Source organism: Acinetobacter modestus (assembly GCF_014636095.1).
In the GTDB taxonomy this organism is placed as follows: Bacteria; Pseudomonadota; Gammaproteobacteria; order Pseudomonadales; family Moraxellaceae; genus Acinetobacter; species Acinetobacter modestus.
The window spans coordinates 114,455-172,125 of the sequence record NZ_BMDV01000006.1 but is presented as its reverse complement, the minus strand read 5'-3'; the positions used below and the strand labels follow the sequence as shown (position 1 = coordinate 172,125).

Genomic DNA, 57,671 nt, shown 5'->3' with positions numbered 1-57,671 from the left:
AACAAAAAAAGATCACAGCAGCGAAAACGAAAAATAATTGCAAAAGTGATTTAGGTTTTGATGCTGCCATTGATTGAGTCATCCTGACACTTTTCCTTGGAGGAATTAGGTCGGGCTATTATATAAATTTTGTTTAAATTTTCAGCATAAATTTGTATCAATGCAATGATTTAGTTCATGCTGCAATATTTTTGAGCATTGATGACAAGTTGCGGATATTTTTGGCGCAAGAATAAAGAAAAAAATGATCAATATTGGTTAGTCGATTTGATAATTCGATTTTTAAGGGTGAATTTGTAGCGATCTAGGTCGTATCAGGAAATTAATCAACAAAATCATCCTAAAGACTAAAGCGCTTCAACTAGCATGAGAAATTAGAAATCAGGTACAATTGGCGGGATTAATTTTGTGTTTGGTGTATTTGAAGGCCAATACATACATTCTTTGTTAAAAATAGGCCTGCCAGGAGTTATCCCCGCATGAGTGCCATTACTCCATACGATTGGGCGATTATCGCCTTCGTGATCGGCGTTACATTTCTTTGCGTTTTTATGCTTACAGTTCCCTTACTCCTCGGGGGTAAAGCATGGGGGCGTGCGAAGCAAGAGCAGTTTGAATCAGGTGTAGTTGGTGCGGGCGGTGCTCGTATCCGCTTGTCAGCCAAATTCTATTTAGTTGCAATTTTCTTCGTTGTCTTTGACTTGGAAGCTCTTTACCTCTACGCATGGTCGACATCAGTTCGTGAAGTAGGTTGGTTTGGATTTACCACGGTCGTTATTTTTGTTGTGGATCTTTTGATCGCTTTGGTTTATGCAATTTCTGTAGGCGCGCTGAATTGGGCACCTGTAGATCGTCGTAAATCTGCTGGTGTGACAACAAAAATTGGTTCACCGAATATGAATATTGCTGACATTACTCGATTCAATAATATTGAAGAGCTTGTTGTCGATCCTACTGGTCATATTCCAGCACAGTCTTCTGGTCGTGTTAAGTCTAAAACACCGACTACATCATCATTTGAACAGGAGTAAGTCGGGATGAAATATACTTTAACCCGTGCGAATCCAGATGCCGATCAGTATCCATTACAAGATCGTCAAATCGTAACTGATCCTCTTGAGGAAGAAGTGAATAAAAGTGTGATGATGACACGTCTTGAAGATGTGTTGCATACCGCAGTGAACTGGGGACGTAAAAACTCTTTATGGCCTTTTAACTTCGGTACATCATGCTGTTATGTTGAATATGCGACGACTTTAACTGGTGTGCATGACTTGTCTCGTTTTGGTGCTGAGGTTATTCGTGCTTCACCACGTCAAGCAGATTTAATGATTGTTGCAGGAACCTGCTTTGTCAAAATGGCACCTGTAATTCAACGTTTGTATGAACAAATGCTTGAGCCTAAATGGGTCATCTCTATGGGTGCTTGTGCGAACTCTGGTGGTATGTACGACATCTATTCTGTAGTACAAGGTGTCGATAAAATTATTCCTGTTGATGTGTACATCCCAGGTTGCCCACCTCGTCCAGAAGCATTGATCCAAGCATTGATGTTACTTCAAGACCAAATTCAACTAGAGCGCCGTCCACTTTCAGCGGTGATTGGTGATGATCTTCAGCCTGTGTATAAGCCAAAGATGATGCCAGAACGCGATCGTAAAAATGCGGAACGTATTGCGGTGAAAAATTTACGCTCTATGGATGAAATTAAATAATTTGAACGATGAATTGTGACATGTCTGAAGAGACATGATCATCGGGAAAATTGCCAGAATTTGTATTAAATAGGAAGCCAAGCCAATGGCTGAAACTGACATTGCTATGCCAGAGTCAACGCAAGTTGATTCACGCCCAGCATTTGCAATCGTAGAAGAGCTCAAAACCAAATTTGGTGAGAACTTCTATGTGCAGGCGACTTTTGAAGAGTTTCCAACAGTCTGGGTTGAGCGCGCACGCGTGCAAGAAGTCCTTATGTTCCTCCGTAAAGTGGAACATCCTTATGTAATGCTGTTTGACTTATCTGCGGTTGATGAGCGTTTACGTGTTCACCGTGATGGTTTACCAGCATCAGATTTTACTGTGTTTTATCACTTGTTATCGCTTGAGCGTAATAGTGATATTCGTATTAAAGTTGCATTAAATGAAAATGATTTAAGCATCCCAACCGCAACCAATATTTGGCCAAATGCCAACTGGTACGAGCGTGAAGCTTACGATATGTTTGGTATCGATTTCGCTGGGCATCCAATGCTCCGTCGTATCTTATTGCCAACCTATTGGGAAGGTCATCCATTACGGAAAGAATATTCTGCGCGTGCGACAGAATATACGCCGTATATGCAGAATCAAGCGAAACAGGATTTTGAACAAGAACACCTACGCTTTGTGCCTGAAGACTGGGGTCTAAAACGCGGCAATGCTGATGAAGACTTCATGTTCTTGAACTTAGGTCCTAACCATCCATCTGCACACGGTGCGTTCCGTGTCGTATTGCAGTTGGATGGTGAAGAAGTGAAAGACTGCGTACCTGATATTGGTTATCACCACCGTGGTGTGGAAAAGATGGCTGAACGTCAGACGTGGCATTCATTTATTCCTTATACCGATCGTGTTGACTACTTAGGCGGTTGTGCGCAAAACATGCCATACGTGATGGCAGTTGAACAGCTTGCTGGTATTAAAGTACCTGAGCGTGCGCAAGTCATTCGTGTGATGTTAAACGAATTATTCCGTATCAATAACCACTTGTTATTCTGTGGTACAGCGATTCAGGATGCGGGTGGTATGACCCCTGTATTCTATATGTTCGCAGACCGTCAAAAAGTCTATGACATCGTTGAAGCGATCACGGGTTACCGTATGCATCCAGCATGGTTCCGTATCGGTGGTACGGCACATGACCTTCCAAACAACTGGCAAAAACTTGTTAAAGAATTGCTAGAGTGGATGCCAAAACGTTTGAACGAGTACTACACTGCAGCGCTTAAAAACTCAGTATTTATTGGTCGTACCCGCAATGTTGCGCAATACGACGCTAAATCTGCGTTGGCTTGGGGTGTAACTGGTACGGGTTTACGTGCGACGGGTATTGACTTTGACGTTCGTAAATATCGTCCATACAGTGGTTATGAAAACTTTGACTTTGATATTCCAGTGGAATATGAAGGCGATGCATATGCACGTGTCTTGGTTCACTTCCGTGAAATTACTGAGTCGTTGAAAATTATTCAACAGTGCTTGGACAACATGCCATCTGGTCCTTATAAAGCGGATCATCCACTGGCTGTTCCACCACCAAAAGATAAGACATTACAAGATATTGAAACCTTGATTACGCACTTCTTGAGCGTATCTTGGGGTCCTGTCATGCCTGCAGGTGAGTCATCATTTATGACTGAAGTGGTGAAAGGTGCGAGTACTTATTACTTGACTTCAGATAAGTCAACGATGAGTTACCGTACTCGTATTCGTACACCGACCTTCACACATTTGCAGCAAATGCCTTCTGTGATTAATGGCAGTTTGGTTTCTGACTTGATCATTTATTTGGCGACCATTGACGTGGTTATGGCTGACGTGGATCGCTAGGGGTAAACGATTATGATGATTTTGACTGATAAAAAACCTCGTGTGAATGTTGAAGGGATTTTGACTGCTGAAGAAATCCATGACATTGAACATCATATTGATCACTATCCATATCCACGTGCGGCATCATTGGATGCATTAAAATGCGTACAACGTCGTAATGGCTGGGTAGATGATGCACAGATGAATGCGATTGCACAGCTGTTGAGCATGAGCGTAGCGGATCTGGAAGGTGTTGCAACTTTCTATAACCGTATCTACCGTCAACCTGTTGGTCGCCATGTGATTCTATTGTGTGACTCAATTGCATGCTTCTTGATGGGTGCAGAAACTTTAGCAGAAGCGTTCCAGCGTGAGTTAGGTATCCAGTACGGACAAACTACAGCAGATGGTCGTTTTACCTTGCTCCCAATTTGCTGTTTAGGCAACTGTGATAAAGGTCCAACTTTAATGATTGATGAAGATACTCACGGTCTCGTAGAAGTGTCATCAGTTAAACAGTTATTGGAGAAGTATGTATGAATACTGAACCAAAACCAATTTATGGCGACGGTAATCCAGACACGCATCCATTGACTTGGCGTTTGAGCAAACAAGAGTTTGTACGTGCTGCTGATGATTACGAAGCGCTTGAAGGTTATGCTGGCTTTAAAAAAGCACTCGGTATGCCACCAAAAGACGTACTTGAAGTGATTAAAGCTGCGACGGTAAAAGGTCGTGGTGGTGCAGGTTTCCCAGCAGGGATTAAATGGTCTTTGATGGCGCCAAATGATGGTGGTCCACGCTATTTGATCTGTAATGCCGATGAAATGGAACCAGGTACCTTCAAAGACCGTTTGTTGATGGAAAAACTTCCTCATCAATTGATCGAAGGGATGTTGATTGCAGGTTATACCCTTGAAGCAACACATGGTTATATCTTCATCCGTGGTGAATATATTGAGGCAGCTCAATATTTAAATGAAGCATTAGAACAAATCCGCGCTAAAGGTTACTTGGGTGAAAACATCCTTGGAACTGGCTGGAACTTTGAAATGCATGTTCATACGGGTGCAGGACGTTATATCTGTGGTGAAGAAACGGCATTGATCAACTCGCTTGAAGGTCGTCGTGCCAATCCACGTACTAAACCACCATTCCCGCAAGTTGCGGGCGCATGGGGTCGTCCGACGATTGTCAACAACGTTGAAACCTACAATAACTTACCAGCGATTATGTTGCGTGGTCCTGAATGGTATATCAACCTTTCAGCGCACAAGTCTAAAGATCCAGGCACTAAGATCTACGGTGCATCAGGTAAAGTTAAATTCCCAGGTCTTTGGGAGTTGCCATTTGGTACGACTGCACGTGAAGTGATTGAAGATCATGCAGGTGGTATGCGTGATGGTTTAACGCTCAAAGCATGGTTGCCGGGTGGAGCATCGACAGACTTTTTGGCTGCTGAACATATTGACTTGCCAATGGATGCTGAAAGCATCATGAAGGCAGGTTCACGTTTAGGTACGTGCTTGCTGATGGTGGTTGATGAAACGCAATGTATGGTTTCTGCTACACGTAATTTAGAAGAATTCTTTGCACGTGAATCATGTGGTTTCTGTACACCATGCCGTGATGGTTTACCTTGGGCAGTTAAAGCGCTCAAAGCACTGGAAACAGGCGAAGGTAAGAAAGAAGATATCGATCATTTACAAGAACTGACGCGTAAATTGTGGATCGGTAAAACTTTCTGTGCTCACGCACCAGGTGCGATGGAGCCGCTTATGGGCGCACTTAAATATTTCCGTAACGAGTTTGAAGCAAAGGTTAAAACCCATGCTTCAGCTCTAGACGTAGAACAAGCTTAAGGAATTCGACTATGGCTACAATTCATGTCGATGGAAAATCGTATGAAGTCAACGGCTCAGAAAACTTGCTACAAGCATGTCTCAGCCTTGGCATCGACATCCCGTATTTTTGTTGGCACCCATCCTTAGGTTCTGTTGGTTCTTGTCGTCAATGTGCAGTAACTCAGTATGCAAATGCTGACGATACACGCGGACGTCTCGTGATGTCATGTATGACACCAGCGGCTGACAATACCTTTATCTCAATTGAAGACAAAGAAGCAACGGATTTCCGCGCCTCGATCGTTGAATTCTTGATGACCAACCACCCACACGACTGTCCAGTCTGTGAAGAAGGGGGGCATTGTCATTTACAAGATATGACAGTGATGACTCAGCACGATCGTCGTCGCTACCGCTTTACGAAACGTACGCACTATAACCAAGAGTTGGGTTCGTTTATTGCGCATGAGATGAACCGTTGTATCGCATGTTATCGTTGTGTGCGTTACTACAAAGATTATGCGGGCGGTACGGACTTTGGTGTATATGCCAATGCTTCACGTGTTTACTTCGGTCGTCCAGAATCAGGCACTTTAGAGTCTGAATTTTCTGGTAACTTGACTGAAGTCTGTCCGACTGGTGTATTTACTGATAAGACGCATTCAGCACGTTATAACCGTAAGTGGGACATGCAATATGCACCAAGCGTATGCCAAGGCTGTTCTTCAGGTTGTAACATCTCACCAGGTGAGCGTTATGGCGAAATCCGTCGTGTTGAAAACCGTTTCAATGGTTCAGTAAATCAATACTTCTTGTGTGATAAAGGTCGTTTCGGTACAGGTTATGTGAATCGTGCAGATCGTCCACGTCAACCACAGTTCCGTAATGGTGACGCTGTTACAACAGTGAGTGTGGATCAAGCACTTGATCAAGTCATTGCTCAACTAAAAGGCAAAAAAGTATTAGGTATTGGTTCACCACGCGCAAGCTTGGAATCAAACTATGCGCTACGTCAATTGGTTGGACAAGACAACTATTCAACTGGATTGTCTCAAAAAGAGCAAAATTTGGTTGAATTAGCTGCATCAATCATGCAAACACAGGGTATTTACAACCCGAACATGCGTGAAATTGAAAGTTACGATGCGGTGTTGATCTTGGGTGAAGACTTAACTCAAACTGCGCCACGTATGGCTTTATCGGTTCGCCAAGCAGCGAAAAATAAAGCAAAAGAAATGGCAGCTAAAACACGTACACCAGATTGGTTGGCGGAGCCTGTACAACGTATTGGTCAAGATGCTAAATCTCCAATCTACATTCTTGCTGCAACGCAAACACGTTTAGCGGATGTGGCAACAGGTGAAGTAGTTGCATCGCCAAATGACATCGCACGTTTAGGTTTCGCGGTTGCTGCTGCGCTTAAAGGTGAAGCACTGACTGGTTTGGCTGAAGATGCAAAAGCATTCGCGCAAACAATTGCAGATACCTTGAAAGCAGCGAAAAAGCCTTTGATCATTTCTGGTACGAGTTTACAAGATCCTGCAATTATCGAAGCGGCTGCACAGGTTGCACAAAACTTAGGTGAAAATGCAGGTTTATCATTGACTGTTCCTGAAGTGAACTCAATGGGCTTGGCATTATTCGGTGGTTTAAGTTTAGAACAAGCTTTTGCACAAGACTATGATGCCGTAGTTGTGGTTGAGAATGACCTAACTCGTCGTTTGCCAGTTGCTCAAGTAAAAGCTGCGCTTGATAAAGCTCAAACTGTGATCGTATTGGATCACAGCGAAACTGAGACTGTGAAGCTTGCAGACATCGTTCTTTCAGCAGCAAGTTTTGCTGAAGGTGATGGCACTGTAGTGAGTCAAGAAGGCCGTGCACAACGTTTCTATCAAGTGTATGACCCAAGCTACTACAAGCCTGAATATGCGATCAAAGAATCATGGCGTTGGTTACATGCTGTTGAGACAGGTCTTAAAGGTAAAGCAGTCGATTGGACATTGCTTGATGATGTGATTGATGACATCGTGAAGAATGTACCAGTACTTGAAGCAATTCAAGATGTTGCACCAGATGCAGGTTATCGTGTTCATGGTTTGAAAATTGCACGTGAGCCACGTCGTTACTCAGGTCGTACTGCAATGCGTGCGCCGTTATCGATTCACGAGCCAAAACAACCAACCGATCTAGATTCAGCATTAACATTCTCTATGGAAGGTTATGTGGGTAATCAGACAGCATCGTCTTTAGTACCTTTCGCATGGGCTGCGGGTTGGAACTCGCCACAAGCGTGGAACAAGTACCAAGATGAAGTCGGTGGTCACTTAAAAGGTGGTGATTCAGGTGTGCGTTTATTTGATCGCTTAGCAAAACGTCCTGCACGTAGCTATGTTGCACCGACTGCCGTGGTTGTGAATCCTGAAAGCTTCCGTCTTGTGCCAATGCACCATATCTTTGGTTCTGGTGAATTCACGATTAAAACACCAGCAATGGAATCACGTATTCCTGAAGCGATGTTTGCCGTGGGTGAACAAGATGCGACGCGCTTAAATGTTCAAGATGGCCAACGTATTACCGTGAAAGCAGGCGAAACGAGCATCAGCTTACCTGTACAAGTCATCGAATATTTACCAACAGGCTATATTGGTTATCCAATTGGTCTAGCACCAACCGTTTCATTGGCAGAGCCTGTGTCTGTGGCAGTAGGAGTGTAATTCATGAATCAAGAAATTATACGTCAAACGCCACTTTGGGCTGAGAACTGGCCAATCGCTTATTCGGTGATTCAAGCAGTTGTGATCCTGTTGGTGGTAGTTTTGGTTGCTGCGTTAATGTCATTTATTGAGCGTCGTCTCTTGGCATTATGGCAAGACCGTTATGGTCCAAACCGTGTTGGTCCGGGTGGTATGTTCCAGATCGTTGCCGACATGCTCAAGATCATGTTCAAAGAAGACTGGACACCAAAGTTTGCCGACAAGCTGACTTTTCGTTTAGCACCAGCAGTTGCGATGGCAACTGCTGTACTTTCGTTTATGGTCATCCCAGTAAGTCCTACACTGGGCGTTGCGGATATGAGTATCGGTCTATTGTTCTTTATGGCAATGGCTGGTATCGCAGTTTATGCAGTGCTGTTTGGTGGTTGGGCGTCTAACAACAAATACTCGTTACTCGGTGGTCTTCGTTCTGCTGCTCAAACTATTTCTTATGAAGTGTTCTTGGGTATCTCATTGATGGGTGTGGTTGCGATTGCAGGCTCATTCAACCTACGTGAAATCGTTGAAGCTCAACGTGATGTTTGGTTTGTTATTCCACAATTCATTGGTTTCATTATCTTTGTTATTGCTGGTGTTGCAGTGACGCATCGTCATCCATTTGACCAACCAGAAGCTGAGCAAGAATTGGCGGAAGGTTATCACGTTGAATATGGTGGGATGAAGTGGGGGATGTTCTTCGTTGCGGAATACGTCAACGTGGTTTTAATCTCTGCACTGATCGTAACGTTATTCTTCGGCGGATGGCTTGCACCATTTAACTTAGAAATTCCATTTGTTCCACCAGTTTTTTGGTTCGTGATTAAAACAGCATTCTTTGTAATGATGTTTGTATTGGCGCGTGGTTCTTTAATGCGTCCACGTTATGACCAAGTGATGAACTTTGGTTGGAAAGTTTGTTTGCCATTGGCGTTGGTCAACTTGTTAGTGACTGGTGCTGTGATTCTGATGAATCAGGCCTAGGACAGCAGGGAGTACAAAATGTATAAAATTCTAGCTGGATTTGGATCGATTGTCCGTTCGTTGTGGATGGTGTTTAGCCATGTAACACGTAAACGTGACACGATTTTATATCCAGAAGTACCAGCTGAACAAATTGTGCCTCCACGCTTTCGTGGTCGTATCATCTTGACGCGTGATCCAGATGGTGAAGAGCGTTGTGTGGCATGTAACCTTTGTGCGGTTGCATGTCCTGTTGGCTGTATTTCATTACAAAAAGCGGAAAAAGAAGATGGACGTTGGTATCCAGAATTTTTCCGTATTAACTTTTCACGCTGCATTTTCTGCGGTATGTGTGAAGAAGCTTGTCCTACAACTGCAATTCAGATGACTCCAGATTTTGAACTTGCTGAATATGTACGCCAAGACTTGGTTTATGAAAAAGAAAACTTATTGATTTCTGGCCCAGGCAAATATCCTGACTATAACTTCTACCGTGTCACTGGTATGGCAGTAAATGGTAAGGAAAAAGGTCAAGCACAAAAAGAAAGTGCACCAGTTGATGTACGGAGCTTATTACCATGATGTGGCCATTTTATTTGATGGCACTTGTGGCCATCGTATCGACAATTCGTGTTGTGACAAATACGAATCCCGTACATGCTCTTTTAAGTTTAATCGTTTCTTTACTTGCTGTTGCTGGTATTTTCATGATCGTGGGTGCGCCTTTTGCTGGTGCACTTGAGATTATTGTTTATGCTGGTGCAATCATGGTCTTGTTCGTCTTTGTGGTCATGATGTTGAACCTTGGACAAGATACGATTGAACAAGAACGTAAATGGTTAACCTCTGATGCATGGGCATATCCTGCATTAATGAGTTTCTTATTGGGCTTGGTTTTGGTTTGGATGTTGGGTGGAGAATACACCACGATTTCTGCACCATTAGGTACAGAAATTGTAGGTCCTAAAGCAGTCGGTCAAGCATTATTTACTCACTATCTATTATTGGTAGAAGTTGCCGCGATGTTATTGCTTGCAGCCTTAGTTGCTGCATATCACCTTGGCAAACGTGAACCAAGTGCAGAAGAGGATAAAGAATAATGGGACACATCCCTTTAGAACATGGTTTGATTGTTGCAACCATCCTTTTTGCACTCGGTTTTTACGGTGTAATGGTGCGACGCAACCTATTATTTATGCTAATGAGCCTTGAAGTGATGATGAATGCTGCTGCATTGGCATTTGTTTTGGCAGGTAGTGTTTGGGCTCAACCAGATGGACAAGTGATGTTCATTTTGATCCTAACGCTTGCTGCAGCAGAGGCGTGTATTGGTCTTGCGATCGTCCTTCAGTTTTATCATCGCTTCCATCACTTGGATGTGGATGCTGCTAGTGAGATGCGCGGATGAGTACATTATATTTAACCGTTTTATTCCCGCTCATTGGTTTTATCCTGTTAGCGGCAGGGCGTAACAAACTGTCTGAAAATGTCGCTGCCATTATTGGTGTCGGTTCAGTTGGTTTATCTGCCTTATTTGCTTTAATCGCTGGCCTTGCATTTACTAGCAGTGGCCAAACCGTTTTTGTTCAACACTTATGGACGTGGTTCAGTGTTGGCGGTTTTGAGCCAGGCATCAGCTTGCACCTTGATGGTTTGTCATTATTGATGACAGGTATGATTACAGGTGTTGGTTTTCTGATTCATATCTTTGCATCATGGTATATGCGTGGTGAAGAAGATTACGCACGTTTCTTCTCTTATTTCAACCTGTTCGTTGCCAGCATGTTGTTGTTGGTACTCGGCGATAACTTGGCGTTATTGTTCTTAGGTTGGGAAGGCGTAGGTCTGTGTTCATACCTCTTGATTGGTTTCTACTACTCAAACCCTGCAAATGGTTGGGCAGCAATCAAAGCATTCACCGTAACACGTGTGGGTGATGTTTTCTTACTCATCGCATTGTTCTTGCTCTATCAACAGTTTGGTACGTTGAATACACAGTACATTGTTGAACATGCAGCGACTGTGATGACGCAAAGTTCATCATTGTCGATTTGGACAGCATTGATGTTGTTCTTAGGTGCGGCAGGTAAATCAGCGCAAATTCCATTACAAACTTGGTTAGCTGATGCGATGGCTGGTCCTACACCAGTATCTGCATTGATCCACGCTGCAACGATGGTTACAGCGGGTGTGTACTTATGCTGCCGTATGTTCTCTGTGATGGAAATGGCACCAGAAGTAATGCAATTCATCTCGATTACAGGTGCAGTAACCTTACTTGTAGCTGGTTTTGCTGCATTGGTTCAAACCGATATCAAACGTATCTTGGCTTACTCAACCATGAGTCAGCTCGGTTATATGTTTATGGCAGTGGGTGCTGAGGCGTATCAAGCTGGTTTATTCCACATGTTGGCTCACGCATTCTTCAAAGCGTTATTGTTCCTTTCTTCAGGTGCAGTGATTCTTGCATGTCATCACGAACAAAACATTTTCAAAATGGGTGGATTACGTAAAAAGATTCCATTTGTATTCTGGTGTTTCGTCATCGGTGGTGGCGCATTAGCTGCACTTCCAATTGTAACAGTTGGCTTCTTCTCTAAAGATGCGATTTTAGGTGCAGTATATGCACAGTCTACGATTGCAAACCTTCCACTTTATAATACGTTGTATTGGGTGGGTGTTGCTGGTGCATTCTTAACGTCTATCTATACCTTCCGTCTAATCTGGGTGGTATTCTTTGGCGAAGAAAAAACCCATGCACATGCCATTCATGGCGTAACTTACTGGGCACCGCTTGCAATTCTTGCGACCTTATCAACAGGTGTTGGTTATTTCTTACAAGCACCTGTTGCAAAATTATTGACTGCTGCAAGTATTCCAAGCTTTGTTGTTCCTGAAGCTTTAGAAGAAGCGGTTGCACATGCAGAACATTTAGCAAGTGGTGTTGCCCTTGTTGGTTTAGTTGTTGGTATTTTCTTATTTGCCTTTGCGTATGGTGCGGTTAAATCATTTGCTCAAACATCTTTGGGTTCTGGTTTAGCACATATTTGCCGTACCGCATTTGGTTTTGATGCTTTGTATGACATCGTTTTTGTAAAACCATATTTATTGATTGCGAAAATCTTAGGTCGTGATCCAATTGATGGTTTATGGTTAGTGCTACCTGCACTTGTGAAAGGTGGTAATAGCTTTACAAGTTCGCGTCAAACAGGTTCATTGCGTGAATACGCATCAAGCATGTCACTCGGTGTAGTGGTGTTATTGATGATCTTGATCGTGATTCAGGTTGTGGGGAAATAAAATGGAAAACAATTTAATTTTACCCGCACTGATTTTAGTTCCTTTCATTGCTGGTTTTATTTGTTGGTTGGTTGATAAATTTGACCAACACTTACCGCGCTGGATTGCCTTGATTGGTATGCTCATTACCTTTGGTTTGGGTATTGCACTATGGCAAACTGGTACATATAGCTACGAGTTGGGCGGTAAAGTCCCAACTTGGGCTGCTGAATTCCATCTCCCATGGATTCAGACTTTAGGGATTAGCATTCACTTGGCTGTGGATGGTTTATCTTTACTCATGGTTTTACTTACAGCGTTACTGGGTGTGCTTGCTGTTGGTTGTTCATGGGGTGAAATTCAAAAGAATGTTGGTTTCTTCCACTTAAACCTCCTTTGGAGTTTAGGTGGGGTTATCGGTGTATTCCTTGCAATTGACTTATTCTTGTTCTTCTTCTTCTGGGAGATGATGCTTGTACCAATCTATTTCTTGATTGCGTTATGGGGACATTCAGGATCAAATGGTCGTTCACGTGTTTATGCTGCAACTAAATTCTTCTTATATACACAAATCGCTGGTTTGATCATGTTAATCGGTATCTTAGGCTTAGTGGTCTATGGATATATGATGACAGGTATGATTGGTTTTGATTACAGCTACTTATTGGCTGTTGCAAACCACTTACCACCAGAAGTTGCCTATGCATTTATGTTGTGTTTCTTTGTTGGTTTTGCAGTTAAATTACCGGTATTCCCATTACACGGTTGGTTACCTGATGCGCATGCACAAGCACCAACAGCGGGTTCTGTGGACTTAGCGGGTATTTTGATTAAGACAGCAGCGTACGGTCTACTTCGTTTCGTAATTCCATTCTTCCCAGCAGCATCAGCTCAGTTTGCTGATATTGCAATCATTTTGGGTTTAATTGGTATTTTCTACGGTGCATTCTTAGCCTACCAACAAACAGACATGAAACGTCTGCTTGCGTATACATCTATTTCACACATGGGTTTCATTTTACTTGCAATCTATGCAGGTAATATTCTGACTTTCCAAGGTTTGATGATCATGATGTTGGCACATGGCTTGTCATCTGCTGCATTGTTCATTATGTCTGGTCAAGTGTATGAACGTTTACATACCCGTGATTTACGTTTAATGGGTGGTCTTCGTGGCCAACTGCAATACTTGCCATTTTTCCTGATGTTCTTTGTTGCAGCGCTTGTCGGTGTACCAGGTCTAGGTAACTTTATTGGTGAATTCTTGATTCTTATGGGTTCATTTAAAGCTTATCCAGCCTTCACCATTATTGCTGCAGTAAGTTTAGTATTTGCAGGTCTTTACGGTCTGATTCTGATTCACAAAGCACTTTTTGGCGAACCAAATGCTGAACAAAAGCAACACTACACGAGTCCACTGAAAGATTTATCAGTACGTGAAGTTAGTATTTTGATGATCTGTGTGATTGGTTTACTTTGGTTAGGACTTTACCCACAGACATTCTTGGATATGTCACATTCAAGTATGCAGTGGTTAGTCAATAGTTATATGCCAGTACAAGAAGTTGTCGAAACTGTTCAACAGACTGCGACTCAACTTGAACAAGTGGAGATGCGATAAACCATGAACTTCACACTTTCTTTTTCTGAGCTTATGCCACTTGCCCCAGCGATGATTGTGGCATTGACTGCAGTTGTTGTGATGTTATTGATTGCGATTAAACGTAATCATAATCTGATTGCAACAACGACAGTTGTGGGTCTAAACCTTTCTGCAATTCTAATTGCATATACCATGTTTAGTGGGCACTTTGTTCCTGCGAACGTTATGGGCATGTTTATGGTTGATCCATTTACCATGCTCTACCAATTCCTGATTTTGATTGCTGCTTTGGCTTGTAGCACGCTTTCACATGCTTACATTGAAACGTATAAAGATAATCGTGAAGAACTTTATATCTTGTTACTTTGTTCTGTAGCAGGTGCAATGCTATTGGTTGCAAGTTCTCATTACGCTGCTTTCTTCATTAGCTTAGAGTTAATGTCAATTCCTGTGTATGGTATGTTGGCTTACACGCATCAACGTAGCCAATCTTTAGAAGCGGGAATTAAGTATCTTGTACTTTCAGCAACTGCATCTGCGATGTTGTTGATGGGTATGGCATATATCTATGCGTATACAGGTTCATTGTCATTCTATGATTCTGTTCAAGCTTTGATGACTGCGATCAAGCAACCAATGGTGCTATTAGGTCTAGGTCTCATTATCTTTGCTGTTGCATTTAAGCTTTCACTTGCACCATTCCATAAATGGACGCCTGATGTGTATGCAGGTGCACCAGCACCTATGGCGACATTCTTGGCAACGGCTGCCAAAGTTGCAACGATTGGTTTATTTGTACGTTACTTATTAAGTTCTGGTGCAATCTTAGTTGAATCAATAGTGACTGTTTTGACAGTCATTGCTGTGTTATCAATTTTGGTCGGTAACTTACTTGCAGTACGTCAAGTTAACTTAAAACGCATACTTGGTTATTCATCAATTGCACACTTTGGTTACTTGTTGATTGCTTTGATTAGTATGACTTATGCAAGTTTAGGCAGTGTAACGGTTTATGTGATTACTTATGTATTTACAACAATCGGTGCATTTGGTGCAGTTGCGTTAATGTCTAGTCCATATAACAACGTTGATGAAGCACAAAGTCTTGCAGACTACCGTGGTTTGTTCTGGCGTCGTCCGATCTTGACTGCAACATTGACTGTGATGATGTTGTCATTAGCAGGGATTCCATTAACTGCAGGTTTTATTGGTAAATTCCTTGTGGTAATGGCTGCTGTAACAACTCAACATTGGTTCTTGGCTGCAATGGTCGTTGTCGGAAGTGGTATAGGCTTATACTACTATTTACGCGTGATGATCGTAATGTATATGACACCACCAGAAACACCTCGTATTGATGCTGATGCACATTGGGGAACTAAAGTTGGTGGTATCATGGTACTTGGTGCAGCATTGCTTGTATTATTACTAGGTATCTACCCAGATCCAATGATCAATTTGGCATTGAAGTCAGAAATTCTTTCTCCATTGCATTTCATGTTGTCTCAACAACAATAATGATTTGATTTGTACAAAAAAGCCTCCAAAATTTGGGGGCTTTTTTTAATGAAGAGTAAAAAAACACTCTATAATACTCAAAGATTAATATTAGTTAGGTACTCACTCGTGTCGATTCAAGAAATTCGCCATCCGCTTATTCGTCATAAACTTGGTTTATTACGCCGTTCAGACATTAGCACAAAGAACTTCCGTGAATTGGCGCAAGAAGTCACGATGTTACTCACTTATGAAGCAACTAAGGATCTTCCTGTTGTCGATCATGAAATTGATGGTTGGGCAGGTAAAGTTTCGACTCAACGTATTGCAGGTAAGAAGATTACCATTGTACCGATTCTACGTGCTGGAATTGGTATGCTTGAAGGCGTACTGAGCTTGATCCCAAGTGCCAAAGTGAGTGTCTTGGGTTTAGAACGTGATGAGGCGACTTTAGAGGTTCGTACTTACTATAAAAAATTAGTACCTGATGTTGCGAATCGCTTAGCGATGATTATTGATCCAATGCTGGCAACGGGTAATTCACTTATTGCGGCAATTGATGTGCTTAAAGCAAGTGGTTGCAAAGATATACGTGTTATGGTTTTGGTTGCTGCACCTGAAGGTGTTGCAAAAGTAGAAGCTGCGCACCCTGACGTACGTATCTATACGGCATCGATTGACCAAGGTTTGAATGAGGATGGCTATATCGTTCCAGGTCTTGGTGATGCGGGTGATAAGATATTTGGTAGTGTTCAAAAAGATTAATTTTTGAAAATATGCTTAAAACAGAGACTTAATCCAACCGTACGGTTTTCAGGGGAGGATTTAAAGTCTCTTTTTTTATATACTGAATTACAGTATTTGAAAATTAGGTGGATGTCATGAAAAAAGAATTTTATCAGGGAAAAGTTAAACAATATAATCCAGACAAAGGGTTTGGTTTTATTGCAACTGCTGAAGGCGAGATCTTTTTTCATATTTCAGATTTTCCTGCATCGGAAGGTGAGCCGAAACGAAATGAAAAAGTAAAATTTGTAGCTCTAGAAAATAATGGAAAATTTAAAGCAGTACAAATTGAACGAGTAGATCCGAATCCTGCAAAAACTAAAAAAAATAAAATATTGGCTCATAATGAATCGATTACATCAGAATTGTTATCAAACTTTCGACGTTAATCATCTAGATAAAATATGGAGAGAATTTTTGATCTCCATATTGATCTATTAAGCTCTGCAAATGAGAAAAGAAAAATATGTTTGTTGAAGGTAAAATTAAAAAATATAATTCAGAAAAAGGGTTTGGCTTTATAGCGCTTGAAGGGCAGGCAGATATCTTCTTTCATATTACCGATTTTCCCAAAGCGGGCGGTGAGCCAAAAGTTGGCGAATTACTTAAATTTCTTATTGTGCAAGATAAAGATAAATTTAAAGCAGCAAATATTGTTCGGTTAGATTTAAAGAGCTCTCATCCTTCTAGTCATTTTGCATCTAATTCTGAGATCTCTTCTAATGCAATTTTACCAAATAATCCTCAATCTAGTTCTAAAAAGAGAATGATCGTTACGGTCATTGGTTTAATGATTATTGCGGTTTTAGCAGTTCTGGTCTTTAAAAAATATCAGTCTTATCAACAGTCACAAAAATTAAAAGCAGCTCAGTTAATCGAAGAGCAAAAGAAAATAGTGATTGCCCAAAGGCAGGCATTGGGTGATTTACCTGAAGTAAAATTATCTGAAAAAACGGAGCAAGCTTTAAAAGCAATACCACCGCCAGCAGTACATCATGATCAAAAACGATTAGAACAGCAACCTGCCACCGCGCAAACCCAATTTAGTTGTGATGGGCGAACTCACTGTTCTCAAATGCGTTCGTATAAAGAGGCTGTCTTCTTTTTAAGAAATTGTCCAAATGTAAAAATGGATGGAAATAATGATGGTGAACCATGTGAGCGCCAATTTAGACATTAAAATAAAAGATCAGGCTTAAACCTGATCTTCACAAAAATGTAAAAAGGCTTTGAGTCCAGGACCTTGGTATTTTTGACGATGCACTAACATGTACAATGGGCGAGTTAATTGCCAATAAGGTGTATTAAGAATAACCAATTGACCTTTCTCCTCCAGCGGTTCGATCGCAAGTCTTGAAACACAAGACATCCCCAAACCACCAGCAACAATTTTTAAGATTGCTTCGTTATGACCGAGAGTTAAACGGATATTGGCATCTGGTAGATCTTGTAAAATCGCATTGTCAAAAACTTCACGTGTGCCTGAGCCTTCTTCACGTAAAATCCATTCAACCTCATGGAAATCTGCTGGTGTAATTGGGCGATCTAACTTTGCTAGAGGATGATCAGGTGCACAACAGACTGCAAGCTCATCATCTCGCCAATGAATACATTGTAATTGAGGCAAATGACAAGAACCTTCGATCAAGGCTAAATCAAGCTGAAATTGATTCACTGCTTCAATCATTTGGCGAGTATTGCCGACTTGTAATTGAAGATGGGCTTGAGGATGATGTTGTAAAAATTCAGCCATCAGATCAGGCATTAAATAATCACTGATCGTTAAGGTTGCACCTAAACGTAAATCAATGCTTTGCAGTTCACCTTTAGCAGCTTGTTCAAAGGATTCGCAGCGACCCAAAATTTCTAAAGCTTGAGGCAATAAAAAACGCCCCAAATCATTCAGTTGTAAACGCTTGCCTAAACGGTCAAATAAAGGCGCACCTAAGCCATCTTCTAAATCAGCTAAAGCCATACTTGCTGCACTTTGTGTCAGTCTGACAGCATCACTCGCTTTGGTTACCGTTCCTTCTTGTGCAACCGCCACGAAAACAGCCAATTGGCGTAAGGTCATGCGCATGTTAAATAGCCTTAATGTTTTGAGTATCCATCAATTATTCGATCATGCTAACATGAGCCTACTGTTTCGTGCCACGTTCAAATCATGTCAATTGAAAAATTTAGCGTAGAAAAAGTTCTATCTGTTCATCGTTGGGCTCACAATCTTTTTAGTTTCACCATGACTCGACCTGCTCATTTTAAATTTACAGCAGGGCAGTTTGCGCGAATTGGTTTAATGGTTGACGGTGAGCTAGTTGTAAGAGCTTATTCTGTTGTTTCTTCGCCCTTTGATGAAACTTTAGAATTCTTTTCAATTGTTGTTCCCGATGGTGCATTTACGTCAAATTTGCAACACCTTAAAGTCGGTGATGAACTTTATTTAGATAAAATATCTTATGGTTATTTGACTTTGGCAAGGTATCAACAACCTTTACCACAAGATCTTTGGCTATTGGGAACTGGTACTGGACTTGCACCATTTCTATGCATGTTACAAGACTTTGAAACTTGGAATAAATATAAACATATTCATTTGGTTTATAGCGTTCGCACAGAGTCCGAGTTGGCTTATGTGGAACGTATTGAAGAAATCGTAGCATCATTTGGTGAAGGGCATTCTGGATTTAAATTCATTCCAATTGTTACCCGTGATCCCCAAGCCGCATTACATGATCGACTCCCAATTTTAATTGGTAATGGTGAATTAGAAAAAGCAGCAGGATTAGCTTTGAACCCTGCAAGTAGTCATGTGATGTTGTGTGGTAATCCTCAGATGGTTGAGGATACAAAAGAGGCACTTAAACAACGAGGTTTAACGATGAATCGTCGTGGTGAAGGTAATATTGCAGTAGAGAATTATTGGTAGTCATATGGTATGGATATGTCTTAATGTACAAACATATCCATAAATTCACGGATTTCTTGAATTGCAGTATCGACATCAGTGGTTAGCCATGTCGGTTCAAAAATACCAATATAATGTTCTAAACGGTCTTGAGGAACAACAAGGCGAACAGGGCAATCTTCTTCGAGTAGGCGCCAAGGTAAAATAGGCACTTCATTGTCTAAAAAAGGTTGTACATTTCGAATATCGATAATCATTGCATTTACACAATCAGGTAAAGGCATGACGGAGAATTCTTCAGTACGACGACGGAAGTATTCTAAATCTCCCCACTTTAAGATATAGCTTGGCTTATTAAACTCAATAATTCCTATTAAATGTTCATCACGTGTGTGATGTAAAAAACATTGATGAGTAACATCCGTGTCTAAATCAAGAGAAACACTTTGTTGACTATAGGACATAAAGCAAAACATATGAGAAACGAAGCCGACTAGTATAGCTTATTTTTAGCGTATTCTAAAACCGACTATATTTTAAACAAAAAAATAAATAAAAAAAGTAGAGTTCTGCAAACACCGCAACGATAGTCCGAAGCTTTTTCACACAATGCAACATTGAGTATTGCTAAGATAAAAGCCTAACAAATAAAAGGATGAGGGCTGCTATGATGCATGATTTTAGTAAGCCACAACCTCATGTGGCAAGTAAGGAAGAAATTGCACGTAAAAGGAAATTACCAGTCTATATGTTATTAATAGTTGGAATTTTTCTGATAGCGTTGCTTGTATTTATGATCGCCGATCATTCAGCAAATCCAACTGCTCAAGTGATGATGTCAAATCTGCAGTCTGTACTTCTGAATGCTTAAATGGCTTTGACCAAAACAATTTATCTAAAAGCTCATTAGTGTGAACTAATGAGCTTTTTTGCAAAATTATGAGTGCTTTTTGTTGTATTAGTGATGCTGTTGATTGATTGAAAAATCGACAAAAACTAAGGTGATAAACATTCATAGTTTGTGTGTTTCAACATAGAACAGTGATGGGTGATTTATATCAAGATTTAAAAATACAATATAAGGATAACTCGCATGAATGAATTTTTTAATTATCCCTCGCATCGAGGGGGATTTGATGCCATGTATTACTGGGATCAATTTCATCCAATTTTTGCAGCAATTTTGATCTTACTGGTGGGTTGGATTATTGCCTTAGTCATTGCCGCAGGTGTAAAGCGGCTATTGCAAAAGCTTGATACCAATCACAAGTTATCTTCGGCAACTGGTCGTACGCCCAATATTGAAAACTTGGTTTCTAAATTGGTGTTTTGGTTTGTCATGATTCTCGCTGTGGTTGGCTCACTCAATGTTTTAAATATTAGTGGTGTAAGTGACCCGTTTAGCAATATGGTAGGACGAGTACTTGCTTATATACCAAACTTATTTGCAGCCGTTGCAGTAGGATTTATTGGTTGGATTGTGGCGCGTTTGGTACGTGCTGGATTGACCAACGTATTATCTAGAACAGAATTAGATGAAAAGCTAAGCAGTGAAGTTGGTGTTAACGCTTTAAGTAGTAATATCGCAGAAATTTTTTACTGGTTGGTTTTATTACTATTTCTACCAATTGTGCTGTCTATTTTAGGTTTAACAGGACTGCTGATTCCTGTACAAAACATGGTAAACGAAGCGATTGCTTATCTGCCTAATTTGTTTATTGCGGGTGTGATCATTTTTGTAGGTTATATTCTCGCCAAAATTGTGCGTGGTATTGTCGAGGGATTAAGTAATAGCTTGGGACTACAAACTCAAGCTGAAAAAGTAGGATTATTTAAAAACTCAAATGTATCGAAATTTTTAGGCTCATTTGTGTTTGCAATTATTGTCATCACAGCGTTGATCGTGGCATTTGAAGCATTAGGAATCCAAGCGATTTCTCAACCCGCAACAGCGATGTTGAATGAAATAATGTATGCAATTCCACAAATTATTGCAGCAGGTTTAATTCTAATCGTTGCCTATATTGTTTCTCGTTTTGTTGGACGTTTAGTCGCTGAACTGATTTCAGGGGCGGGAATTGATGAAATTCCAATGAAGCTTGATTTGCAACGATTCCTTGGGCAAACACGTGTTTCTGATGTGATAGGTTATTTGATTGTATTTTTTACCATGTTGTTTGCAATCTCTGAAGCTGCGAACCGTCTTGGCTTAGAGCAAGTAAGTGTTCTGATTGCGATGTTTATTCAGTTTGGTGCAAGTATTTTACTTGGTGCTGTAATTTTAGTTATTGGATTTTGGCTCGCGAATGTTGTGGCTAAAGTGGTACAACGCGGTGAATACAATAGTTCACGTTGGTTAGCAAACCTAGTTCGTATTTTAATTATGGGTTTAGTGATTGCGATGGGTCTAAAAGCCATGGGTATTGCGGATTCAATTGTGAATTTGGCTTTTGGTTTGACGCTTGGTTCAGTTGCAGTTGCTTTTGCCTTGGCATTTGGTTTAGGTGGTCGTCAACCTGCAGAACGCTTATTGACAGATTTATTAGATAAGGCAAAGAATGAAGCGAAACAGCCAAATCCGTTACATAAAGAAATCACACCAAGTCATTCGGTACCACCAATAACACCACCGACTCCACCTTATTCAGATGAATAGTAAAAAAATCTTTGATTTTTTGAACCAATTCGACCACTCTAAGCAGGGTGGTCGTTTTGTTTGTATAAGCATTATTGAGTTTTTATCTATATCGTGATTAGGGCATATTTTAGAAAAACGAGATCTAAAACTGAGTTTTAGGGTACATATAACTGTAGTTTAATAGGATTAATCAAAAATTTGACCTGAAAAGCAATTCATTTATAGATAAAGTATCAATAGTCTCTAAATAAAAATTCTATAGAGGAGAGTGAAATGAAGAGGCCAAATCGCGTATTTGCACCGATTATTATTGCAGGTATTACTGTAGGTTTTTTGGCGAGTGCGTACAAATTTGTTGTTGCGAAATCAAATACAGCCAAAGAAAAACCAATTGAAAATACTCAAAAAGTATCTTCTACAGAAGCTGCTAACTCTTCAGATCATCATGCTTAGTGTTATTTAGCAATCGGCTTAATTTGTTAAGTAAACTAAACAAATTGAGCCGCTGCTTGAGCCGAAGACCATGCCCATTGGAAGTTATACCCTCCCAAATGACCTGTTACATCGAGTACTTCACCGATAAAATATAAGCCTTTCTGCTTTTTACTTTCCATGGTCTTTGAAGAAACTTCGCTAGTATCTACACCACCTAACGTGACTTCAGCAGTACGATATCCTTCAGTTCCAGATGGCTTAACAGAAAAGGCGTGCAATTGATCAGCAATTTGCTCTAGTTGTAAATCGCTAAAATTGCCAATCGCAGTTTCACTTTGTTCCGCCCAAATTATTTGTTGTAGCTCAAGCACGATACTTTTCGCCGTGAATTCACTGAGCAAAGTTCTGAGCAGAACTTTGGGTTGCGACTTTTTCTTTTCCTTGAAGAATTGAACTAAATCTTGGCTCGGGAAAAAATCAATTTTAAAGCTTTCACCCACATGCCAATAATTTGAGAGCTGTAATGAACTTGGCCCACTTAGGCCTCGATGAGTAAACAACAAAGCTTCAGTAAATTGATGGCGATCATTCACCAGTGTTGCATCTAAAGCATTACCACTTAAGCGTGTTGTGACTTCTTTAAAATGGTCCGAAAAGGTGAAGGGGACTAGACCCGCACGGGTAGGATAAACATGGTGTCCAAACTGTTGTGCAAGTTCATATCCAAAACCAGAGCCTCCTAGTGTTGGAATAGATAAGCCACCAGTCGCCACAACGAGAGATTCACAGTGATAAGTACCTTGATTGGTTTCAATAATAAAACCTGAATCTGTTTGTGCTGTTACGCTTTCTACTTCGCAATGGGTCTGAATCTGAACCCGTTTCGCTTTATTGCACTCTGCAAGTAAAAGTTCAAGGATTTCTTTTGCGCCTTTGATTGTAAAGAGCTGACCGTGTTTACGCTCTTCATATTCAATACCATATTCGCAGACCAAACCAATAAAATCCCAGTTGGTGTAACGAGTGAGCGCTGAAATAACAAAGTGTGGATTTTCAGAAATATAATTTGATGGTTCAACATCTAAGTTAGTGAAATTACACTTGCCACCACCAGACATTAGAATCTTTTTGCCTACTTTATTGGCTTTTTCTAATACGACAACGGAACGTTCACGTTTACCAGCCTCTGCAGCCAACATCAAGCCGGATGCACCTGCACCTAAAACAACAACATCAACTTGATGAACCATGAGGATTACTCGGTAGACGAAAAGCGAGCGATTATAAAAGATTTAAGCGAAGTTTAGTACGGACAATTTACGAAGTTATACGGATTTATGAAGTAAATTCATTACTAAAATTTACACATTATTAGATACAAAATAGATCCAGTTTTTTAGCAAATCATGATTGGCTTAACAAAAAACATACAAAGTCTGATGTAGAATACAAATGAGAGCAAAGTCTCTTTTTAAGTTTAAACTTTGATGTTTTTCAGAAAATTAAATTGTTTTTAGTTCTGTTTTTGCGGCGGTGTCATTGATTTTATTATGGGGTGTACCTCGGTATTCTCTATTATTTTTTTAAATAGCACGTTTCTTGCAAATCCAAACTACACATTTAATGTCGGGGTGCGTTATGGTGGGTATGAAGGTTTTGCAAATATTTGATTTGTTGAAATTACAGTGTACTTATTCTACAAAAATCACGATCGCCATTTTATTGTGTATATTCAATATTTCTGTTGCAAATGCTGCTTATCAGCGTGGTTATTTAAATTTAGGTTTTGAAACTCCCGTTATTTCCACGGGAACTAATGTCTGTCGTGTTTATATTAGTAGCACACGCGTACCTGGTTGGTTAACCACACACCCATATGGAAATGAGGGCTTCAGTGGCACATGTTCAATCTCAACCAATGGTTCAGGGCAACTCATGGAAATGTGGGCTGGCTCAAGAAATATTGATGGTACCAATACAACCCCCACCAACACGATCAAAGCACGGGAAGGCAATCAATTTGTCGAATTAAACGCAGATGCTGTTTCTACTGTTTCTCAGAATATCTGTTTAGTGAATGGTGAGTCTGTATCTTGGAAATTTAGCCATAATGGGCGTAATACTGCTGACGATACGATGTTGTTGCGTGCTGGAACTCAAACGATCACAACGGTCTCGACAAGTAAAACTGGGGATGGGCAGGTTACGAGTTGCGTGTCGGGTACATGTTCTGTCTCCAGTGGTTCTGGATCAGGTGTAGGGGCGACAACGGGTTCTACAATTAAACGTTGGGCAGACTACAGTGGAACATTTACCTATACAGGCGCAACAGGACAAGTGCCGATGGGATTCCAGTCGACTTCGGGAACAAGCACCAGCGGAAATTTTTTAGATGCGATACAAATTATTGTAAAACCGATTATTGAGTTTAGTTCAGCCAATTATGTTGTACCTGAAAATGGCGGCACAGTGCAGCCACTTAAGGTTATTGTGGTCGGTGATGTACCGAGTGGTGGTATTTCATTGGTCTTTAATGTAAATGATGGCACAGCTCAATTAGGTGTCGATTATAAAATTAATGGTGGAGTTGCAAACACTTTTACCAAGACAATACCGCAAGGCAATTACGGTGCGGGCACTCCTTATGTTCTTGAAGTTCCGGTCGAAATTATAAATGATTTAGTGAATGAAGTTGACGATACATTTAATGTAACCATCAATCAAAGTAACGATTTTCATATTATGTCATCAAATGATTGCGGAGCATCTGGTAACGGTGTCGCAAACTATGTAATTAAAGATGATGATCTGCCGACAGATATGGATTTGAAAGTAGAGAAGAAACAAAGAATAGGTACTTCTGGGAGCTTTGTAGCTGATTCATTGACGATGAATTTAGGAGATACCATTCAGTATCAATTGGTCATTAGTAATAAAGGTGAAAATGCAGTCAGTGATACGAGTCGAGCAAACTTTACTGATGCAATACCAAGTAATTTCAATACACTCTCTTTGTTGAGTGCTACCAAATCAAATGGTGCAATCACATGTAATGCAAGTTTTACCGGCAATACGCTTACTGGTCAGTTTAGTGGGCCAAAAGGTGCAACTTGTACGCTGATTGTTCAAGCCAAAGCGAATTCAGCAGGGATTGTAACCAATACTGCAACAGTCAATGTACCTGCTGCCAACACTGAAATTTTTCCATCTGATAATAGTAGTAGTGTGCAAGTTGCTATTGCAAAAGCTTTAATTACACTCACAAAATCAACAATAGGTGGCTTAGGTACTTTCGGTTTTACACTGACTGGTACAAGCCAAGCTTCGGGTTCGATTACAACATTGACTCAGGGTGAAGAATATCAGGTTGATGGTGATACGACGCTGACTGGTGTGCAACCTTTTGTCGTCACAGGAACTGGTAGCATAACGATTAATGAAAGTAGTCTACCTACTGGTGGGGGATGGAGTTTAACAGGTGCCAGTTGTCGTAACACAGCGGGCAACTCTGTCGGTAGCCAATCAGGATCGGTTTATACTCTAACAGCAGCCGATATTAGCAATAATCCAAATTTAAACTGTAACTTTGTGAATACCAAAATTCCAACGGTAAAGATTCAGAAAATTTCTCAGGGAGGAACGGGAACATTCGGTTTTGCTAATACTAATTTATCCAGTAATTCCAGCAATGTTGCGACAAGTTTACAAGGATCACCCAATATTGGAACGGGGACATCGCCTGTTTTAACTGTAGTGAGTAATGCAACAGATGTCGTTATTAGAGAGTCATCGATTGCGACGGGTTATGCACTAAAATCTGCGAGTTGTATTGATTCAAATAGTTTGATTACAGGCAACATTGGTACATTTGGTAATTTCAGTACTGATAGAATCACGATTCCGTACACCTATTTAATTACTGGTGGTGCTGACATTACGTGTACTTTTATTAATAGTAAGCCTAGTTTAATTATTAAAAAGATTAGCCGTGGTGGGTTAGGTAAGTTTGATTTTACTGGCAATAATGGTATCGCAAATCATTCAATTACGACTACAATTCCAGATACTGAAACTGTGGGGGAAACACAGTATTTTACTACCCCAAATCCATCAACAGATGCTGTTATTAATGAAACAAATATTCCAACAGGTTTCCGTCTAACCAATGCAGTTTGCACAGGATTGCCAGCCAGTTCAGTTACTACGAATTATACCAATGCAACAGTTACATTAAATAAAAGTGGTATCGTTTCTGGCGCTGAAATTGTATGTACCTTAACCAATACGCTCACGACTTTAACATTGATAAAAAAATGGGATAACGCAGTCGCTGGTGATAGTGTAATCGTGAATAGTATTGGCTTGGATACCAATGCAACCACCGCAGTTTCGGTTGCTGATCAGACAGGGGAAAATAGCACCACTGGAACACCTGTTATGCTTATGCCGAATATGATTGGTAAAACTGCAACGATTCTTGAGTCATTTAGTAAAGGTGATGCTGCAGATTATAATAGTAGTTTACTTTGCACAGGCAACAACATCGCACTGAATGGTTTTAAGCTAACGATTCACAATGATGATGCTGCAATTATTTGTACTTTAACCAATAGGCGAAAAAAACTGGTCCTGATTACAGGGCGTATTTTTAACGATAATGGCGGAACGACCAATAATATCTTGAGTAATGCTTATAATGCCGTACAAGATGCAAATGAAATCAGCATTGCAGGGAGTCGTCTCAAACTTGCTAATTGTGCTGGTCTTGAGCTTAATTTTGTGACGATCAGTAATAGTAATGGAGAATATAGTTTTAAAGTTGAGGACAGCGTTCTAACCAACCCATTTTGTATCGTACAAACAAATTTGTCCGAATATAGTTCTGTCAGCGGGGCGAGTCCAACCGGAAGTTATAACCGAAGTACGGATACGATTTCACTCCCTAAAACAACAGCAACCAGTTATCCAAATAATAATTTTGGTGATGCAAATCTGAATATCGTACTGACTGAAGACGGGCAACATACCATAGCTTCTGGAGACGTCACAGATTATCCACATCGTCTCAATTCACAAGCTCCAATACAAATCACACAGTTCAATCAGTTGTCTACCCAACAACCCAACAGTGGTAATGACCAAGTTTGGCAAGCTTTGGTTTATAAAGATACTAACTGTAATGGGAATGTGGATAGCGGTGAAACCATATTTAATCCAACCGTAGCGAATCCATATACATTACAACCCAATGTAGATCTTTGTTTGGTTCAACGTGTTCATTCACCTACAAATGTCATGGCAGGTGCACAGCATGTTTCGACCTTAGAGGCAAGTTATAGTGTGATCTTGGCAAATCCAACACAGACAATTACGGGTCAATCGATTAAACGACAAGATGTCACATTGATTGGTAAAGCGGGTCTTAGCTTAACTAAAAAGGTACGCGCAGTTGCAAGTTGTCCTTCAACGTCGGCTGATCAAAATCAATTTGCTGTAATGAATCAAGCAAATAAGGTCGACCATTTAGAGTATGAAATCACCTATAAAAATAATAGTACGAAGCTGCTGAATAATGTGAAAATTAAGGATAGTTTACCTATAGCCACCAGTTTCGGTAGTATGAGTTGTAATTCAACACCGAATGGTAATAGTTGTAATATCAATCATGTCGGAGATGCATTGGAGTGGAATTTAACTGGCGTATTAAATCCCACAGCGACAGGAACGGTGAGGTTTTGTGTAAATCAATAACATCAATCTAGATTGAATGATAAAAATGATTTTGATGATTTATGTTTTTAAACGGCCTTGTAGCCCACCTGTATGAATTGCCAAAATCTTTGTATTTGCTGGAAAGTGGTTCTGTTGAATTAAATCGAACAACCCCATCATCATCTTAGAGGTATAAACCTGTTCTAAAGGAATTGCATATTGCTGTTCAAATTGCTGCATAAATTGTAGTAGTTCATCAGTAGTTTTCGCATACCCCCCACAACAATAGGCATCGGTTAATGTCCAATTGGTTTTAGTGGTCCACTGTTGAATATCGTGTTGTAAAAAATTCCCCTTTAATGCAGAAAAACCCACTATCTGTTGTTGATTTGAACTACTTTCAATCAGTCCTGCAATTGTTCCACCAGTTCCAACGGCACAGCAAATGACATCATAATTCTTTCGGTCATCTTCACTCAAAATTTCCTGTGTTCCTTGCAGAGCAAGTGCATTCGTTCCACCTTCTGGAATGATAAAGGCTTGAGAGTATTGCTGCTGTAGTTGTTGTAAATACTCAACATCATGGCGTAGCCGATATTCGGCTCGGCTGACAAAATGCAGTTGCATACCAAAATCTTGTGCTGTTTGTAGGGTAGGATTTAAGTCTTGAGTCGCAAGTTCTTCACCACGAATGATGCCAATACTTTGAAAGCAAAAGCGTTGAGCTGCATAAGCCGTTGCTGCAATATGATTGGAGAATGCACCACCAAACGTTAGTACTTGCGACAAACCTTGTTGTTGTGCAGCGAGGAAGTTGTATTTCAGCTTAAAAAATTTATTGCCCGAAATTTGAGGATGAATTAGATCCAAACGCTTAATGGTTAATTGAACCGAACTGCTAAGCGCTAATGTTTGATAGGGTATGGGAAAAGCAATGTGATCAAACATTTTCGAACAAGGGAAATGAATTTGATCACATTGTAAATGGATTTGGTTGAGAATGTCAGTCTTGCATTAGGAGTCAGTATCTACAGAGCTAATCACAGACATACCTGGTCGTAATTTTTCAATGCCTTTTTGATTTGGATCAATCGCAATACGGACAGAAATCCGTTGTACCACTTTGGTGAAATTACCTGTCGCATTGTCAGGTTTGAGTACACTAAATTCTGAACCTGCGGCAGGGGAAATCTGCTCAACATGCCCCGTAAATTTCTGATGATTCATGGCATCAACAGTGAAGTACGCTTTTTGCCCAATTTTCATGTTGGCGATTTGGGTTTCTTTAAAGTTGGCAATGACCCATGTTTGTTTTGGAATCAAATAAAGTAATTGTGTTCCTGCCGCTACATATTGACCTACACGAGGGTTGACCTCACCCAATTGCCCATCGAATGGCGCGACAATAGTACTGTAGTCTTTGGTTGTATTGGCTTGGTCAAGTTGTGCTTGCGCGCTATTGACTTGTGCTTTTAAGCCAGATTGTGCCACTTGTGCCGTTTTTAACGATTCTTGTGCCACTAAAATATTGGCTTCAGCTTGCTTGAGTAAAGCGTGATTATTTTGTACATCTGCTGCTGCTTTATCTTGTTCAGATTTTGAAGCAGCACCACTATCTCCAAGTTGTTGATAGCGTTTTAACTGTGCAACGGATAAGTCATATTGTGCTTTCACCTGATCCAGCTTGGCTTGTGCTGCCACAACATCAGCCTGACGTTGAGCAATCGCTTGGGTTTGATTAGCAAGACTGTTTTCAGCCTGCTCTACCCCTGATGCTGCCTGTGTCACTTTCTGGTCATAGGTGGTGGCATCAATATGCATCAACACTTGACTTTGTTTGACTTGATCAAAGTCTTTGACCAACACGTCTTTAACATAGCCATTGATTTGTGAGGACAGAATCGTGGTTTTACCTTTTACATAGCTATTGTCGGTTTGTTCAACGGCTGTATGAAAGGGACCAATGCGCCATGCCCATAAGATAATGGTAATGCCAACTATTAGTACCAATAACATCCACCAGAGGGTCGAGCGTTTGGTTTTAATCAGTTTACTCGTCGGTGGTGGAGGTGGTGGCAATTGTGCGGTAGGCGCTTTTACCACTTGAGTACTCTCATTTTGTTTCACATCTGAAGCGTTATCGCTGTCAGGTTTATCTTGTTCGGACATAATCTTTTCTCAATCTAATACGATGGTACTAACTGGCTGTTTGCAAACTTTTTCGAGTTTTGTATTTATTCCGTACATATTTGAATAAGCCCCAAAGTAGTAAAACCACTGCAAAAATGCCATTTAATGCAATTACATCGTTATAGGCTCGGACTTGGGCTTCACGGGTTACTAATTTATTCAGATTCTGCAAGGCTTGGTTGTTTTGCAAAACAGGATCATTGCTGTTGAGCATGGCACTATGTTGATAGGTTTGTAAGCGTTGTGCGACGATGGGGTCGGTAGGGTCGAGACTGCTGTTGATTTCTACTTTATAGTCATAGGTATGGCGTTGCTGATAGGTGTTAAAGAAGGAAGAACCGACTAAACCACCAAAGTTTTGCGTTGCTGAAAACAATACAATAAAGGTCACTACATATTGAGGACCACGTTGTAAAGTTCGCATAAAGCCCATGAGTAACAGTGGACCGATAAATACGCCGCCTGCAAAGCTGACTAAAAATTGACTACGATAGAAATTGGCAGGGCGAACGTCACTGGTGAGGTGATAATCTAAGGCGCAGGCAATTAAAATTAAGATTTCAGCGAGAAATAAATTCAGAATGAGGCGTTCACGGTGAAATGTGAGCGCACTAAAGACTGAGCCTGCAATGGTGCCACAGAAAATTACGACATAGAGTGGGACAAACTGATCGGGTCCCATACCTATGGTTTTTAGAAAATTGACAGCAGCATAACTTTGTTCTGACATTAACAAACGTAAGGCAAAGGCGCTGACCACAAAACTGAGTAAATCGCCCGCTGCTAACCAACGCGTCATGATCAATGGATTAGCACGATAATGTTCGTAAGTAAGACCAAAAACAATCAAACAAAAACCCACAATTAAGGTATAGGCCAACCAAGGACTATCAAACCACCAATGAATTGGCCCCTGGGTTAATACAATACACAAACATGCAAAACCGGGAGCGAGCAAAGCAAAAGTGAAGAAGTCCTGCTTTTCAAAAACCTGTAAACGCAAGCTTCGAGGAAGCTTCAAGGCAACCACCATCGCTAAACAACAGATTGCTAAGCCCAGTTCAAAGGTATAAATCACATCCCACTGATTGGCACTCAGCAAGAAAGGGGAAACAATCCACGCTAAGGGTAGACCAAGCTGTTGGAATCCGAATGCTAAATAAATTCCTTTGGCCATATCGGCTTTACCAAAAGCTTGCATTGTGTAATACATACCCAATGAGCTAAGTGGTGCAGCTGCTAAGCCAGCGATGAAACGAACAAACAATGCCATTTCATAGGTTTTGACAAAAATGTGTAAGATCAATACGCCAATAAAAACCAATAGACCAATTTCTGAAAATAGGCGCAAACCATATTGTTGACGAGCTTTAAATAAAATCAGGTTAGAACTAACATTCGCCATCACATAAGCCGCAGGTAACCAAGCAGCTTGAGAAGGGGTTAGACCATATTCACCTTGGAAAATGGGCAAATTCGCAACGATAAAGCCATTACTTAAACTTGCAGCAATACAAATAAACAGCCCAATAAAAAAATAGGCGAAGCGTTTTGGTTTAGCGTGTGCGATTGCTGCGGGCGAGCCAGGTAAGGTTGGACGCTCATCCGCAGACCAATCAGGAGGAGTTTCAAGATAGCGAGGGCTTTTATCCATGTTATTCCTCGAACTAAACTTTAATGCCGTTTAATAATAATTCTATTGCACGTTGTGCTAAGCGAATTTGATCAGAACGATGATGTCCCTGAAATGAAGATCCTAAAATCGCCGTAATCATGCCAAAATCTTGTGGAGTGAGGTCATGACGACAGAGTCGATGTTCAATTGCTTGATCAATCAATGGTTGCAAAGCTTTATCACGTCTTTCATAAATGTTTAGCATGATTGGGTCTTGTCGATCAATAATGCGCCAGTAATCAATCAATACAACCAAATGCGGGAGTTGTTCAACGTGGCCTTCGATTAGACGAATAAAACCATCATTGAGTCCTTGTAAGGCTTGAGCGCGTTGCTCTAAACGAGTCATTGCTTGTTCAAGTAAAGCCAGCATCAATGCCTTTCGATCTGCAAAGTTGCGATAAAAGGTCGCACGACCAACGCCTGCATGATCAATAATGGTTTGTAATGGGACGTGAACACCGTGTGTTCTAAAGACTTCCTCTGCTGCGTTGAGGAGTTCGTCACGATTATGCGCTGCCAATTGCTGACGTTTTGCCATGACTCAAATTCTTGAAAGATCGAATGTGAATTAAACGGACATTTTTGTCCGAAGTAAATCTTAAGCAGCTTATATTTTGTTTAATTTAAGTAAAATACATGTGATATGGTGTTCTGATAAGACTTTATAACGTCAAAATAAGCATCAATTGAGACTAAACACAAAATAAAAGGTGAACAATGCAGAGCTTTATACAGCGTTTTGCGAGAGGGATTAGACATCGACCATACCTATCCGCAACCTTTAGTTTAGGTCTCGTGCTTTATGCAGTTTTGCATTTTTTCACCCATTGGCAATGGGCAACTTGTTTACAAATAGGCTGGAATATTGCCATTTGGTTATATTTATTTCTGACCTTAAAAATGATGTGGCGCTTAGATGCCGTACATATTTTACAAAGAGCCAAACAACAAGATGCAGGCAAATGGGCCATTCTAAATGTCGTGTTGATTGCGATTGTGATTTGTTTTATTTCGATTGTGGTGCAATTGAGTCATGTCCCAAAAGACCAAACTTTTTTAAAAGCATTTCTGATTTTATTGACCATCGGGACTATTTTTTCAACATGGCTGTTGCTGCATACTTTATTTGCGATTCACTACGCGCATGATTATTATCTTGCCAAAAGTCAGCAAAAGGATCCGGGTTTAGATTTTCCAAAAACTGATCAACCTGATTATCTCGATTTTATTTATTTTAGTTATATTATTGGAACTTCTGCACAAACGGCAGATGTTTCTATTACCAGTTCTGAATTGAGGCATCTCAATATTTTTCATTGTGTTTTGGCTTTTATTTTTAATACTATGATTTTAGCCATCGCTATTAATGTAGCAGCCAGTTTAATTGGATTATAATTGATAACTTTTTTTTATTAATTTTATTAAAATACATCATTTTTATTTTTGATTAGTGTCGTCTATTGTAAAAGATAGATGACATAGCAAGGATAAAAACATGACCACTCAGCATCAAGTTAATCAACAGCAATACCAAGATAAATCGCAAGCTTATTTACACAGTCACGTACATGCACAAGGCGTCGAATTTCAGAAGATGCAACAACTCATCCAATCTCATCAATTTCAAAAAGTCTTAGATTTGGGCTGTGGTGGTGGGCATGTGACTTATCAGGTGGCAGCATTGGTTGATGAAGTAGTTGCCTATGATTTAACGCCGTCAATGGTTGAGCTTGTATCGATTCAAGCCAAACAAAGAGGTTTTGAAAACGTGATTGCCCAACAAGGTGCAGCGGAACAATTGCCTTTTGTAGATCAAAGTTTTGACTGTGTCATCACGCGTTATTCAGCGCATCATTGGCAGAGTGTTGCTCAGGCAATGCATGAAATTTATCGTGTATTAACTCAAGGCGGCAAAGTTATTATTGTTGATATTTTAGGAAATTCAAATCCTGTGATTGATACTTTTTTTCAGACCATTGAAATGATTCGAGACTCGAGTCATGTCAGAAATTATAGTTTAGAAGAATGGATGCATTTCGCTGAATATACAGGCTTTAAAGTTGAAACCGTTGCAAAGCAACGTTTGGATTTAGATTTCCAAAGTTGGACAGAACGGATGCAAACGCCTGAATATGCCATTACCACCATATGTGATTTACAAAGCAAATCATCAGAGCAGGTGCAACGATATTATCAAATCAAAGCTGATGGTTCTTTTAGCAGTGAAGTTGCTTATATCGTTTTATCAAAATAAGCTGAAAAGCCATAGGGCAGCAATCCGCCCTATGGCTTTTTAAAATTTAGTGAAAAACTGCTTCCAAAGCATTTAAGCCAACTTTAGGATCAAGTAAACCATTATAAATCTCTGGAATTTCACGTTCGACACCTAAGAGTTGATAAATGGCAATCATGGCGCAACGTACTGAATATTCCACAGTGAAAACCACATCATCTTCAAGCTCTACGAACTGACCCAAGAAAGCAAAGTTGACCGAATTTTCAGGAATCACCAAGGGACGATCACCTGCTTTACGACATGCAAATAGGGCAGAGGCATAAGGCATCATCACCGTGGTAATGTCGGTATGTGCCAACACATGATCCAAGATGTCATCGAAACCAAGTTGATGAATCAACTCAATTAAAATCTCTTGACCTGTGGCTTCACTCATTGATTTTTTAATGTAATCGCCGAAATGGTCAATTTCAAAACCATAACCCCATAAGGTGAATTTGCCTTCTGGTAAGTCAGCAAAATGTGGTTGAGCTGGGACGACCACAGACAGATGCCAACCAGATTCAAACCAAGTCATGAGTGCACCTGTACCTGGTTCATTTCCTGTGTAATCAATAATCCGCTTTAGTAGTACATCATCATGCATGGTGAGCGTAAAGGATTTCCATTTATGCTCATCAATGTTGCCATAGAAAGTCATTGGGCGACCAAAATCAGTGGCTTTTTGAGCCAATGTTTCCCACAAACGCCAGCCATGATCTTGTCGATCACGAATCAGCTCTGGAACATCGAATTTATCGCCATAACGTGAATCAGCCGTAATTGAACCTAAAGTAAAGAGCGCAAGATCATGCTCGCCCAGTTGAATTTGTTCAGTGCCTTCTGGAATGTTGACATAAAGTTTGGCTGCCTTACGTTCCTTCGTTTGGGCATCTTCGACAAAGTCCGCATCTGTGACATAACTACCGAAACGAACATCAACGCCTTGTTCCACCAACCAACGTTGTAGGGGGTGAATCATTGAATCATATTGATTGTATTTGGTTCGTTTTACGCCTGCTAAGGTATGGATGCGTGGTAATTCTTGAATGAAACGTAAAAAATAACGGCGTAATTCTGCTGCGCTATGCCATTTTTGAAAGGCAAAAGTGGTTCGCCACATCCGCCAAAAATTACTTTGGAAAAATGCATCATCAAAAAATTCATCAATACGGCGGCTACCGATACGATCTTCTTTTAATGCCAGTAGGCGTAACATTTGGGCACGGTTGAGCGTTGATAATCCCAATTTTTGGGCTTCTGCAATAATATGATTTGAGTCGATCAAACGTGCTTGAGCATTGGTTTTAATTTGTTCGTTAAATTCACGACATTCTTCACGAACAGAAATGTCTGGATTTTCTAAAGATGGAATACTTGAAAATAAATCCCAAGTACATAAATAAGTTTCATCAGTTAGCATACGTCCACCACGTGTGACCCATGCTTGGTTCGGATTAAGCGGATTATGTCCACCATCCATCGAACCACCAGAAACATTCAATTCTTCTAAAATATGGATATTTTCGGCCGGCACTTTAGCATCACGAATCGCAAAAGCAGCAGCAGCCATACCAGCTATGCCTCCACCTACAATCCAAAGATGTGATTTAGAGTGATCTAATGTTTTAAGTCTTTTATTTTGCATCTGATGTGCCTCGTTTGTAGTTCTAAAGAAAATTAAAGCCATAATTTTATTATGGGATTATATGTTTTAAAAATATATGAAAGTTCTGCTAAAAATCGATGATAAATTATTATCAGAAAAAAACTTTAATAGAAAAAACGGATGCACAATAAAATTTTACTATTCATGTGCTATGTTTTAACTGTTTGATATTGAAATTAAATTGAGTTTTTACTCTATTTTTAGTTTTTTACTAAATATCAAATTGCTTGAAAAATCCTTAAATTTATAAACATAAATCAAAAAAATTATATCTTCTATTATAGTTTTTTAAGTAAAATAAATAGTTGAAAATTATTCTAATATTGAGGTCTATCTTGGAATCATTATTGATTTTAGGCTCTATTGCTTTGGCATTAATGTTGGGGGCAATTAGTCCCGGTCCTACATTTATTTATGTTGCCAAAAACTCAATTGCGATTTCACGTAAACATGGCTTATTTACTGCGCTTGGTACAGGCACGGGTGCAGCATTATTTGGCTTGCTTGCAGTGATGGGGCTACAAGCAATTTTGTTGGCTGTGCCTTCTGCCTATATTGCTTTGAAAGTTTTTGGTGGTCTGTACTTACTTTGGCTGGCGTATAAAATTATTAAACATGCCAAAGAACCCATGGAGGCTGTAAATGGTGCAGTCAAGACCATGAGTTATACGCAAGCATTTCGTTTAGGACTGATTACCCAATTAAGTAACCCTAAAATTGCGATTATCCTTGCTAGTATTTTTACCGCGTTATTGCCGAAAGAAATCCCAACGTATTTTTATGTGGTATTACCGATGCTATGCTTTTTTATTGATGCGGGCTGGTATTCGCTTGTGGCAGTCGCATTGTCAGCAGAAGGACCACGCAAAGTGTATTTAAAATCTAAGGCTGTTTTTGATCGTATTGCTGGTGGGGTGATGACCTTGCTTGGATTGAAGTTGATCTTTGGGATGAAGTGATAGAGTAAAAAAGCAACCATGAAAGTCGCTTTTTTATTGCCTAGAATCAGCTTATTTGTCTTAATCTTTAAAATGCACTGGAATCCATTGATAGCTCTTTTCATCTGCTGAATAAATATGTCCAATCCCCGGGAAAGGCAAATGTGGAGCGGCAATGGTTTGTCCATTTTTAGCAAAATTTGCGAATTGCTTTAAACGCGTTTCAACTGCTTTTTTCGGGTCTATATCGTATTCGATTGCAGTTTCTGGTTTGTCAAATTGCACGGTATGAGAATGTACGATATCACCAATAAAGACTACAGATTCACCTTTGGTTTTTAGTTCATAACTAAAATGCCCTGGTGTATGTCCCGCTGTGTTAATGACTTTAAAGCCCTGAATTTCATCACCGAGTTTATACGTTTTAAAGCGTTGCTTGGTTTGATATGGTGCAATGGCTTGTTTAATTTTTTCCACTGTTCCTTGATAGTTGGCTTGCTTGTCTTTTGGAAGTTTCGCTGCTTGCTTTGGATCTAACCAGTAATTGGCTTCGTTATTGGAAACGTAAACGGTTGCATTAGGAAAATTGGCAACGCCATCTTTACTGATACCACAGACATGGTCGGGATGTAGATGTGTGAGTAGAATGGTATCAACTTGTTCAGGTTGATAGCCTGATGCTTTTAGATTGCTTAAAACTGAACCTAAATGAGCACCAAAACAACTGGCTGCACCGCTATCCACTAATACCAGAGATTTTCCTGTATTGACGAGGAAGGCATTCACTGAGGTCTGTATACCTTTCTCTTGATCAGCATAATATTTCTTCAAAATTTGTTGCACTTGTTGTTGAGAAATATCTTTAAATAAGTTTGGCGACATAAAGTTGGTGCCATCAAGCAAGGCAGTGATTTGTACGTCATCTGCTTGATATTGGTAGTAGCCTGCAACCTGTTTTTGTTGTTCAATGATCGGCAGAGTTTTGCTTGTTTCTGCATGGCTCAGTAAAGGAAAGTACGAACTTAATAAAGCCAAAGCAATTATTCTTTTCATTTATAAATATTCTCAAATTTAGTTGAATTGTCTACTTTTTAGCATGGATTTTAATGTGGTGCATCTATATTTTAAAATTGATAATCTTTACAATATATTGTTGAAAGTCCTTAAACAAAAAGAATTCTATGAAGAATAAAAAAGAGATTCAAGAGAAGCCATTGGCTTATTTAGATCATAATGTTTTAGACTTATTCACTGAACCAAAAAATCTCTTATCCAGAGATAGTGATTTATTTCAAATACTAAAAAATGATGTACAAGCAGTTTATTCACCAATTACATTGGAGGAAATTTATAGGTCTGTTGTAAAAGGAAAAAGTAGTGTTTATGGTTTAGCATTTTTAGAAGTACTTGGTGCGTTAGATGCCCATTATATTGAGTTAACTACTGATAAAAATGGAATATTGTCTAATACTATTTTGAGGTCATGGGAAAGTCCCCTAACACACTTCAATAGATATATTGAGAATAATTATCTAAACAAACATATAGATTCTCTTAAGAAGAATATATTTGCACTGTATGGTGGTGTTAAAGACTTTAACATGTTTGAAAAAGAACAAATAGAAAACTTAAATAACTTATTGTTTTTTCTAGAAGAGAGTTTAATGAACTTGGAAAACTCTGAATATAAAGATGATTATATTCTCTCTGAAATAGAAAAATATAAAGTAGAAATACCAAAATTAAGATCTAGGCAGAAACAATACGAAGAGTCTGTTAGCATATCAAGACAACATCTTGAGGAGCTAAACAAGGAAAAATATGCTCATCTAAATTTTAGAGATAAATTAAATATAAATATTGATAATTTAAAAAAGATTCAGCCACCAAATGTACTGCATCAAATTTGGAGGTTGTTAAAAGAAAATAATTTAGAGCTAGAAAGTGTGGAAATGGATGATTTTTTTCAATTGAAACAAAAAAGGATCAATTCTGAAAATGAGTATTATGTTTTTGAAAAAGTAAATCAGATTTACACGATGCTTAATTTGATAGGTTTTTATTCTGACTCTGGTCTTCATAAAGAAAAGCGTTTTATTGCCTCATTTAGTGATATGTCACATGCTTCCTATGCTTGCTTTTGTGAATATCTTTTCACAAGAGATGAGGACTTTTCTAACAAGACACAGGTTGCTTACGAGTATTTAGGGGTTACCACGAAAATTTATTTAATATGAAAAAAGTAAAAGCCCCTACATCAGTAGAGGCTTTTTATTCCAGATAGAATTTTAAGAAACTTTATCACCAGCTTTAGCACCAGATTCAGGTGAGATTACCCAAACACCTTCACCATTACCTGCTGCAAGTACCATACCGTTAGAAATACCAAAACGCATTTTACGAGGTGCAAGGTTCGCAACCATCACCACTAATTTACCTTTTAAATCTTCTGGCTGATAAAACTCACGAATACCACTAAACACATTACGCGGTTCAGCTTCACCTACATTTAAAGTTAATTGAAGCAATTTATCCGAACCTTCTACCGTTGCAGCTTCTAAAACTTCAGCTACACGGAGGTCAACTTTCATAAAGTCTTCAATACCAATAATTTCAGCTTCACCAACTTTAGGCTCAGGCTTTTTCTCGGCTTTCTTCTCTTTTTTCTTTTCCACTTTTGGCGCTTCTGCCGCCGCAGCTAAAGAGTCTTTCGATGCATCTACCATTGCTGCAACTGCTTTAGGATCAACACGCTGCATAAGCGGTTGGAATTGAGCAATGTCGTGTGCAACTAAGATTTGTTGACGTGATGCAAAGTCAAAGCTTTCAAGTTGTAAGAAAGACTGAACTTGAGCTGCAAGTGTTGGAAGAACAGGAGACAAGTAAATCGCAAGTTGACGGAATAAGTTGATACCGACCGAGCACACATCATGAACTTGTTGTTCTTGACCTTCTTGCTTCGCAAGTGCCCACGGTTTTTTCTCATCGATATATTGATTTGCACGGTCAGCCAACGCCATGATTTCACGGATTGCTGCCGAGAATTCACGTGCTTCATAAGCTTGTGCGATTGAATCACCTGCATCAATAAAGCTTTGAACCAGTTCAGACTCTGCACATGTATCTGACAAAGTATTGTTGAAGTTGGTGTTAATGAATTTTGCACAGCGGCTGGCAATATTCACTACTTTACCGACAAGGTCAGAATTCACTTTCTGAACGAAGTCATCTAGGTTCAAATCTGAATCTTCAACTTTGTCAGAAAGCTTAGAGGCAAAGTAGTAACGTAAATATTCAGGATTTAAGTGCTGTAAATAGGTTTCAGCTTTAATGAATGTACCACGAGATTTTGACATCTTTTGACCATTCACCGTCAAGAAACCATTCACGAATAAACCTGATGGGGTACGGTAGTTTGCACCTTCAAGCATTGCAGGCCAAAACAGCGCATGGAAGTAAACGATGTCTTTACCAATGAAGTGATAAACTTCTTTATCGCTGTCTTTTTTCCAGAAATCATCAAAACTTAAATCTGGACGTTTGGTTTTGATGTAGTTTTCAAAACTCGACATATAGCCAATTGGTGCATCCACCCAAACATAGAAATATTTGTTTGGTGCATCTGGAATTTCAAAACCAAAATAAGGCGCGTCACGAGAAATATCCCAATCCGATAAACCTGATTCAAACCATTCATCTAACTTATTAGCAATCGAAACAGGTAAACGACCTTGATCACGCGTCCATTTTTGTAAATATTCAGAAAAGTTCGGAAGTTTAAAGAAATAGTGATCTGACGATTTCTCAACAGGAGTCGCACCACTCAATGTTGAGCGTGGGTTCAATAATTCAGTTGCATTGTACGTTGTACCGCACACTTCGCAGGCATCGCCGTATTGATCTTCTGACTTACATTTTGGGCACGTGCCTTTAATGAAACGGTCAGAGAGGAACATGCCTTTTTCAGGATCAAAAAGCTGATTTACAGGGCGAATTGCGATATTGCCTGCTTCACGGTTTTTAATATAAATTTCTTCTGAACGCGCTTTATTCTCGTCGCTATTGGTTGAATCATAGTGATCGAAATGCACGCCAAAACCATCAAAATCACGAATGTGTTCTTTCTGAACATTGGCAATTTGTGCTTCAGGGCTAATGCCATTGGCTTCAGCACGTAGCATGATTGCAGTACCGTGAGCATCATCCGCACATACATAAGTCACATCATGGCCCATTGCACGCATCGCACGAACCCAAATATCTGCTTGGATATAACCGAGTAAGTGACCCATATGGATAGGACCATTGGCATAAGGAAGGGCATTGGTGACTAAAATTTTACGCACGGATATTGTTCTCTCATTCGTATTTACAAGGCAAATGATTTTACATGACTTAAGAGCGACTTGCACAAGGGAATCGGTGAAATCTTTTTAGCCTGATGGGGAATTATTATTTTTAAACTTCATACAAGCTTCACTTTGGCTTCAACCAAAACACACTCGTTTCATTGAAAATGATGGCATGGTCAATATTCGGGAATAACTATGAGGTCTTGGTCTTTAGTCTGCGCATCCTGCTCAGCAAGCTTTATTTCAGTTTTAAGTTTTGTGATTCCATTTTGTTTGTTCTTAAATTATAGGCAGAACCATCTTATTCATGTGGTGAGCGATGGCATGGAAGTCATGATGTATCTGACCCCAATACTCATCGTTTTAGCTTTTATGTTTTATTTGATTGTTTTTGCAGTATTGAAATTGCCAAAACAAATTTTTGATTTATACCAGTTTTTAAAAATAAGTTTTGTGATCTTAATTGCTTGGACATTACTGGTCTCAATGATTCTGTTTGAAGATCAAGTGAACCAGATTGATTTCTCAGCTTTAAAGATCGGTATTTTGATGTATTTCGTAATGCTACCGACTCTGGCATTAGGCTGTATGAGCGCGAATGTTTGCTATCTCGTGATGAGGAAAAAGATTAATGACAAAAAATTATTGTGGTGAAACTTTAATTTTTGAACGTTGGTTTCTACGCTCAATTATTTCAGGGGTTGTTGCAACAGCGAGTATAATCATCTTAGTTTGGTGTTTTTTAATGTATGAACAGATATTTTCATCTCAAGATATTTCTAATGGTGTGCTAAGAGGCGTTGCAACTATCATTATGTTTTCTCCAATTTTAATTGGATGCCTTAGTTTTATTTATTTGATTTGTTACTACTTTTTACCTCAACCTAAAAAGATAATCGATATATCTCAACTGCTCAGAGGCTTAGGGCTGATATTGGTTGGTTATATTGTGAGCTTTATGATCGTTCTCGGGGAGAAAAGTTTTCAATTTGAACTATTTATCACTTTAATTTTTGCATATGTTTTTATGTTAGTTCCATTGTTGTTGGGGTTTATTGCAGCCAATGGTTTTGAGAAATTAAAGCGTAGTTAAGTTGTTTTATTAAAAAAGTATGCATCCCAAAGGATTACATACCTTGCATCTGCTTAACGGTCACACTTTGCTTAGAATTCTTTCTTAAAGAGATGATTTTCCCTTTAGATAAGAAATGAATGTGATAGCTCTTTAGGCGATCTGTTTTCGGATCGAGCGTAATCTCAGCAAACATCGGCGTTTGCCAAAGAGCACTATCAGCATTTGCCGATAAACCTAACCAAGCTTGTGCCTGAATAATAACAGTAAATTCATCTTTAATTGAAAGACTATTAATTTCTAAACTATCACACCAATGAACGGTCTTTGGAAATTCAACTTTTGAAAATTTCCAACAAATTGAAAGTGCTAAGCTTGTTGCAATTCCAGCATAATCGTTGCTTTCATTATGAATGACTTGAAGGAGTTGCTCAGCTAAATCACCTTCAAAAGAATCAATCATGCTTTGGATTCTTCTTTTACTCGAAAGAATATAGTTCAGGTGCTTTTGTTGAGCTTGCAGTTCATTTTGGATATCTAAGAGTTCATTTTCATTCATATATAAAGCTTTATAAACAAGGTATAGATTCTGATAGCGCAAAAGTATATCTGAACTATTTCTGTATATTGTGAATAGTTTTTAATGAATGACTAATGGTTTTAAAAATGATCGAAACAGCAAGACTGATTTTAAGACAGTGGCAGACCGAGGACTATGCATCTTTTGCTCAGATGAGTACAAATCCTCAAGTGATGCAATATTTTCCTAAATTACTGACCCGCACCGAAAGTGACGCTTTTATTAATAAAGTTAGAGCGATCATTGAGTTACAGGGTTGGGGCTTTTGGGCAGTTGAATTAAAGTCAAACCATCAATTTATTGGTTTTGTTGGCTTACATTCGCAACCGACACAGTTTTCATTTTCTCCTTGTATTGAAATTGGATGGCGTTTAGATCAGGCTTATTGGGGGAAGGGTTATGCAACTGAAGCTGCTCAATCGGTATTAGACTTCGCTTTTAGAGAATTAAAGTTTGAAAAGATTGTGTCTTTTACAAGCTTGGAAAATTTAAGGTCACAAATGCTGATGCAAAAGTTAGGCATGATCAAAGTGGAGGAATTTCAACATCCTGCTTTGGTAAAAGATCATCCACTCAGTTGGCATGTATTGTATGAAATTCATCAGTCAGATTTGATTAAGTAAACCATTTGTTATTTATTTATATAGTTTTTATATCTGAAAATTCAAATGGTTATTCATAAGCAATAAATTGAATCATCCTGTATCCCATTTGTTTCAATTTGCAGCAATTCCTCTAAATATCCGCAGAATCTTGTATAACTATAACTGAAAGCAACAGTAATTTATTACGATATAACAAGAGGAACAAGACATGAGTAATGACAAAATTGATCAGTTAAAAGAGTTCGCATCAAAAGACTTGGAGCAAACTAAAACAGATTTACAGCAAGCCAAAGATAAAGTCAGCGAACTTGGAAATGACATCAAGCAAAAAGGTCAGGAAACTGTCGAAGACGTTAAAAACTTTGCAGCTAAAGATCTCGATCAAACGAAAGCTGATTTGCAACAAGCTAAAGATAAAGCTAATGAGTTGAAGCAAAAGGGTGAGCAAGCTTTAGATGATTTAAAAACAAATGCAACGGATCAGTATGGTGAGGGTAAAGCTGCTTTATCTGCTAAAGCAGATGAGCTGAAAGAAAAACTGGCAGATACTCAGCATGCAGCCAAAGAGAAATTAGATCATTTAAAAGAAGAAGCAAGTCATAAGTTAGAAGATGCCAAAGCAAAAGCTGCTGAATTAAAAGATGAAGCAGCTGCTAAGCTTGAAGATCTAAAAGCTCAAGCGAGCCATAAACTGGATGATTTAAAGAAAGCTGCAACAGATACATTAAATAAATTCAAAGGTTAATCTTTTGATGACTATTTAAGATTCACGCTTATACTCAGAGAAGAAAACACGTTCATAAAAAATGAGCAATTATCTTCTCTGGGATGAGCGTCTAATCTTCAATACTGCTAAACTAGCCAAACTCAGTGATATATTGATCATCTGTTTTTGGAGTAAACAAAATGTCGTGGCTTTCTTCCTTAAAATCTGTTTTTTCACCAGCACAAGAAGTGAAGGAAGATGAAATTCAAGCTGTTTTACAAAATTATGTGCTGCCACATTCTGAAAATGCATTAAAAGATCGTATCAGCCAAGTGAATGTACAAGGTCGAATTTTACAACTCACGATTAATACTTTTCCTCAAGAAAAAGATCACTTACAACAGATTCACGACGAACTCGCTGAAGCTTTGGAAAAATGCGGTATCCAAGAGTTAAATTTACATGTTATTCAACAAAAACATGCAGCGCATGGTGAAGCAGGTCATAGCTGCTCTTCGAAGCCAAAAGCAGAAAATAGCAATTTACCACCTGTAATGGATGCTTCTCCTAAAGCGGAAGTCGATCCCAATAATCCACCGATTCAAAAAGCTGCACCGCAACAACGCGATGTGGCAGCACATCCACGTATTCAAAATGTAATATTGGTATCGTCAGGAAAAGGTGGGGTCGGTAAATCAACCACCACAGTGAATCTGGCGCTTGCATTGCAACAACTCGGTCTAAAAGTCGGTGTTTTGGATGCAGATATTTATGGTCCAAGTATTCCAACCATGTTGGGGAATGCGGGACGTACTCCACAAATTGAAAATGAAAATTTTGTGCCTTTAGATGCGTACGGCATGGCTGTGCTTTCAATTGGACATTTGATTGGTGCGCACAATACCCCTGTGGCTTGGCGTGGTCCTAAAGCGACTGGTGCATTGATGCAACTTTTTAACCAAACACTTTGGCCAGATTTAGATGTGTTAGTGATTGATATGCCACCTGGTACTGGTGATATTCAATTGACTTTGGCACAACGTATTCCTGTAACAGGCGCGGTGATTGTTACTACTCCTCAAAATGTTGCACTTATGGATGCGGTAAAAGGAATCGAACTCTTTAACAGAGTAAATATTCCTGTACTCGGTGTTATTGAAAATATGTCGACACATATTTGCTCTAATTGCGGGCATGAAGAACAGATCTTTGGGATAGGCGGAGGAGATCAATTGTCTGAGCAATATGATATTCCTTTATTAGGACGTTTACCTTTAGACGCAAAAATTCGTGAACATGCAGATAATGGTAAACCAAGTGTGATTGCTCAGGATGCAGCGGCAGAGAGCTACCTCAATATCGCACAAGCTGTATTAAAACAAATGGATAAATTGCCAAAACGTCAGCGTGATGAAAATCGTATTTTCTAAATTTTAAAAGCCTCTAATTTAGAGGCTTTTTTTAATTTCATTATTTGATTGCAGTGCTTGCTTTCTTTTTTTCCAAGCATTCACTACGCTCCAACGCCAAAGTAAATGTGTAATTAAATAAAAACTAATCGCAAATAAAATTGCTTCAATGACAAGCCCTGACACGAGAATCTTCGCAAGGCTGAAATCAATATGGCCATGACCAAAATTCTTAAGCCAATTGATAATTTGGTGTAAAACCCCTAAAAGCATATCGCTATTGATCATGTGCACATGATAAATTTTAGTTCCAAACCAAAAACCTAAATAGAGAATTGGAACGACAGTGAGCGGATTGGTTAACCAAGCCATACATAGGCCAATAGGCAAGTTCACTTCAAACCATAACACAGTCAAAATAATGAATAGGCTATGAAAAGGGACTGGTAATATTCCCCAAAATGTTCCAATAAACATGGCTTTCGCGATAGAACGACGGTTCACATACCAAAGTAGAGGATTTAAGGTACGTTCACCAAAAATTCTCATAAATTTTAGACTAGCAACTTTCTCTGATGAAGGCAGCCACTTGTTAAAAAACTTCTTAGGCATAAGCGAGGGAACACATTTAAAGAGAAAAGTGAACGAATGTATATAAAATAACATTATTTACTTATTGAAAACTTAAAATAGCACCAAAGTTTATCTTGTTAAAAAATAAGAATACTTAGAATACGTTATATGTGTTGTATTTTAGCGTGTGTTTTTACTCATGTGACTCTTGAGTAGAGTGTACTTGTAATTAATAAAATATAGATAAAACATTTATTTAAATAGGCTCTCGTCATAAGTGCTTACAGTTAAAATTTTGCTATCATTTGGCAATTATATTAATCTGAATTTATCTTTTAGTGAGGTCATTCAATGATTTCATGGTTTTTTATTGGTTTAGTGATAACCATTTTGCTCACTCCTGGTCCAACCAATACTTTACTTGCATCCTCTGGTATTCAGGTAGGATTGCGTAAATCTCTATTGCTGATTCCTGCGGAAGCGATTGGTTATATTATTGCGATCAGTGCATGGGGAATGTTGATTGGTAAAGTCTCAGCGACATTACCTTTATTACCAACATTTTTAAAACTATTAAGTGCAGGGTATATTATTTTCCTTGCGATTAAATTATGGCGTACAGCAAATCAAGAAGTGATTTTAAATCAACCTACAATTCGACCTAGAGAATTGTTATGTGCGACATTATTAAACCCTAAAGCTTTATTATTCGCTTCAGCAATTTTTCCAACAACAGCATGGCAAACGCAAGAAATCTATGTTGCGCATATGAGTAGCTTTGTTGCACTCATTCTTCCAATTGCACTATTTTGGATTTCAGTTGGTGCTGTGTTGGCAACCAATAAAGTAAAATGGTTATCTCAATCTAAGTTACAGCGTACAGCATCAGTTGTACTGATCAGCTTTGCCATTCCTATTAGCTATTCAGCTCTAATTAATCTCTAATTCTAATTTTCTGCTGCCTTGAACCATCTAGGTAGCAGGGTTCTGTTGTTTTCATTAATGTCGTTTTACGTTAAAGTACTCGCCAATGATTAACTTAGATTTTGGATAAAAGTCATGGCAATAAAATCTGATCGTTGGATTCGTGAAATGAGCGAAAAACACGGCATGATTGAACCTTATGCAGAGAATCAAGTCCGTTTCGATGAAAACGGAGAAAAATTGATTTCTTATGGGGTGTCTAGCTATGGCTATGACGTCCGTTGCGCGCGTGAATTTAAAGTTTTTACCAATGTTCACTCTGCAATTGTTGATCCGAAAAATTTTGATGATAGAAGTTTTATCGATATCGAATCAGATGTTTGTATTATTCCACCGAACTCATTTGCTCTCGCACGTACGATTGAATATTTCCGTATTCCACGAAATGTCCTAACGGTATGTTTAGGTAAATCGACTTATGCCCGTTGCGGTATTATCGTGAATGTAACGCCGCTAGAGCCTGAGTGGGAAGGTCATGTTACGCTTGAGTTTTCAAATACAACGAATCTCCCAGCACGTATTTATGCGGGTGAAGGTGTTGCACAAATGTTGTTCTTTGAAAGTGATGAAGTTTGTGAAACATCTTATAAAGACCGTGGTGGTAAATACCAAGGTCAAACAGGTGTAACTTTACCGAAAACATGATTTGTAAATTACATTTTGCAACAATCATAAAGTTTTTTGGTTGTTGCAATACAAACCTTATATTTAAAGAATAAAGATATAATATTCATACATATATTTAAAAAAATTATTTAAAAACAATAATTCATTCATCGGAAAATAAAACGTTTACCTAATATATTTTGCATTTGTGTAAATTATCGGCATAATGAAGAATGAATATATATGGGTAAAATTTACCTGTGTTTGGGTGATGTTTGGATACAATTTCTCTTTTAGGGAATCACTCGAAAGGAAGTTAGAAAAATAACGATGGTGCGGAGCATCGCGTAATGGGAAGGTCAAGATGACTACACTTCATACGGTATCATTTCAAAAAACTGTTTTGGCGACTTTGATTGGTTTATGTCTAAATCAGTCAGTTTTTGCATTGCAAGAATTATCAGACGATGGTTTAAGTGAAACCACTGGTGAAGGTATCGCAATTTTACCGCAAGATTTCTCATTGCGTTTAAATGGAGCTGATATAGCCAATAGTGGTCAAGGGACTTATGGAGCAGGCTATATTCGCATGATTCCAGTAGGACCGCTATCTTCTGCTCAAGAAGCTAAAAACTATCAAAAAGCTGATATGTATTTGTACGGTCTTTCACTCGCGCAATCTAAAAAAGACTATGGTGTTGGGCGAACCTCTACAGACTGGGGTGTTCCTTTTGGTGCGATTGCAGCAGGTGCATCCGCGAGTGCAACTGATTTTGGTCGAAAAATTACATCATGGGGAACGGCAGATAATCCTTGGGTGATTAAAACGCTTAATGATTTAGATGTCCCGAATTTTAATGGTACTTCAAATAATGTTACGTACCTAACACTAGAAGCACCGCTTTATAAAACCGGGACAATTGCAACTACTGATGCTGACTATAATCTCAAAATGGGGTTTTGGGCTGATGCATTTATGCGTGATAAAACCTTAGCAGATACTGGTACATATAATACAAACGAGTTGAAAAATCGTCTGCGTCTAGGATTTGTGTGGGATGGTTTTGGTATAAATGGTTCTAATGTCAAAATATTTCAAACTTTAAATGGGGTTTCGAGTGCAAACAATAATGTTGGTGGAACCTATACTGCTAACTTAAAAATTAATGGTGTAGCAAACCAACCAAGAACATTTAATTACGGAATGAGTACTTCATATAATAATACCTTTGGTATAGCAGGTTTAGTTCGTTTAAATAGTGGGGCAACTGATTCAACTCGAGGTGTGGTTTCAAATCAGACTGTGACGCGCGAAATTAGAAATCTTGATTGGGTGCCAACCTATACTGCTCAAGGAGGAGGAACATTACCAGGAATACGTGGTGGATCCTTCGTACCAGCGGCAACGCCAATCGTCTCTAAACCGGGTTTAATTAGTGCGGGAACAGACACAGCATTGGTATCTGCTACAGATGTAGCAAGTGTCAATAATACAACAGGTTTACAACTTTCTTATCGTCCGCCAGTTCGATCAACTACATATAAAGATCCGTATGAACCATTTTGGTATCCAAGCAGACCCGATCAACCAGGGAATTTTTTAAATACAGGTGTTTGTGTAACCTCTGAAAATGGAAATGGCCCAACTGGTGGTACAAATGCAGGGCACTGTTTGGTACAGGAGGGTTTTACTACTCGTCGTTTTAGAGCCTATGGAACCAATAGTTGGGCACCCCCAGCATTTAAAAGTGTACTTCGAATCAGTACTCAGGAGTTAACTGGTGGAACATTCGATAATAGTACACCTGCACTTGGTGGGGGTGTACCAAATTTCACACCAAATAGTTATGCTGCACCGAATGATCGAGGGGATGGAGTCTTTTTATATGATCCTAATATTAATTTGGTATTAGGAAATTTATATCAACCCTTAATGTTTAGTACGGATGGAAATAACTTTTCTATTGAGTTAGCTCGTATTCCAAATAAACAAGAAGTATACCGTCGTATCTATACTCGTTATGAATATATCGATCCTAGTTCAGGGGTTGGGGCGGTTGATAGTGGTGTAAGTTACTTAGGCTCGACTTGTAATATTTATACTTGTGGTACTGAAAGTGGTGGTTATCAAGGGTCTACAGCAACACACAGTAGTATTACGATTGGTGCTACAAATAGGATAAATAGTGCGACTATTAATGGTAAGTCTTATACGAATTTAAATTGGTTAACTGCTGATACTAGTTCTGGTTCTTATGGTGTATCTATAGGAGAGTTGAAGGCAGGTAATAATATTGCCTATAATGATGAGAAAGATTATACACAGGTTTGGAAGGCCACACGTAGTGAGAGCGGCACTGGTTGGTCAGCGTGGTCAGCATGGGCTGTTGTCGCGCCCAAAGCAGCGTTGACGGGACAACAACATCCTTCTCTAAATCGTGCAGATCCATATGAAACGACGTATCGTCAAAATTATAATAATATTATCATGGGTATTCAAACGACAATGCCTCAGACTAATCAGGCAATTGCAGATACATTGAATAATATGAAACCTACTGGTGGTACAGTTTCAAATAACTTTGGTTCAGTTGCTATAGATGGTATGTTGATTCAGCATCTTAAATTTTCAACTACAGGCCTATAAAGGAGAAATAATATGAAAAATTATAAAAACCTTTTAGGCAAATTATTTTCAGCAATAGCATTCTCTGGGGTATCTACATTTGTAATTGCAATGGAGAGTTTGGATGATATTAGTTTGCAACAAGTTACTGGGCAGGCAGGGGCTGATCTATCTTTAAAGATAAATTTAAATCACACAAGTGCAAGCATACTTGATACAACTGTATGTAGTGATTTGCGTTTCTGTCGCTTAGGTATTTCCTTAAATAATCGTTACCATGATGGTACTCAAGACACTATTAATGCAACAACTGGTGTTATTACACCATCATTAACAGGTAAAAAACAGTGGTTGGTTTTTAAAGGTATTCAAGGAACGATTGATATTCCTTATATTGGACTGGATGGTGAGGATATTACATATGCTTCTACACCTCATGCAGCTATTAAGTTAAGTTTTGATCCAAATAAACCTATTCAGTTTAAAAATGTTGGTTTTGAATCTTTATCAATTGAAACGGATACGGTAGCTGCAGAAGGATCAGGCAATGTACCAGGGTATCTAACGCCCGCGACTTTATATGGTGGTACAGGATTTGATGCTACTAAGGAAAAGGGATTTTTAGGTATGAAAATGACAGGTAACTTGTCATTAACAGGCAACATAAAAATCTTTTCTTGTGGCGATAGTCACCCACGTTGCTAAAATAAAAATAAGGAAAGGATGTGATGAAAAGGACGTCAATTAATGCTCGCTATTTTGTTTTAACAACATTGGCGAGTAGTATTCTCCTCTCTCAAAATATTTATGCTTTACAAGAATTGCCAGATAGTGATTTAAGTTTAGTAAATGCACAGGATGGTCTATATATTCAAACAGAATATAAACAAATGGATTTCAATCAACTGTATTGGCAAGATAAGGTAGGGACTCCAACAGGCGAAAATATTTTAAATGCAATTGCAAATACAGTGAAAATTCGAAAAAATGACAATTACTTAGGTGGAAGTTATCAATTAGGAACAAATTATAAAATTCAAACAGGGACAACTATCAATGGGGGGAATGCAACTGCAGGATTAGATTTCGAAGTAGAAAGTATGCCCTCTACTATTTCAGTTCAAGGATTTCAAGTTTGTAACCAGACGACGAGTAATTGTGATCCATTAATCGGTAATGTAGCAATTCAAACTGATTCGCCACAATACATTCATTTTCAAACAAAGAATGGTTTATTTGATCCCAATTCACAATCTGATTTACGTTTGAATTTACAAAATATTAATATGTATTTTGGTTTAACGAACAATACACCTAACTATTATAATCAACTTATTTTAAAGAATTTTAATTTTAATTTTTTAGGCAAAGGTGTCATGTATGTTGATCCTACAAAAGGTTTAATGTTGCAGACCAATAAAGTTTCTGCAACCGCGAACGCAACTAAATCGACTGCACCATCTGAAACTTATGGTTATATTGACTTTACTCGTGCGGCTATGCCAAATATGAATGCGACACAAAGTGCAAATGCTACTTATAAAAACTCGAGTGGCATCGCAACGAGTTCAGGTTTAAATATTGAGTTAATGACTAAGAAGGATGCTTATGTTGATCCTACGAATCCAGTATATGCTTTAGCCGCAGGGAATAATGAAACCAATGCTGCAAAAGGGCTTATTCGTGTAGGAGCAAGTGGGCGAATGGTAAATAGTTATTTACAGATTCGGGGTATAGATGCCAAAGGACTTGATCAGACTAAAAATATTTTAGGCTATGCAACAAGTGCAGATAATGGTGATCCGACTACCACTATTCGTTCAGATGGAAATGATACAGTTCTAGGCTCATCAGGTATTGGTGTGCGCTTGCGTGGAGAATTCACAAGTCAAGGTGATGCTATGCTTGGAGCAAATTTAGGTACAGCTGGCGAAGCAACAACATTGGAAATTGGAGGCGCAGGAGCAAATACTTTTGGTTTTGAATTTGGTAAATTAAGTCCACTTTTATCAAATTCTAATGAACGTGCATATTTTGATAGTGGTAATGTTTATTTAAGTTTAGCAAATACGAGACATTTATTATTGCCCACTAATACAGTGCTAAATAGTGCTCGTTTTGGTGGTTCAGGTGGAACTTTAACTACTGCAAACGACTATAAGCAACAAATAGCACAAGGACAAACTCCAAATAGTTTGGTTGTTGGTATTCGTAGCGGAGAGTTCCAAGCTGTTTCAAAACAGGGTCGTTTTACATCAAGTACAGGCGTTTCAACAACTAACAAAATTGATGCTGCTGATGGTATTGGTAATAAGTGGGGATTAGGGCTACCTTATTATAATTTAAACAGTAATATTGCGGTTTATTCAACTAAATATACTGGTAAGGTATATAATTTAGATAATTTAACTAATGTTGTCACAGCAAGTAATGTAACGAATATGGATCGTCTAGGCTTGGCGATGGGCTTAAGTGTACAAGGGCGTAATGCTGATGGTACAAAAACTACTTCAATTATGGTTGTAGATGCTGACCGAAACTATTATATAGGTTTGCGTAATATTGATATGTTATTACGTGGTTACGGTAGTATGGGATTTGAAAATGGGAATGTGAATGTTGATTTAAAAAATTTACTTATGGTAATGGCTGCTGAGATCGCTGCTGGATACTTACCTAGTTATGTAAATCCTAATTTAACAGAAGCTACAGGTTTAAATGCTACAAGTAATATTAAAAACTCTTTTACAAGTAAGGATGATATTTTATTTGGCTTAAAACTTAAAATGCTTGGTGATATGAATTTTAGTTTAGTACCAAACAATGAAATTTCAAATTCTAATGGTAATCGACTGTCTATTGTCGGTCGCTATAAGTTAACGGATGGTACGATCCAATTTAGTGATCCTATTCAAGATTCAATTATTGGTTTTGATAGAATATCTGGTCTGATGGCTTTTAATAATGCAATCGTTGTGAATAAAGATAGTGTTGGTTTTAACTATTCCTTTGATATCAATCCAGCCTCTGACCAAACCTCTACTGAAAGAGAGGCAAATGTTTTGAGAATTAGAGATATTAATTTTTATCCACCTGTAGACCCACCTGCAGGGTGGAATACTTCTACAATGGGTACGTATAATAATCGTGCGCAGAGACTTGGTGAGATGGTTATGACGGGTGGTCGTATTAGTTCTGAATTTACACTTAAACCACGAAATTGATAGATAAAGAGGAAAAAGTGATGAAAAAGGGAATGAAAAAAACGCTTTTGGCATCTTGTTTATTGTCTATAACTACTGCGAACACTTTGGCAAATGGTTTAGTGTCAATGACTGACGAAGAGTTATCCGCAGCGAGAGGACAAGCATTAATTTCGATGGCGTATACTGCTCCAAAAAATATAGATGGTAGTGCTGGTGATGGCAGTGGTGCTGGTAGTTCAGGCAATTATTTGAATTATGGTTACTACAAACTAGGTTTAGAAGCCAAAATGGAACTTAACACCAATATTCGTAGTTTACAATTAGGATGTGGTGGTACTAATGGTGTTGGTAATTGTGACATTGATATTGAAAACTTGTCGTTGAGTGGTCCAGCCGATAGCGTAGCAGCTGATGGTACTCCTATTTGGACAAAAGGTAGGGCAAATACGAGTGCATTACTTACAAATCCTTTTATTGAATTTGCAATAAAAAATCCAACAAGTGCTTCGCTACGAGAAGTTGCTGGTTTTCGTTTGAGTGCGGAAGATATTTTAGGGCATTTATCTGCAGGAACTTTAAATGATTATAATTCTACCACTCAAAAATCTACGGGTGGTGGTATTAATACATTTAGTGGTTATATACAAGTTGCTCCAACGCCAGTAGATGCAAAAACCAATCCTTCTATTTTTGGTACACGCTATGACGAGCAAATTTTTGCCAATGTGCGTATTAATACTCTTTGGTGGAATGATCGTTCTGTTTTTTCAAGTCCTAGCCAGATGACAGGAGTGGTAAATAATCCGAATAAAGCTAGCTCGAATAACGACCAAAAAATTTATGATAACTTACGTAAAAACTCAAGTAATCAGGGCATCTATGGGATTTTAGTACCACAACAAAATGTAAGTTTTGAATTTCCACAAACTGCTGTAACAGGTAATCGGATGTCACAGTTGAATCTAGTTGTGAACGATGTACCTATTGATCCAATTGCTATTGGTCGAGACAGTGGTGGTATATTTATGGCACTTGATCAGTCTTTGCTAGGAGTACCTGGTGTTGTATTTTTTATGGGAGCAGATGGAGCAGGAGGAAGTCAGGCTAGCTGTGCCGCGGCAAAAAATACTGCAAATTGTTCATATATTACGAACTTAAAAGTTAACGCGACTGTAAAAGAAAATTTTAACTTAGTACACAATCTTCCAATCAGTAGTGGCGGTTATTTATCACTGCAAAAAGAAGCGTTACGTTGGCCTGGTAGTTCAAGTGCATTTACTTATAATAGAACAACCAAAGCTATTACTAATGTTGCAGATAATTATTCTAATACGGATAGTAATCTTGTATTCAATAAAGGTGATATTGCACAACCAGGTTGGTGGTTATCATTAAAAGATCCACTTGACTTTGGTAAACTTGTTCCGACTAACAATATTCCAATGGATGATGTCTTGCCACAAATTGCAACTTATATCACTAATTATTTATCAGACTCTGCAAATAACAAAATCGATATCAATCTAGGTACAGCAATTACGCTCTTATTTGGTGCGCCTGTATTTAGAGGGTTAGGGGATATAAGGCTTTCGGATAGTTCTCGTGCTGTAATGGTAATGGAGAATCTACAATTGAATAATTATCAACAGCCTGTTTCTAACTGTTTTGGTAATTTGAAGTTTTGTTAGTTAATAAAAATTTTAAAGGCGACTAACATATAGTCGCTTTTTTATAATGAAAACTTATGAGAGATATAATGTTAACTTTACGTGGTATGCAACGTGTTTGTATTCTTGGCGGGGGGACAGCGGGTTGGTTTGCTGCATTATATTTACGTCAAATTTTTAGCCCCTCTGTTGAAATTATGGTTATTTCAGCACAGGAAATTCCAATTGTGGGAGTGGGCGAGGGTGGAGTTCTTAATTTTATTGGTGCTTTAGAAAAACTAAAAATTCCACTTCTTGAATTTATTAAAGAGACAGAAGCTGTACATAAACTAGGTTTTGTTTATGAAGGATGGAGAAGTAATTTTTCCAATTCAAAAGATTATTTTTATCATATGTTTCCTGCAGGAGGTAAAAAGGATATTTTTTGGGATGAAAATGGTTATTTCCCTGCATTTTCTGTGTTAGCGAATAATGATATTCCTATTTCAAATTTTGTTGAATCGATTCAATTACGTGAAAGAAATATTTCACAGAAAGAATTAACAGATATGTTTGTTGCACAAAAAGAACATAATTTGCATCTTCCTTTTATTTTGATACTTATAAAGAAGGGTGATATTTACGTAAAATTACTTTGGAAAGTGGAGTTATCCATAAAGAAGAGTTTTTAAGGATATATCAAAATTTAGAAAATGGAAATATCTCAACTTTGTATATTGATGAAAAATATATTCTTGTAAATTTTGTTATAGATGCATCAGGCTTTTCTAGGCAAATTCTAGGCAAAAAATTACATTCTTCGTGGCAATCCTTTAAGGATTATTTACCTTTAAATTCTGCGATACCTTTTCACTTAAGTCATCAAAAAGCTCATCCTGATTTAGTTACAAAATCAACAGCAATGAGTTCAGGTTGGATATGGCAAATTCCATTACAACATCGGATTGGTGCGGGTTATGTGTTTGATAGTAATTCTCTTAATCCAGAGCAGGCTATTGATGAAATAGAGCTATGGTTGGGACATAAAATTGAACCTATACGATTAATTCAATTTGAAGCAGGGTTTTATGAAAAAGTATGGCAAGGTAATTTAATGGCTATCGGTTTGGCATCAGGCTTTGTTGAGCCATTAGAAGCTACCTCAATTGGACAAATGCTTCAACAATTAGATTTTTTTGTAAGTACAGTGCAAGAATGTCATGGAATTATTTCACAAGGCACTATAGATTTTTTTAATTATCAAAATATGCAAGGTTGGCATGGAATACGTGATTTTATTCGTATGCATTATGATACTGGTCGTATTGATACACCATTCTGGCAAATGGCTCAAGAATGTAGGATGTCTGAAGATTATCAAAATTTTAAAGAATGTTGGCAATATAGAACCCCTAGAACTATTGACTTTGTAAATTATGAAATGAACAATCTTTTACAGTTTGGTCTTTATAGTTGGTTTGCTATTGGACAAGCTATAGGTGTTATGAAAGCTGAAGCACTCGTAGCAGAGTTAGTTGCTTTATCTTCTGATAAAAAAGAGTAAGTTAGCAAATTAGTTATTAGAAATTAGAAGCAAATTAAATTCGTAGAGTTAAGCGTTATTGATAAATATTATTTAACAAATTTAATTAGAAAATTTCTAAAATAAATGATGCATATATTTACAAAAAAAAAAGTCAAATTGAGATAGATTGATTAGAATTGACAAAAATACTGGTGATATAAGGACGTATTTAATGAATGGAAAATCAACACATCAAATTATGATGTTTGCCACTATGTTAGTTTTAGCTGGTTGTGGTGGCGGTGGCTCATCAACGCCTACACCGACTCCAACGCCTACACCGACTCCAACGCCTACACCGACTCCAACGCCTACACCGACTCCAACGCCTACACCGACTCCAACGCCTACTCAGAATGCCCCGTGTCAAGTAAGTTACGAGCAATGGAAGCAGCTTCAAATAGATGATAGTCTTGCATTAAGCAACAGTAAGTTAAGTTGTAACAGTTTTCAGTCTACTGTAGTTGAAACGGCTGATAGTAAACAAACTACGCATATTTGGGGAGTGAATCTACTAGAGCCTACTATTGTAGTACAGAACTTAAATGGAAAATTAAAAAATAAAGTTTTTATTCCTACTAAATCAAATGTGACTACGACATGTTTACCTGCCAAAGATGTTATAGATCGCTTATTTATAGGTCAAACATTATCAGATGTCACTACTAAACTAGGTTGTTCAGGTATATATAATTATAGTGCTAGTAGTAGTAATAATCGTATCTCATCGTATTATACTTGGATTAATACTAATCAGGATAATTTATCAATTGAGTTTGATGCAAATGATAAATTAGTAGAGAAAAACTATGTAAAATCTTCTCCAGAAATTTCAACCTGCCAACCTGTATATGACCAGTGGAATAAAATTAAAATTAAAGATCCTTACAGCACAATTAGAAATGAAATGGGATGTGAGGGGGTGTTAACACAAAGTACTGATAATAATGGAGTTCCTAATTATTTTACGATTAGAGAGTGGGCAAAAA

52 protein-coding genes (2 of these 52 running past the window's edge) are annotated in these 57,671 nt (G+C 38.7%); 39 read left to right on the top strand and 13 right to left on the bottom strand.

Features of this window, described 5'->3' with window-relative positions; all coding sequences use genetic code 11:
• Positions 1–82: the 5' portion of a GGDEF domain-containing protein gene (locus IEV17_RS13850; RefSeq protein ID WP_004663759.1), read on the bottom strand. The gene continues 1,337 nt to the left of window position 1, outside the view; the window shows 82 of its 1,419 coding nt (coding positions 1–82); it begins with the start codon at positions 80–82; the stop codon falls past the left edge of the window.
• A gap of 397 nt (positions 83–479) precedes the next feature.
• On the opposite strand from IEV17_RS13850, the gene ndhC reads away from it, so the two are divergent.
• The 16 genes from ndhC (at position 480) to IEV17_RS13770 (ending at position 17,472) form a co-directional block, all read left to right on the top strand.
• A complete protein-coding gene (ndhC, locus tag IEV17_RS13845; protein ID WP_004663758.1) occupies positions 480–1,031 on the top strand; it encodes an NADH-quinone oxidoreductase subunit A in 552 nt (183 codons plus the stop codon).
• Between the two features lie 6 nt (positions 1,032–1,037).
• Positions 1,038–1,715 carry a NuoB/complex I 20 kDa subunit family protein gene (locus IEV17_RS13840; protein WP_004638049.1) on the top strand — a complete coding sequence of 226 codons (678 nt, stop codon included), beginning with the start codon at positions 1,038–1,040 and terminating at the stop codon, positions 1,713–1,715.
• 85 nt (positions 1,716–1,800) lie between these two features.
• Positions 1,801–3,588 carry an NADH-quinone oxidoreductase subunit C/D gene (nuoC, locus tag IEV17_RS13835; RefSeq protein WP_004663757.1) on the top strand — a complete coding sequence of 596 codons (1,788 nt, stop codon included), beginning with the start codon at positions 1,801–1,803 and terminating at the stop codon, positions 3,586–3,588.
• Between the two features lie 12 nt (positions 3,589–3,600).
• Positions 3,601–4,110, top strand: a complete 510-nt coding sequence (nuoE, locus tag IEV17_RS13830; protein ID WP_004663756.1) for an NADH-quinone oxidoreductase subunit NuoE — start codon at positions 3,601–3,603, stop codon at positions 4,108–4,110.
• Complete coding sequence (gene nuoF / locus IEV17_RS13825) at positions 4,107–5,432, top strand: NADH-quinone oxidoreductase subunit NuoF (RefSeq protein WP_004663755.1); 1,326 nt, start codon at positions 4,107–4,109, stop codon at positions 5,430–5,432. Before nuoE ends, nuoF begins: the two co-directional genes overlap by 4 nt.
• A gap of 11 nt (positions 5,433–5,443) precedes the next feature.
• Positions 5,444–8,128, top strand: a complete 2,685-nt coding sequence (nuoG, locus tag IEV17_RS13820) for an NADH-quinone oxidoreductase subunit NuoG (protein ID WP_004663754.1) — start codon at positions 5,444–5,446, stop codon at positions 8,126–8,128.
• Between the two features lie 3 nt (positions 8,129–8,131).
• Positions 8,132–9,148 carry an NADH-quinone oxidoreductase subunit NuoH gene (gene nuoH / locus IEV17_RS13815; protein ID WP_004663752.1) on the top strand — a complete coding sequence of 339 codons (1,017 nt, stop codon included), beginning with the start codon at positions 8,132–8,134 and terminating at the stop codon, positions 9,146–9,148.
• 18 nt (positions 9,149–9,166) lie between these two features.
• Complete coding sequence (nuoI, locus tag IEV17_RS13810; RefSeq protein ID WP_004663751.1) at positions 9,167–9,709, top strand: NADH-quinone oxidoreductase subunit NuoI; 543 nt, start codon at positions 9,167–9,169, stop codon at positions 9,707–9,709.
• Positions 9,709–10,227, top strand: a complete 519-nt coding sequence (nuoJ, locus tag IEV17_RS13805) for an NADH-quinone oxidoreductase subunit J (protein WP_171062459.1) — start codon at positions 9,709–9,711, stop codon at positions 10,225–10,227. Before nuoI ends, nuoJ begins: the two co-directional genes overlap by 1 nt.
• Positions 10,227–10,535, top strand: a complete 309-nt coding sequence (gene nuoK, locus IEV17_RS13800; RefSeq protein WP_004638057.1) for an NADH-quinone oxidoreductase subunit NuoK — start codon at positions 10,227–10,229, stop codon at positions 10,533–10,535. Before nuoJ ends, nuoK begins: the two co-directional genes overlap by 1 nt.
• The gene (nuoL, locus tag IEV17_RS13795; RefSeq protein WP_004663747.1) at positions 10,532–12,427 is read left to right on the top strand and encodes an NADH-quinone oxidoreductase subunit L; all 1,896 of its coding nucleotides are present in this window, start codon (positions 10,532–10,534) and stop codon (positions 12,425–12,427) included. The genes nuoK and nuoL overlap by 4 nt, the downstream gene beginning before the upstream one ends.
• Position 12,428: 1 nt before the next feature.
• The gene (gene nuoM / locus IEV17_RS13790; RefSeq protein WP_004663744.1) at positions 12,429–14,027 is read left to right on the top strand and encodes an NADH-quinone oxidoreductase subunit M; all 1,599 of its coding nucleotides are present in this window, start codon (positions 12,429–12,431) and stop codon (positions 14,025–14,027) included.
• A gap of 3 nt (positions 14,028–14,030) precedes the next feature.
• Positions 14,031–15,527 (top strand): NADH-quinone oxidoreductase subunit NuoN, encoded by a 1,497-nt coding sequence (gene nuoN, locus IEV17_RS13785; RefSeq protein WP_004663743.1) that lies wholly within the window; start codon positions 14,031–14,033, stop codon positions 15,525–15,527.
• Between the two features lie 108 nt (positions 15,528–15,635).
• Positions 15,636–16,271 carry a uracil phosphoribosyltransferase gene (gene upp, locus IEV17_RS13780; protein WP_004663741.1) on the top strand — a complete coding sequence of 212 codons (636 nt, stop codon included), beginning with the start codon at positions 15,636–15,638 and terminating at the stop codon, positions 16,269–16,271.
• Between the two features lie 116 nt (positions 16,272–16,387).
• Positions 16,388–16,681: a cold shock domain-containing protein gene (locus tag IEV17_RS13775; protein ID WP_004663739.1), complete on the top strand. Its 294-nt coding sequence runs from the start codon at positions 16,388–16,390 to the stop codon at positions 16,679–16,681.
• A 77-nt stretch (positions 16,682–16,758) separates the two neighbouring features.
• Positions 16,759–17,472, top strand: coding sequence for a cold shock domain-containing protein (locus IEV17_RS13770; RefSeq protein WP_004663738.1), 714 nt, complete (start codon positions 16,759–16,761; stop codon positions 17,470–17,472).
• A gap of 15 nt (positions 17,473–17,487) precedes the next feature.
• Here IEV17_RS13770 and gigC read toward each other — a convergent pair whose 3' ends face one another.
• A complete protein-coding gene (gene gigC, locus IEV17_RS13765) occupies positions 17,488–18,372 on the bottom strand; it encodes a LysR family transcriptional regulator GigC (RefSeq protein ID WP_004663735.1) in 885 nt (294 codons plus the stop codon).
• Between the two features lie 84 nt (positions 18,373–18,456).
• Here gigC and IEV17_RS13760 point away from each other — a divergent pair, with 84 nt between their 5' ends.
• A complete protein-coding gene (locus tag IEV17_RS13760; protein WP_004663733.1) occupies positions 18,457–19,218 on the top strand; it encodes a ferredoxin--NADP reductase in 762 nt (253 codons plus the stop codon).
• A 20-nt stretch (positions 19,219–19,238) separates the two neighbouring features.
• Here IEV17_RS13760 and IEV17_RS13755 read toward each other — a convergent pair whose 3' ends face one another.
• A complete protein-coding gene (locus tag IEV17_RS13755) occupies positions 19,239–19,661 on the bottom strand; it encodes a hypothetical protein (protein WP_005218098.1) in 423 nt (140 codons plus the stop codon).
• A gap of 206 nt (positions 19,662–19,867) precedes the next feature.
• On the opposite strand from IEV17_RS13755, the gene IEV17_RS13750 reads away from it, so the two are divergent.
• The 3 genes from IEV17_RS13750 to IEV17_RS13740 all read left to right on the top strand — a co-directional run bounded on the left by IEV17_RS13750 (position 19,868) and on the right by IEV17_RS13740 (position 22,288).
• Positions 19,868–20,068: a hypothetical protein gene (locus IEV17_RS13750; RefSeq protein ID WP_034601857.1), complete on the top strand. Its 201-nt coding sequence runs from the start codon at positions 19,868–19,870 to the stop codon at positions 20,066–20,068.
• A 222-nt stretch (positions 20,069–20,290) separates the two neighbouring features.
• Positions 20,291–21,853: a mechanosensitive ion channel gene (locus IEV17_RS13745; protein WP_004663727.1), complete on the top strand. Its 1,563-nt coding sequence runs from the start codon at positions 20,291–20,293 to the stop codon at positions 21,851–21,853.
• A 255-nt stretch (positions 21,854–22,108) separates the two neighbouring features.
• On the top strand, positions 22,109–22,288 hold the full coding sequence (locus IEV17_RS13740; protein WP_004663725.1) for a hypothetical protein: 180 nt from the start codon (positions 22,109–22,111) through the stop codon (positions 22,286–22,288).
• A 35-nt stretch (positions 22,289–22,323) separates the two neighbouring features.
• Here the strand turns inward: IEV17_RS13740 and IEV17_RS13735 are convergent, their stop codons facing one another.
• Entirely contained in the window at positions 22,324–23,520 is a 1,197-nt protein-coding gene (locus IEV17_RS13735; protein WP_004663724.1) for a BaiN/RdsA family NAD(P)/FAD-dependent oxidoreductase, read from the bottom strand.
• Positions 23,521–23,908: 388 nt separating this feature from the next.
• On the opposite strand from IEV17_RS13735, the gene IEV17_RS13730 reads away from it, so the two are divergent.
• Positions 23,909–28,021 (top strand): prealbumin-like fold domain-containing protein, encoded by a 4,113-nt coding sequence (locus IEV17_RS13730; RefSeq protein ID WP_004663723.1) that lies wholly within the window; start codon positions 23,909–23,911, stop codon positions 28,019–28,021.
• Positions 28,022–28,060: 39 nt separating this feature from the next.
• On the opposite strand, the gene IEV17_RS13725 is transcribed toward IEV17_RS13730, so the two are convergent.
• From IEV17_RS13725 to IEV17_RS13710, 4 genes are all read right to left on the bottom strand, one after another.
• On the bottom strand, positions 28,061–28,930 hold the full coding sequence (locus IEV17_RS13725; protein WP_004663721.1) for a 1-aminocyclopropane-1-carboxylate deaminase/D-cysteine desulfhydrase: 870 nt from the start codon (positions 28,928–28,930) through the stop codon (positions 28,061–28,063).
• Between the two features lie 66 nt (positions 28,931–28,996).
• A complete protein-coding gene (locus tag IEV17_RS13720) occupies positions 28,997–30,154 on the bottom strand; it encodes an HlyD family secretion protein (RefSeq protein WP_427832719.1) in 1,158 nt (385 codons plus the stop codon).
• A 25-nt stretch (positions 30,155–30,179) separates the two neighbouring features.
• Positions 30,180–31,826, bottom strand: a complete 1,647-nt coding sequence (locus tag IEV17_RS13715) for an MFS transporter (RefSeq protein WP_004663716.1) — start codon at positions 31,824–31,826, stop codon at positions 30,180–30,182.
• A gap of 13 nt (positions 31,827–31,839) precedes the next feature.
• A complete protein-coding gene (locus IEV17_RS13710) occupies positions 31,840–32,388 on the bottom strand; it encodes a TetR/AcrR family transcriptional regulator (RefSeq protein ID WP_004663715.1) in 549 nt (182 codons plus the stop codon).
• Between the two features lie 179 nt (positions 32,389–32,567).
• Between IEV17_RS13710 and IEV17_RS13705 the strand changes: the two genes are divergently transcribed.
• Both IEV17_RS13705 and IEV17_RS13700 read left to right on the top strand, forming a co-directional pair.
• Entirely contained in the window at positions 32,568–33,245 is a 678-nt protein-coding gene (locus tag IEV17_RS13705) for a DUF1345 domain-containing protein (RefSeq protein ID WP_004663713.1), read from the top strand.
• A 100-nt stretch (positions 33,246–33,345) separates the two neighbouring features.
• Complete coding sequence (locus tag IEV17_RS13700; protein WP_004663711.1) at positions 33,346–34,104, top strand: class I SAM-dependent methyltransferase; 759 nt, start codon at positions 33,346–33,348, stop codon at positions 34,102–34,104.
• A gap of 46 nt (positions 34,105–34,150) precedes the next feature.
• Here IEV17_RS13700 and IEV17_RS13695 read toward each other — a convergent pair whose 3' ends face one another.
• Positions 34,151–35,773 (bottom strand): oleate hydratase, encoded by a 1,623-nt coding sequence (locus IEV17_RS13695; RefSeq protein WP_004663709.1) that lies wholly within the window; start codon positions 35,771–35,773, stop codon positions 34,151–34,153.
• A gap of 356 nt (positions 35,774–36,129) precedes the next feature.
• On the opposite strand from IEV17_RS13695, the gene IEV17_RS13690 reads away from it, so the two are divergent.
• Positions 36,130–36,753, top strand: coding sequence for a LysE family translocator (locus IEV17_RS13690; protein WP_004663708.1), 624 nt, complete (start codon positions 36,130–36,132; stop codon positions 36,751–36,753).
• 60 nt (positions 36,754–36,813) lie between these two features.
• Here IEV17_RS13690 and IEV17_RS13685 read toward each other — a convergent pair whose 3' ends face one another.
• Positions 36,814–37,785, bottom strand: coding sequence for an MBL fold metallo-hydrolase (locus IEV17_RS13685; RefSeq protein ID WP_004663704.1), 972 nt, complete (start codon positions 37,783–37,785; stop codon positions 36,814–36,816).
• 128 nt (positions 37,786–37,913) lie between these two features.
• On the opposite strand from IEV17_RS13685, the gene IEV17_RS13680 reads away from it, so the two are divergent.
• Positions 37,914–38,969, top strand: a complete 1,056-nt coding sequence (locus IEV17_RS13680; protein ID WP_004663702.1) for a hypothetical protein — start codon at positions 37,914–37,916, stop codon at positions 38,967–38,969.
• Between the two features lie 51 nt (positions 38,970–39,020).
• Here the strand turns inward: IEV17_RS13680 and metG are convergent, their stop codons facing one another.
• Positions 39,021–41,078 carry a methionine--tRNA ligase gene (gene metG, locus IEV17_RS13675; protein WP_004663699.1) on the bottom strand — a complete coding sequence of 686 codons (2,058 nt, stop codon included), beginning with the start codon at positions 41,076–41,078 and terminating at the stop codon, positions 39,021–39,023.
• 201 nt (positions 41,079–41,279) lie between these two features.
• Here metG and IEV17_RS13670 point away from each other — a divergent pair, with 201 nt between their 5' ends.
• Together IEV17_RS13670 and IEV17_RS13665 are read left to right on the top strand one after the other, a co-directional pair.
• Positions 41,280–41,738 carry a hypothetical protein gene (locus IEV17_RS13670; RefSeq protein WP_034601640.1) on the top strand — a complete coding sequence of 153 codons (459 nt, stop codon included), beginning with the start codon at positions 41,280–41,282 and terminating at the stop codon, positions 41,736–41,738.
• A complete protein-coding gene (locus IEV17_RS13665; protein WP_004663695.1) occupies positions 41,716–42,177 on the top strand; it encodes a hypothetical protein in 462 nt (153 codons plus the stop codon). The genes IEV17_RS13670 and IEV17_RS13665 overlap by 23 nt, the downstream gene beginning before the upstream one ends.
• 34 nt (positions 42,178–42,211) lie before the next feature.
• On the opposite strand, the gene IEV17_RS13660 is transcribed toward IEV17_RS13665, so the two are convergent.
• Entirely contained in the window at positions 42,212–42,715 is a 504-nt protein-coding gene (locus tag IEV17_RS13660) for a hypothetical protein (protein WP_004663693.1), read from the bottom strand.
• A gap of 107 nt (positions 42,716–42,822) precedes the next feature.
• Between IEV17_RS13660 and IEV17_RS13655 the strand changes: the two genes are divergently transcribed.
• From IEV17_RS13655 to apbC, 3 genes are all read left to right on the top strand, one after another.
• Positions 42,823–43,359, top strand: a complete 537-nt coding sequence (locus tag IEV17_RS13655) for a GNAT family N-acetyltransferase (protein WP_171062422.1) — start codon at positions 42,823–42,825, stop codon at positions 43,357–43,359.
• A gap of 190 nt (positions 43,360–43,549) precedes the next feature.
• Positions 43,550–44,086 (top strand): hypothetical protein, encoded by a 537-nt coding sequence (locus IEV17_RS13650; protein WP_004663689.1) that lies wholly within the window; start codon positions 43,550–43,552, stop codon positions 44,084–44,086.
• Positions 44,087–44,247: 161 nt separating this feature from the next.
• Entirely contained in the window at positions 44,248–45,477 is a 1,230-nt protein-coding gene (gene apbC / locus IEV17_RS13645) for an iron-sulfur cluster carrier protein ApbC (protein ID WP_004663688.1), read from the top strand.
• Positions 45,478–45,495: 18 nt separating this feature from the next.
• Here apbC and IEV17_RS13640 read toward each other — a convergent pair whose 3' ends face one another.
• A complete protein-coding gene (locus tag IEV17_RS13640) occupies positions 45,496–46,068 on the bottom strand; it encodes a DUF2062 domain-containing protein (protein WP_004663687.1) in 573 nt (190 codons plus the stop codon).
• Between the two features lie 312 nt (positions 46,069–46,380).
• Between IEV17_RS13640 and IEV17_RS13635 the strand changes: the two genes are divergently transcribed.
• The 9 genes from IEV17_RS13635 to IEV17_RS13600 form a co-directional block, all read left to right on the top strand.
• Positions 46,381–46,974, top strand: a complete 594-nt coding sequence (locus IEV17_RS13635; RefSeq protein ID WP_004663686.1) for a LysE family translocator — start codon at positions 46,381–46,383, stop codon at positions 46,972–46,974.
• Between the two features lie 114 nt (positions 46,975–47,088).
• On the top strand, positions 47,089–47,658 hold the full coding sequence (gene dcd, locus IEV17_RS13630; RefSeq protein ID WP_004663684.1) for a dCTP deaminase: 570 nt from the start codon (positions 47,089–47,091) through the stop codon (positions 47,656–47,658).
• 325 nt (positions 47,659–47,983) lie between these two features.
• Complete coding sequence (locus tag IEV17_RS13625; protein WP_004663682.1) at positions 47,984–50,266, top strand: hypothetical protein; 2,283 nt, start codon at positions 47,984–47,986, stop codon at positions 50,264–50,266.
• 12 nt (positions 50,267–50,278) lie between these two features.
• Positions 50,279–50,950 (top strand): DUF6160 family protein, encoded by a 672-nt coding sequence (locus IEV17_RS13620; RefSeq protein ID WP_004663681.1) that lies wholly within the window; start codon positions 50,279–50,281, stop codon positions 50,948–50,950.
• A gap of 23 nt (positions 50,951–50,973) precedes the next feature.
• Positions 50,974–53,469 (top strand): hypothetical protein, encoded by a 2,496-nt coding sequence (locus tag IEV17_RS13615; RefSeq protein ID WP_004663679.1) that lies wholly within the window; start codon positions 50,974–50,976, stop codon positions 53,467–53,469.
• A 20-nt stretch (positions 53,470–53,489) separates the two neighbouring features.
• Positions 53,490–55,139, top strand: coding sequence for a hypothetical protein (locus tag IEV17_RS13610; RefSeq protein ID WP_004663678.1), 1,650 nt, complete (start codon positions 53,490–53,492; stop codon positions 55,137–55,139).
• Positions 55,140–55,207: 68 nt separating this feature from the next.
• Positions 55,208–55,789: a tryptophan 7-halogenase gene (locus IEV17_RS17310; protein ID WP_004663676.1), complete on the top strand. Its 582-nt coding sequence runs from the start codon at positions 55,208–55,210 to the stop codon at positions 55,787–55,789.
• Positions 55,753–56,661: a tryptophan 7-halogenase gene (locus IEV17_RS17305; RefSeq protein WP_004663673.1), complete on the top strand. Its 909-nt coding sequence runs from the start codon at positions 55,753–55,755 to the stop codon at positions 56,659–56,661. Before IEV17_RS17310 ends, IEV17_RS17305 begins: the two co-directional genes overlap by 37 nt.
• 193 nt (positions 56,662–56,854) lie before the next feature.
• A protein-coding gene (locus IEV17_RS13600; RefSeq protein ID WP_004663671.1) for a hypothetical protein crosses the window boundary here: on the top strand, positions 56,855–57,671 show its 5' portion. It continues 620 nt past the right edge of the window; only the first 817 of its 1,437 coding nucleotides appear in the window; its start codon is at positions 56,855–56,857; the stop codon falls past the right edge of the window.

What these genes read in the sequence shown, in the direction of transcription:
- IEV17_RS13740 (WP_004663725.1), top strand. Translation starts at nt 22,109, where the DNA reads ATGAAGAGGCCAAATCGCGTATTTGCACCGATTATTATTGCAGGTATT.
- IEV17_RS13710 (WP_004663715.1), bottom strand. Translation starts at nt 32,388, where the DNA reads ATGGCAAAACGTCAGCAATTGGCAGCGCATAATCGTGACGAACTCCTC.
- IEV17_RS13775 (WP_004663739.1), top strand. Translation starts at nt 16,388, where the DNA reads ATGAAAAAAGAATTTTATCAGGGAAAAGTTAAACAATATAATCCAGAC.
- IEV17_RS13695 (WP_004663709.1), bottom strand. Translation starts at nt 35,773, where the DNA reads ATGCAAAATAAAAGACTTAAAACATTAGATCACTCTAAATCACATCTT.
- nuoK (WP_004638057.1), top strand. Translation starts at nt 10,227, where the DNA reads ATGGGACACATCCCTTTAGAACATGGTTTGATTGTTGCAACCATCCTT.
- nuoN (WP_004663743.1), top strand. Translation starts at nt 14,031, where the DNA reads ATGAACTTCACACTTTCTTTTTCTGAGCTTATGCCACTTGCCCCAGCG.
- IEV17_RS13625 (WP_004663682.1), top strand. Translation starts at nt 47,984, where the DNA reads ATGACTACACTTCATACGGTATCATTTCAAAAAACTGTTTTGGCGACT.
- gigC (WP_004663735.1), bottom strand. Translation starts at nt 18,372, where the DNA reads ATGCGCATGACCTTACGCCAATTGGCTGTTTTCGTGGCGGTTGCACAA.
- nuoC (WP_004663757.1), top strand. Translation starts at nt 1,801, where the DNA reads ATGGCTGAAACTGACATTGCTATGCCAGAGTCAACGCAAGTTGATTCA.
- nuoF (WP_004663755.1), top strand. Translation starts at nt 4,107, where the DNA reads ATGAATACTGAACCAAAACCAATTTATGGCGACGGTAATCCAGACACG.
- IEV17_RS13660 (WP_004663693.1), bottom strand. Translation starts at nt 42,715, where the DNA reads ATGAATGAAAATGAACTCTTAGATATCCAAAATGAACTGCAAGCTCAA.
- IEV17_RS13610 (WP_004663678.1), top strand. Translation starts at nt 53,490, where the DNA reads ATGAAAAAGGGAATGAAAAAAACGCTTTTGGCATCTTGTTTATTGTCT.
- IEV17_RS13745 (WP_004663727.1), top strand. Translation starts at nt 20,291, where the DNA reads ATGAATGAATTTTTTAATTATCCCTCGCATCGAGGGGGATTTGATGCC.
- nuoL (WP_004663747.1), top strand. Translation starts at nt 10,532, where the DNA reads ATGAGTACATTATATTTAACCGTTTTATTCCCGCTCATTGGTTTTATC.
- IEV17_RS13725 (WP_004663721.1), bottom strand. Translation starts at nt 28,930, where the DNA reads ATGTTTGATCACATTGCTTTTCCCATACCCTATCAAACATTAGCGCTT.
- IEV17_RS13715 (WP_004663716.1), bottom strand. Translation starts at nt 31,826, where the DNA reads ATGGATAAAAGCCCTCGCTATCTTGAAACTCCTCCTGATTGGTCTGCG.
- IEV17_RS13700 (WP_004663711.1), top strand. Translation starts at nt 33,346, where the DNA reads ATGACCACTCAGCATCAAGTTAATCAACAGCAATACCAAGATAAATCG.
- IEV17_RS13750 (WP_034601857.1), top strand. Translation starts at nt 19,868, where the DNA reads ATGCATGATTTTAGTAAGCCACAACCTCATGTGGCAAGTAAGGAAGAA.
- IEV17_RS13670 (WP_034601640.1), top strand. Translation starts at nt 41,280, where the DNA reads ATGAGGTCTTGGTCTTTAGTCTGCGCATCCTGCTCAGCAAGCTTTATT.
- apbC (WP_004663688.1), top strand. Translation starts at nt 44,248, where the DNA reads ATGTCGTGGCTTTCTTCCTTAAAATCTGTTTTTTCACCAGCACAAGAA.
- nuoG (WP_004663754.1), top strand. Translation starts at nt 5,444, where the DNA reads ATGGCTACAATTCATGTCGATGGAAAATCGTATGAAGTCAACGGCTCA.
- IEV17_RS13685 (WP_004663704.1), bottom strand. Translation starts at nt 37,785, where the DNA reads ATGAAAAGAATAATTGCTTTGGCTTTATTAAGTTCGTACTTTCCTTTA.
- IEV17_RS13705 (WP_004663713.1), top strand. Translation starts at nt 32,568, where the DNA reads ATGCAGAGCTTTATACAGCGTTTTGCGAGAGGGATTAGACATCGACCA.
- IEV17_RS13655 (WP_171062422.1), top strand. Translation starts at nt 42,823, where the DNA reads ATGATCGAAACAGCAAGACTGATTTTAAGACAGTGGCAGACCGAGGAC.
- IEV17_RS13730 (WP_004663723.1), top strand. Translation starts at nt 23,909, where the DNA reads ATGGTGGGTATGAAGGTTTTGCAAATATTTGATTTGTTGAAATTACAG.
- IEV17_RS13615 (WP_004663679.1), top strand. Translation starts at nt 50,974, where the DNA reads ATGAAAAGGACGTCAATTAATGCTCGCTATTTTGTTTTAACAACATTG.
- nuoM (WP_004663744.1), top strand. Translation starts at nt 12,429, where the DNA reads ATGGAAAACAATTTAATTTTACCCGCACTGATTTTAGTTCCTTTCATT.
- ndhC (WP_004663758.1), top strand. Translation starts at nt 480, where the DNA reads ATGAGTGCCATTACTCCATACGATTGGGCGATTATCGCCTTCGTGATC.
- IEV17_RS13650 (WP_004663689.1), top strand. Translation starts at nt 43,550, where the DNA reads ATGAGTAATGACAAAATTGATCAGTTAAAAGAGTTCGCATCAAAAGAC.
- dcd (WP_004663684.1), top strand. Translation starts at nt 47,089, where the DNA reads ATGGCAATAAAATCTGATCGTTGGATTCGTGAAATGAGCGAAAAACAC.
- IEV17_RS17310 (WP_004663676.1), top strand. Translation starts at nt 55,208, where the DNA reads ATGTTAACTTTACGTGGTATGCAACGTGTTTGTATTCTTGGCGGGGGG.
- nuoE (WP_004663756.1), top strand. Translation starts at nt 3,601, where the DNA reads ATGATGATTTTGACTGATAAAAAACCTCGTGTGAATGTTGAAGGGATT.
- IEV17_RS13620 (WP_004663681.1), top strand. Translation starts at nt 50,279, where the DNA reads ATGAAAAATTATAAAAACCTTTTAGGCAAATTATTTTCAGCAATAGCA.
- IEV17_RS13735 (WP_004663724.1), bottom strand. Translation starts at nt 23,520, where the DNA reads ATGGTTCATCAAGTTGATGTTGTTGTTTTAGGTGCAGGTGCATCCGGC.
- IEV17_RS13635 (WP_004663686.1), top strand. Translation starts at nt 46,381, where the DNA reads ATGATTTCATGGTTTTTTATTGGTTTAGTGATAACCATTTTGCTCACT.
- IEV17_RS13770 (WP_004663738.1), top strand. Translation starts at nt 16,759, where the DNA reads ATGTTTGTTGAAGGTAAAATTAAAAAATATAATTCAGAAAAAGGGTTT.
- nuoJ (WP_171062459.1), top strand. Translation starts at nt 9,709, where the DNA reads ATGTGGCCATTTTATTTGATGGCACTTGTGGCCATCGTATCGACAATT.
- nuoH (WP_004663752.1), top strand. Translation starts at nt 8,132, where the DNA reads ATGAATCAAGAAATTATACGTCAAACGCCACTTTGGGCTGAGAACTGG.
- IEV17_RS13665 (WP_004663695.1), top strand. Translation starts at nt 41,716, where the DNA reads ATGACAAAAAATTATTGTGGTGAAACTTTAATTTTTGAACGTTGGTTT.
- IEV17_RS13755 (WP_005218098.1), bottom strand. Translation starts at nt 19,661, where the DNA reads ATGTCCTATAGTCAACAAAGTGTTTCTCTTGATTTAGACACGGATGTT.
- nuoI (WP_004663751.1), top strand. Translation starts at nt 9,167, where the DNA reads ATGTATAAAATTCTAGCTGGATTTGGATCGATTGTCCGTTCGTTGTGG.
- IEV17_RS13760 (WP_004663733.1), top strand. Translation starts at nt 18,457, where the DNA reads ATGTCAATTGAAAAATTTAGCGTAGAAAAAGTTCTATCTGTTCATCGT.
- IEV17_RS13840 (WP_004638049.1), top strand. Translation starts at nt 1,038, where the DNA reads ATGAAATATACTTTAACCCGTGCGAATCCAGATGCCGATCAGTATCCA.
- IEV17_RS13640 (WP_004663687.1), bottom strand. Translation starts at nt 46,068, where the DNA reads ATGCCTAAGAAGTTTTTTAACAAGTGGCTGCCTTCATCAGAGAAAGTT.
- IEV17_RS13680 (WP_004663702.1), top strand. Translation starts at nt 37,914, where the DNA reads ATGAAGAATAAAAAAGAGATTCAAGAGAAGCCATTGGCTTATTTAGAT.